This window comes from Collinsella tanakaei (assembly GCF_016900375.1).
GTDB lineage: Bacteria > Actinomycetota > Coriobacteriia > Coriobacteriales > Coriobacteriaceae > Collinsella.
Map to the genome: position 1 here is coordinate 1 of NZ_JACJKB010000009.1, position 57,671 is coordinate 57,671.

The following is a 57,671-nucleotide window of genomic DNA, read 5'->3' on the forward strand; positions in this document are numbered from 1 at the left end:
GTGCGGAGCGTGTGAACGGCGCAGCCGTTCGCCGCGGAGCACGCAAGGGCGGCACAGCCGCCCGCAGCGGGAGCGGATGCGCAGCATCCGCGGAATCCCTCATCGCCCACCATATGTATTTTGACGACTCCAGCGATGGAGTTGTTTTCTTTTGGGCCCCGTGCAGAGAGATTCGAACCCGAAGGGTGTGGAGCTGAGAAAATGCGTCGAGCATTTTCCAGCGAAGCGCGCAAGGAGGCCTGCAAGGCCTCCTCAGCGTGAGGCCGTCGCGGAGCGGCGGCCGACATCCCTCACCGCCCACCCCGGCAACGCTGCGATTCAATCTCCCGCTGCAAAAAGTCTGGACTTTGGACGGCAATTTTGCTCCGGGTCGAGACAAGCACCCCTCTGACCTCGACGTTTCCGCAGGTCCAAAGGTCGCTCATACGGACCCGAAGCGCAAAATCCGTCCAAAGTCCCCAGTTTTTGCAAAATCCGCCCCACTATCGCCCCGCACGCGCGGGCGCCTCGGCCCAGCTATCGCGCGAAACACCACGTTCGACCTCGACGGTCCGCCATGCCCGGCGTAGAATAGCGGCCGCAGCCTTAAACGGTTGCGCAGAATCGCCCTCGACCTGCGAAAGAAAGCGAACCGTGTCGACCGCCACCGTACATCCCAAACCCCGTATCGAGCTGTACGACAACATCAAGGGACTGCTCATCGTCCTCGTGGTCATCGGGCATTTCATGCATCCGGTCCACAACGACAACCATGCTATCAGCGCGGGCTTCGACATCATCTACCTGTTCCACATGCCGCTGTTCGTTTTCATGTCGGGCCTGTTCGCCAAGGGCGCCTACCGCGACGGGCGCCTGAACGTGAACCGCATAATCTCCTACCTCGTACTCGGCTTCGCCTATCAGGCGGCGATCATCCTCATCAACGGAAGCGCGCTGCTGCCCAAGCTGTTCCTGTTCACCTCGGCACCCTGGTACCTGATCGCCATGGCCTGGTGGTATCTGATGACACCCTTGCTCACGCGCGTCCGGCCCGCCGTCGGCATCGCCGCCAGCTGCGCCATCGCCCTTGCATGGGGTGCGGCCGATCTTTCGAACGGCCTGCTCGCCATCAGCCGCACGCTGACCTTTCTCCCCTGGTTTGCCTGCGGCTACTACCTGAAGCCGGAGCGCGTGGCCCATCTGCATAACAGCCGCTGGCTTTGGGCGGCCGTGCCCGCAGCCGCAGCAATCGCCCTCGCGCGCCTGCTTGATTCGACCGTCTACGATTGGTTCTTCCAGCGCGTCTACGGCGATACCCCGTATCTCGCCGGCATCGGCATCGGCCTCGTGGAGAAACTCGTGGCCACGGCGGTCGCCATCGTGTTCTCACTCGCCGTCATCAAGCTCATCCCCAACGAGACTCGGCCGCGCCTCGGCTTGCTCGGCAGGCGCTCGCTGCAGATCTACGTCATCCACCGACTCATCCGCGCGGCGCTCACGTTCCGCACGCCCTTCTATGACCTGCCGATTCTGCTCGACCCTCTCTGGGGTACGCTGATCGTCCTTGCCATCAGCGCCGCTGTCTGCGGCATCTGCGCGGCGCTGCCCGTCGAGCAGGCGTTCAACGGCTTCATGCGCCGCGCGTGGATCGCCCGTCCTGCGGAAGGCGGCCGCTAGCCAGCGCCGCTCCGGGGCCGCCCGGCCTCGCCGCTTTTACCTTGGTAATGGTTTTACCCGGTCGGCTGTGACAGAAATCGGCCTCGAAGTGTCACAACCGACCGGGTAAATCTTTTAGCATGCAAGATGGCACAAGCGGACAGACAGACGCTGCCCGCCGGTTCGGTCGGCTTTACGCCAGCACCTGCGCCAGCGCGGCCACCAACGCGTCCACGTCCTCGCGCTCGCAGATGAGCGGGGGCAGGAAGCGCAGCGTATGGGCACCGGTCGCGTTGATCACGAAGCCAGCGTCGAGCATGGCGGCCACCACGTCGTGGGCGTCGCCGGCGGATTCATCCAGATCGCAGCCGACCATAAGGCCGCTGCCGCGCACCTCGACAACATGGGGCACCGCTGCCAGCTTCTCGGCAAAGTATCCGCCCACCGAGGCGGCGTGCTCGTCGTATGCGCCGCGCACGAGCTCGCAGAGCACGGCCTTCGCCGCGGCGACCGCAAGGCAGCTGCCACCGAACGTCGAGCCGTGGTCGCCCGGATGGAAGACGTCGGCGATCTCCTTCTTGGCCATGCAAGCGCCCGCCGGAACGCCACCGGCGATGCCCTTGGCGAGGCTCATGATGTCGGGCTCGACGCCGAGCGTCTGGAACGCGAACGGCTTGCCGGAGCGGAAGATACCGGTCTGCACCTCGTCGGCGATCAGCAGGCCGCCCGCACCGTGGACCAGATCGGCCGCCTCCTGCAAAAACTCGCGCGTCAGCGGATGCACGCCGGACTCGCCCTGGATAGGCTCGACCATCACGGCGCAGACCTCGCTGCCCAGCTTGTCGAAAATCGAGCGCAGCTCATCGACGTCGTTCGGCGTGCAGGCCACGAAGCCACCGGGCAGCGGCTTGAAGCTGTCCTGCAGCCAGTCCTGCATGGTGGCGGCGATGGTCTCGAGCGTGCGGCCATGGAAGCCGCCGCGCAGGCACACGATGGTGTTGCCGCCGTTGCCCTGCCGGTGCGCATACAGGCGGGCGAGCTTCATCGAGCCCTCGTTGGCCTCGGCGCCGGAGTTGGCGAAGAATGTCTCCCAAACCTGCTCGCCCTCAGCGGGCTTCGCGGCGGCGAGCACCTCGTCGGCCTTGCCGGAAACGATGGCGTCGGCCAGAATGCGCGCGCCGTCGACGTCGTCGTTGGCGAGCTTGGAGAGCAGCGCCGCAACCTCGCCGCGATGCTCGATGTAGAAGTAGTTGGACACGTGGAGCAACTGCTCCGCCTGGTCGCGCACCGCCTCGACGAGCGCGGGATGGCCGTGGCCCAGGCAGCACACGCCGATGCCCGCGAGGAAGTCCGTGTACTCGCGGCCGGCATCGTCCACGAGCGCCATGCCGTGGCCGCCTACGAAATCGACCTGCGAGCGGCCGAACGTGTGCATCACGTACGACGACTCGAGGGCCTTCTGGTTATCAAGCGACATACATCGTCCTTTCACTAGATGTTCTCGGCCAGGCGCGCGGCGAACTGCGTCAGCGGATGCGGGTGCGTATCGTTCTCGTACGCCGCCTGCGTCGAGTGCATCACCGTGCCTACGCCGGTGTCGGTCAGAAGCTCGAGCAGCAGCGCGTGCGGCGTCGTACCGTTGATGATATGCGAGCGGTACACGCCGGCCTTGAGGGCATACACGCAGCTCTGCAGCTTGGGGATCATGCCGCTATCGACCTCGCCGGAAGTGAGCATGGCCTCGGTCTCCTCAAGCGTGAGGTTCGAGATGAGCGAATCCTTGTCGGAGAAGTCCTCGTACAAGCCGTCGACGTCGGTAAGGAAGATGACCTTGTGGGCGTGGACCGCGGCGGCGATGTGCCCGGCGGCGACATCGGCGTTGATGTTGAAGAAGCCGCCGTCCTCGCCCTGCGCCACGGTGGCGACGACCGGGATGTAGTCGTTGTCCATCAGGCTGTTCAGGTAGTCGGCGTTCACGCGGGTGATCTCACCCACGCGGCCGAGATCGGCGTCGAGCTGCTTGGCCACGATCGTGCCCGCATCGCAGCCCGATACGCCCACCGCGAGGTTGCCGTGAACGTTGACGGAGGCCACGAGCTCCTCGTTCACCTTGCCGACCAGCACCTGGCGCACGACATCCATCGTGGCCTCGGTCGTCACGCGCTGGCCGTCCTTGAACTCGACGGGGATGTCGTAGTGCTTGAGGGCGGCGTTGATGTCCTTGCCGCCGCCGTGGACGATCACGGGCTTCATACCGATGATCTTGAGCAGCACGATATCGCTCATGACGTCGGCGCGGAGCTTGGGGTCGACCATCGCGGCGCCGCCATATTTGATGACGACGGTCTTTCCGGTCAGGTTCTTGATCCAAGGCAGCGCCTCGAACAGCAGCTGTGCGGTTTCCTCGTTCGGGCGCGTGGAGCGGGAGTCGCGTGCGTACTTCATGGTTCCTTCTTAGGGTCTCGGGTCTTGGCGGATAGAAGAGAGCCGCCCGTCGGCAGACGGGCGGCGGCAAACCTTAGGTTCGGTAGTCGCCGTTGATGACGATGTACTCGTGGGTGAGGTCGCAGGTCCACACCGTCGCCTCGCCCTCGCCGGCACCCAGATCGGCCCAGATGGTGATCTCGGGCGCCTCGAAGCGGCGCAGCGCCTCGTCCTCGTCGAAAGGAACGGTCAGGCCGTCGCGGCACACCGGCATGCCCATGATGTCGATGGACACGTCCTGCTGATCGAAGACGACCCCGCACTTTCCGAGCGCCATGGCGATGCGCCCCCAGTTGCAGTCGTGCCCGGCAACAGCGGTCTTCACGAGCGGCGAGTTCGCCACCGCGCGAGCGGCGGTGTCCGCGTCCTCGTCGCTCGGCGCGCCGATCACGTTCACGGTGATGAGGCGCGACGCCCCTTCGCCGTCGGCGGCGATGGCGCGCGCCAGGCTCTCGCACACCACCTTCAAGGCATACGCGAGCTCCTCGTAGGCTTCGCTGCCCTCGCAGATGGGCTCGCAATCGGGGGCGGCAGCGCCCGAGGCGAGCAGGATGCACGTGTCGTTGGTGGAGGTGTCGGAATCGACCGTCACCTTGTTGAACGTCTCGTTCACGCAGGCGGCCAGCATGCGGTGGAGCGTCTCGGGCTCCACCGGCGCGTCGGTCGTGATGAGGGCGATCATGGTCGCCATGTTGGGCATGATCATGCCCGAGCCCTTGACGCATCCGCCGACGGTGAAGGTGCACCCCACGTACTCCAGCACGCCGCTCTCGTAGGTCACGGCGTACTCCTTGGGACGGGTATCGGTCGTCATGATGGCGCGCGCCACCGAGGCGCCGCCCTCACGCGAGCACTGCTCGAAGGCGGCGGGAATACCCGCCTCGAACGGCGCGATGTCCAGCTGCTGACCGATAACGCCCGTGGACGAGACGAGCACCTGGGTCGGCTCGCAGCCCACGACCTGCGAGACGATATCGCAGGTCTCGCGTGCCACGGCCAGGCCGGGCTCGCCCGTGGCGGCGTTGGCGTTGCCGGAGTTGACCGCCACGGCGCGCACCTTACCGAAGCCCTGCGATGCGCCGCCCAGATGCTCGCGGCTCACCGTGACGGGCGCCGCGCAGAAGCGGTTCGTGGTGAACACGCCCGCGGCGCTCACCGGCTCGTCGGCAACAAGCAGCGCGAAGTCCGCACGCGCCGGGTCGTGGCGAAAGCCGGCATGGATGCCCGCCGCCTTGAACCCGCGCGCGCTCGTAACGCCCCCTTCGGGAACGGCGCGCAGCTTGGAATCAAACGAATCGATATCCATGGGATGGTCCTCCTCGTAACGAATGGGTCGCGCCTACACCGGCATCGCAGTCAGCGGGAGGCCGCAGCGCTCGTCGAGCCCGAACACGATGTTCGCGCACTGGACCGCCTGGCCAGCGGCGCCCTTGCACAGGTTGTCGATGGCGGAGGTCACGACCAGCATACCCGCGCGCGCGTTCACGGCAACACCGATTTGGCAGGCGTTGGATCCCGCGACCGAACTCGTCTTGGGGCACTGGCCGGCATCGAGCACGCGCACGAAGGGGCGGCCGGCGTAGAAGGCGCGGTAGCGCTCCACCACGGCGGCATCGTCGAGCCGCGCGGCGACATCCTGTGCCAGAGGGATATTGACCGTGGACAGCAGGCCGCGGCGCAGCGGAGCCAGGTGCGGCGTGAACACCACGCGGTCGGGAAGGCCGAGGATCTGCTCGATCTCGGGCGTGTGGCGGTGCTTGCACACGCCGTAGGCCTCGACGTTCTCGTCGGCGGAGCAGTAATGGGTGCGGGCGTTGGCGCTCTTGCCGGCGCCGGTCACGCCCGAGATGGCATCGACGACCACGGCGGCCCCGGGGGCGGCCCAACCGGCGGCGATTGCCGGATACGCGCCGAGCGAGGTCGCGGTGGGATAGCAGCCGGCGCACGCGACGAGCACGGCCTCGCCGTTCGCGTGGCGCGACGCCGCCGCGGCCAAGTCGTCGGCAAACAGCTCCGGCAGACCGAAGGCGCGGCTGGCGAGCAGCTCCGGAGAGGTGTGCGGCGTGTTGTACCAGCGCTCGTAGACCTCGGGATCGGACAGGCGGTAGTCGGCGGACAGGTCGAACACCGTCACGCCCGCCGCAAGCAGGCCGGGCACCGCCGCGAGGGCCGCGGTGTGCGGCACGGCGAGGAACACCGCATCGCAGGTCGAAAGAATCGGGTCGTCGTGCGTGGTGAACGCAAGGTCGGTCGTGCCGGCGAACGCAGGGTAGGCGCTCGCAAGCGGCTGGCCGGCGTCGGCGTTGGACGTGATAGCCACGAGCTCGAACTCGGGGTGGCCCAGCAGCAATCGGACCGCCTCGATACCCGCATAGCCCGCAGCTCCAACGACTCCCACCTTGTAGGCCATAGGACCTCATCTCCCAAAATGTATGCTGATGGCACGAAAATGCATAATGTCGTATGCAGATGCCAATTGTATCGAACAGATTGAGAGAGTACCACTCGCAGCACGCATCGCGCCGACTTTTTTCGACCGTCATAGTCTTGCAACATGAGGGGACCATCGGAACCATGCGCACAAGGGCACGTGGGGCCGATGGCGCACTCCGATGGGTTCGTTTTTATCCCTTGTCGGGCCAGGTGGACAAAAGGGGTCGAATATGTATCTTTTCCCTGGCGGCTCGGGCTCTTCGCAGCGCTTGGCGCCCCGGGACAGGCCCCAGATGAAGACGATTTAGCCCTAATCGGCACCTCGAAGGCTGCTATTCACATAGAAACGGGCGGGGATTGCCGCCAAGCCGGCCCTCCCCGCCCGCGAAAAAGTACATATCTGGGCACTTTGTCCACAATCCGTCTCGGGGCACGCGCCCAGACGCCCTACAGCTCGACGATGCGCTCACTGCCGTCGATATCGCAGAAGCGCGCCCGCGCCGCGCGCACGCTGAAGAAGACGAGGCGGCCGTCGTTGGCCGATTCGTGCTCCTCGCCGATCCCCACCATGTGCGCAAAGCCCGCCTGGCGCACCGCCTCGCTCGCCGAGGCGTCGGCTTCGAGGTCGGCCTCACCGGTAAGCACGATCCAGAACGCACCGGGCTTCCAACCCGACAGCTCGAACTTGGGATGCTCGGTGAGCTCGCGCCACACGTCCTTGTCGCGCGAGGTGCAAAACCATAGGCGCCCCGCGTCCTCGCATACGAAGGAGAACGGCCTCACGCGCGGCTGGGTGGGGTCGCTCTCGTCGATCGTGGCCAGATACCACGCGGGAATCGAGGTCAGATACGCAACGATCTCGTCCATGTGCGATCTCCTTTCGATCGAGGCGGCAGCCGCCCCTACAGCCGCGCTACAGCGCGACCGGCTTCCATTCGTCGTGGTTGCAGATCCAGACCTGCGGGTCCTCGACGCTGAAGAACACGAGCGTCGGGTCGTTCGGACCATCGTAGTGCTCGCCCAGCCCCTCGAGGTGCCGCCACCCCGCCTCACGCAGCTCCGGCTCGGCGCGATCCTCGAGCCCGGCGCGTCCGCGCAGGATGAGCCAGCCGTGGCCGGGCCACCATGCCGTCGCCTCGAACAGCTGGTTAGCCACGAGCTCCTGCCACACGTCCTTCGTGGTGGCGGTGCAGAACCAAATCTTCCCATCCTGCTCGGCGGCAAACGAGAACGGCCGCACATGCGGCTGGTTGTCGACACTCGTGGCCAGATACCACGCGGGAATAGAGGTGAGGTATTCGAGCACCGTCGACATGCCGTCGGCAGCTGGGCTCATCTGGTCGGTTTCGGTCATATCGGCCTCCTTTGCGACCCGCAGCGCGGGATTGTCTACGTTTACGCGAGCACCCTGAGCAGCACGACCACCACGGCAAGCAGCACGAGCGCGACCGCCGCCACGATATCGCTCGAGGTGAAGCGCAGCGGATGCAGGCGCGTGCGCCCCTGCTCGCCGTGATAGCAGCGCGCATCCATGGCCGCCGACAGCGTCTCGGCGTGGCGGAAGATGCTCGCGAAGAGCGGAATCGACACACTCGAGAGCATACGGATGCTGCCGAGCGGGCCGCTGGCCGCATGCGCGCCGCGGCTCACCTGCGCGCGGTACGTCGTCTGCAGCTCGGTGGCGAACTGCGGCATGAAGCGCAGCGCGATACCGAGCATCATACCCAGCTCGTGGGTGGGAAGCCCCACGCGCGCGAGGGGTGACAGCAGGCGCTCCACCGCGTGCGTGAGGTCGAGCGTCATGGTGGTCATCGTCACGAGGCTCATGCCACACATCATGAACAGCATGCGCACCGCGGTGAACGCAGCCGTAGCGACACCGCCCTCGCTGACGCAGATGACCCCCAGCCGAAACAGCACGCGGCCTTCCTGCTGGGTGAAAAGCCTGAGGATCGCCACCACGGCGACGATACCCAGAAGCGGCGCCAGAGATCGCAGCGCCCTGCCTGCAGGTATGCGGGCGAGCGCATACAGCGCCACGATAAACGCACCGAGAGCGATAAGCCCCGCGACGTTGCCCGCCAGAAGCGACACGATCAGAAACGCGATGCCGCCCAAAAGCTTCGTGCGCGGATCGAGCCGGTGAAGCACGCTGTCGCCCGGATAGTAGCTGCCGAAGGAGAAGACCTCGTTCATCGGGAGCCTCCCTTCGCAAGCGACGCCACGGCATCCGCCAGGCTCTCGATCGAATAGAGGCGGCTATCCGCGAGTGGCGCGCCGGCTGCCCGCAGGCCATCGGCCATGCGCTGGGCGGCGGGCATGCCCAAGCCCACGCGACGCAGCCGCTCGCCCTGGCAGAACACCTCGCTCGGCGTGCCGGTGAGCATCGTGCGCCCCTCGTTGAGCACCACGACGCGGTCGCAGAGCGCCGCGAGGTCGTCCATGCTGTGGGACACCATGACAACGGTGAGGCCCTCGTCGTGCAGCTGCGCGATCAGGCTCAAAAACGAATCGCGCGCCGCGGGGTCGAGCCCAGCGGCCGGCTCATCGAGCACGAGCACGCGTGGGCGCATGGCGAGCACGCCGGCAAACGCACAGCGGCGCTGCTGGCCTCCCGAAAGCGAGAACGGGCTCCTGTCGGCCACCTTGTCGAACGGCAGGCCGACAAGCTCCAGCGCCTGCCGCACGCGCGCATCCACCTCCTCGGGCGCAAGCCCGAGGTTGCGCGGGCCGAACGCCACGTCCTCGTACACCGTAGGCGCAAAGAGCTGGTGCTCGGGATACTGGAACACCAGCCCGACAAGCCCTTTGGCCTCGGCCGCGGCGCGCTTGTCGGCAAGGTCGCGGCCGCAGACCGACACGCGTCCCATCGTGGGATGCACGATGCCGTTCATGTGCTGGATGAGCGTCGACTTGCCCGATCCCGTGTGCCCCGCAATGCCCAGGAACTCCCCCTCGTGCACCGTGAGGTCAACGTTGTGGAGTGCCCACACGGCTTCGGGGTCGTTGCCCCAGGCAGCAGCCCGCTTCGAACGCGCAGCGCGCCGGCGGCGCGAGCGCTCGCGCACCGACGACTCGTAGCTGTAGCTCACGTGCTCGAAGGAGATGAGCGGCTCCCGGGAAGGCTCCTCCCTGCCGCCATCCAACGAGGCGCCCGCCCTCGGCTCGCGCGCAAGGGTCGCGTGAACCGGAGCGATCACCGCCGCGACCTCGCGCACCATGGCGCTCTCGTCCACGCGCGGCACGACGTCCACGCCGCGCTCGCGAAGCGCCAGACCGAGGCGGCACGAAGGTGGAACCTCGAGGTTCAGCCGGGAGAGCTCGTCCACCCGTGTCAGCACGTCCGCCGGCGCCCCTTCGAGGGCGATCTTTCCCGCATCGAGCACCACGATGCGATCGGCCAGGGCAGCCTCTTCCATATAGTGTGTGATCATGATGATGGTCATGCCCTGGTCGTGCAGCTCGCGGCACACGCGCATGAGGCCTGCGCGACCGCGCGGGTCGAGCATGGCCGACGCCTCGTCGAGCACGAGCACGCGCGGGTGCATGGCGAGCACGCCCGCGATGGCCACGCGCTGCTTCTGCCCGCCCGAGAGCGCATACGTCTCGTGGCGCTCGAAGTCCATAAGACCGACTTCGCGCAGGGCGTCGCGCACCGCGCGCTCGATACGCTCGGGCTGCTCGCCCAGATTCTCCGGACCGAAGGCGACGTCATCTTCCACCAGCGTGGCGACCAGCTGATCATCGGGGTTCTGGAACACATAGCCCACGGTCGAGCGGATGTCGTACACGTATTCCGGGTCGGCGGTGTCGAGCCCATCGACCAGCACGCGCCCCCGATCGGGCACGAGCAGCGCGTTGATGTGCTTGGCGAGCGTCGACTTGCCCGAACCGTTGCCGCCCAGCAGGCAGACGAACTCGCCGTCGGCCACCGTCAGGCTCACATCATCGAGCGCACGCGTCGCCCCGTCGTAGGAATAGACCAGATGCTCGCACGAGATCATGCGCGTCCCCGGACCCTGTCCTTCTCGGGGGTGATGAGGTTCGAGATCGCCTTGTACACCGCGAGGGTGAGCACAGAGTTCAGAACCGTTTTGGCCAGGTTGAACGGGATGACCGCGGGGACCATCAGCGGCAGGATGGCATCGGCCGAGCCGTACCAGAACCACACGCCGATCGTAAGGTTAGATACCACCGAGGCCGCCGTGGCGCACACCACGCCCAGCGCCAGGCCGACCACAGCGCCCATGAAGGTGCGCTTGCTGCGGTAGACGAGCGCCGCGGGAAGGATGAAGCACACGCAGGCGACGATGTTCATGAGGGCACCGACCCAGTCGCCGGTCGTGAGCGCATGGATGACCACCGCGAGAACGCCCACGGCAACGCCCGATCCCGGTCCGTATGCGAAGCCCGAGACCATCGCCGGCACGAGCGATGGGTCGTAGGTGAGAAACGGCGCCGCGGGAATGAGCGGAATCTGCACGAACATGAACAGCGCGCTCACGGCGCACATCAGCGCCATGGTCACGAGCTGCTTGGTGCTCCACCGATTCGTATTCTCAAAATGGATATGACGAGACTGCTCAGCCACAAGAATCACCTGCCTCTTCCATCCGGCCTGTAACCGTTGGCCCCGGATTCTCACCGGATCGGCCCGCAGGCGAACCAACGCCTGCCGGGCTCGCGGGCTCATCGGTTCCGCGCGGGACCCCTTGCCCCGCGCCCGGACGACGTCCGGCCGATTCACCGCCAGTGGGGAATTCCACCCCGCCCTGAAACAGCAGACCCATCGTAGCACGCTACACCGCCAGGAACGGCGGCATCTGCCGAGTTTCTTGATGCGGCAATGGTGCGTGGGCTCAGAGTGCCGTAGGGGCCGATATCGTCCGTATATACGGAAGAAAAGGGGGTCTTTATTTCAATAATCGCTGTAGATGGGGGTCGGTTTATAGAAGTCAGTTCAGATATGCGTTACCTATATGCTATGTAGGATAATATTTGGTGATATACACACCCTCACATGGGTGCGATGTCCCCGCCGACGGCCCCAAATCGGGCGCTCAAACAGAGGAATTCGGACAATCCGGGCTCGGCTACTATCCTACTAATTCGCTAGCGTTACGCATATCTGAACTGACTTTTCGCTCAAGGCAAAAAAGGGGCAGCGCGCACGCGAACTGCCCCCGGCCCCTGCCTGCTACAGCTGCACGATCTTGGTGCCGTGAACCTCGTTGACGCCCAAGGCCTCAGCGACCTGCTCGGCGTTCTCGTGGGTGATGCCGCCGCCCGGCAGGATGGTGATACGGCCTGCCGCGTGATCGATCAGGCGCTTCAGGTGATCGACGTTGCCCATGATGGGCGTCCCGGCGGCACCGCCGTGAGTCAGGATGCGCTCGACACCGAGTTCCGCCAGATAATCGATGGCCTCGAGCTGGCGCGGCTCGGACAGCTCGTCGAACGCCATATGGAACGTGACCCACACGGGGGCGACGCCGTCGAGCTCGCCATGGGCGGCATCCACGAGCTTCTTGGTCATCGCCCGGTCGATCACCGGCTCGCCGGTCTCGGGGTCGGCAACCAGGCAGCCGAAGACCACACCCGTGATGCCCAGACGACGCGCGCAGACAACGTCGTCGAGCATCATCTGCTCCTCCTCGGGGGTGTACACGAAGTTGCCGCCGCGCGGGCGCGCCATGGCCATGACGGCGACGTCGTGCTTCGCGGCAAACGCCACGGCAGCGCGGATCACGCCATAGCTCGGGCTCGTACCGCCCACCGTCAGGTTGTCGCACAGCTCGATACGGCCCGCGCCGGCAGCGACGGCAGCGGGAACCCGCTCCATGTTCTCCGCGCAGAACTCCCTCAGCAACGCCATGGCTCCTCCTTCGCCGCCACGCGCACGTCGCGCGGCGCTCGCAAATCCCGTGTCGCGGCGCGCACCGAACACGATTCCAACAACATGATGGTATACCCGCGCCCGGGACGCCTACGCCCTGCGTATGTTCACCTCTGCTGCCGCCTGGAGCGGCACCGCACTCGATTGAGTCGGCCTGATGGCGCCATTAGCATATATAGAAAGACGAGGAGCGTGCGCGCGTCCGCAGCACCGTGCCATACGCGCGCGAAAGAGAAAGGCCGTGCCATGAAGCGTCTGCTCAACTGCGAAACCTCCGACTTGGCGACCATGAGCCGCCAAGAGCGTCTCGACGCCATCGAGGCGAGCGAAGGTCGCGTCATCGTCCAGGAGCTCTCGCTGTTCCGCAACGCCATGATGCTCGAGCCCATCTCCGATGCCGAGCTCGCCTGCGCGTTCGGCGCCGACCTCATCCTGCTCAACGCCTTCGACTGCGAGCATCCGCACGTGGCGGGTATCGACGCCGAGCCCGCGGAGACCGTCCGCACCCTCAAGCGCTACACCGGCCGCTTGATCGGCCTCAACCTCGAGCCCGTGGGCGACTCCGCCATGCTGGGCGAGCAGGAGTCCATGCCCTCCGGCCGCGCCGGCACCGTCGAGAACGCCCTGCGCGCCCGCGACCTCGGCTTCGACTTCATCCTGCTCACCGGCAACCCCGGCACGGGCGTCGACAACACCGCCATCCTCAAGGCCGTGCGCGACATGCGCGAAGCCCTGGGCGACGACATGATGATCTTCGCCGGCAAGATGCACGCCGCCGGTTCCAAGGATGAGGCGGGCGAGAACATCGTCAGCAAGGACATGATCCGCGCCTTCGCCGACGCGGGCGCCGACGTCATCCTGCTGCCCGCCCCCGGCACCGTTCCGGGCGTGACGTTCGAGTTCGTGCGCGAGATGGTCTCCTATATCCACAGCCTGAGCAAGCTCTCGCTCACGGCCATCGGCACCTCCCAGGAGGGCGCGAGCGCCCAGACCATCGAGCAGATCGCTCTCATGTGCAAAATGGCCGGCACCGACCTCCATCACGTGGGCGACGCCGGCGTGGGCGGCCTCAACCCCGAGAACCTCATGGCATACAGCATCGCCATCCGCGGCAAGCGCCACACCTATCTGCGCATGGCGCGCTCCATCAACCGCTAAACCCCCAATCGGGCCCCGAGAGGTACATGCGCCTCACGGGGCCCAACTTCCCCTCAGCAGCAAGCGGGGCATCCCCGTCATCACGTAGAAAGGACCGCACATGCATCGTCTGGGCATCTCGCTGTACCCCGAGCACTCGACCCCCGACAAGGACTACGCCTACATGGAGCTTGCGGCGATGAACGGCTTCAGCCGCATCTTCACCTGCCTGCTCTCCGTCGAGAAGAACGCCGAGGACACCATCGCCGAGTTCGGCGGCTTCATGGCCAAGGCGCATGAGCTCGGCTTTACCGTCGCCGTCGACACGAACGAGAAGGTCTTCGAGCGCCTGGGCGCCACGCCGAGCAACCTCAAGCCCTTCAAGGAGCTGGCCGTCGACATCATCCGCCTCGACGGCCATTTCGGCGACATGGGCGACATCATGCTCACCCGCAACCGCGAGGGCATCCAGATCGAGTTCAACGGCAGCGGCAACCTGCCCATCGACCTGCTCGCCGAGCGCGGTGCCGACAAGCGCAACATGGTGACCTGCGCGAATTTCTACCCCGAGCCCTTCACCGGCATGTCCGAGGAGCGCTTCTGGGAGCTCTCCCATAAGTACAAGAGCCACGGCTTCCAGACCGCCGCGTTCGTGTCGAGCCAGCAGGAGAACACCTTTGGCCCCTGGCCCGTGTTCGCCGGCCTGCCCACCTGCGAGGACGACCGCCATCGTCCCATCGACCTGCAGGTGCGCCATATGATCGCCACCGGCCTCATCGACGACATCATCATCGGCAATGCCTTCGCAAGCGCCGAGGAGCTCGCCGCCATGGCTGCCGTCGACATGACCCGCACCACCATGCGCCTCGCGCTCGACGAGGGCGCAACCGAAGAGGAGCTGCGCGTCGTGTATGGCTACGACCACACCGAGCGCCCCGATTCTTCCGCCTACATGCTGCGCTCCAGCTGGCCGCGCATGGACTTCCGCGAGACGAGCATCCCCGCGCGCACCGCGCCCGAGACCTTCCATCGCGGCGATGTCCTCGTGGTGAACGACAACCTGGCGCACTACCGCGGCGAGCTGCATGTTGCCCTGCGCGACATGCCCAACGACGGCACGCGCAACCTCGTGGGCCGCATCTCCGCCGAGGAGCTCTTCCTGCTCGACTACATCAAGTCCGAGAACCCCTTCGCGTTCATCAAGGAGTAACGCGCTCACACCACCTCCGGGCGTCGGCAGGCACAGGGCCTTCGCCTGCCACACGCTCTCCTTCCACCCCGAGCGCCGCCCCCGTCAGCGGGGCGGCGCTCATTTTTGTGCTGCCGACAAGTGCCCCGGGAGCCTTTTGTCAATGTCGATGTGGCCTTTCTGAATGTGTGTCCATTTTGTCTTGTATGTCGACTTTGTCCGCTATGCTATCGACCCCGAACCTACGGCCAGAATACGGACAGCGGGAGCGATTCCATGCACATCGGGCCACCGCCCACCCTGCCAAACATGCCGTTTGGCGTGGCGGCAGATTCTCTGACAAAGGGGGAAAACCGCCCCGAAACGGCGTTCGCGGCAGTTCACTGCACGAGAATGCAGTGCCGTTTTCACAGTTCAGAGCTGCAAAAAACACTTGGTGAACATCTCGTGCACATCCACTGCCGCGCAAACCGGCATAAAACGGTTTTGAGACCCCGCGCCTTTCCCTATAGATTGAATGTGAAGGGATGGTGAAGGCATGCAAGATACCCGTTTGGTGCGACATATCCTCAAGCACGAGGGAATCGCCCCAGCCGATCTGTCTGCCTATCTAGGCACCAAAGAGCGCGCGATGCGCGACCGCATCCGCCATGCGAACGACGCCATGAATGGCTCCGCCCTCATCGCGTACAGCCGCGCACAGGGCGGCTACGTGGTCAAGGTTTCCGACGAGGACGCGTTCAAGGCGTGGCTCGAGGGCACCGCCCCGCGCGACCCGTTCGACCGCCTCCCCTCCACGCCGGAGGAGCGCGCCGACTACCTGCTTCAGGACCTGCTGTCCCGCTCCGACTGGATCACCCTCGAGGACCTCGCGAGCCTGCTGTTCGTATCGCGCTCGACCATCTCGAGCGACCTGCGCACCATCGAGCAGGTTCTCGAGCGTTTTCACCTCACAATCGAGAAGCGCCCCCGCTACGGCATCCGCGTCGCGGGCGACGAGATGAACCGCCGCATCTGCCTGGCGAGCATCGCCGTCGACACGCGCCTTGCCGATGACGAGCTCTCCGGCGCCATCTCGCCCGATATGCTCGACGCGGTGGGCACCTGCGTGAGCGAGGCCCTCGACCGCGAGCGCTACAAGATCAACCCCGTGTCCCACCAGAACCTGGTGGTGCACATCGCCATCGCCATCGCGCGCATCCGCAAGGAGTGCTACGTGCCCATGGAGGCCGCGCACCTCGAGCATGTGCGCGGCACGCACGAGTACACGGTGGCCGGCAACGTCGCCCACGAGATCGAGCGCACCTTTGACATCGACCTCCCCGAGGAGGAGATCGCCTACATCGCGATCCACCTGGCGAGCAAGCACCTCGTCGAGGGCGGCAGCCCGTCGCATATGGAAAACGGCTCCGAGGCGAACCTCGAGATCTCCGACGAAGCCTGGAACCTCGCCGCCGAGATGATCGAGATCATCTGGCGCGCCTTCCGCTTCGACTTCCGCAACGACGCCGAGCTCCGCATGAATCTCGCGCGCCACACCATGCCGCTCATCGTGCGCCTGCGCTACGGCATGGCGCTCGAGAACCCCCTGCTGCCCGACATCAAGGCGCGCTATCCCCTGCCGTTCTCCATGGCCGCCGACGCCATGAGCCTGCTTTCCGACCGCTACGGCGCCACCGTCTCCGACGACGAGATCGGCTACGTGGCCCTGTTCTTCGCGCTCGCCCTTGAGCGCGAGAAGACCGCTCACGCCAAGAAGCGCGTGCTCGTGGTCTGCGCGTCGGGCGCGGGCAGCGCGCGCCTTCTGGCCTACCGCCTGCAGAACGACTTCAGCTCCGATTTCGAGCACGTCGAGACCTGCGATGCCTCTGAGTTTGAAGACCGCGACCTCGACGGCATCGACTACATCTTCACCACCGTGCCGCTTTCGCGCCGCGTGAGCATCCCGGTCGTCCATATCAGCCTGTTTTTGGACGACACGAGCCGCCGCGACGTCAAGCGCGCCCTCACCCAGGACAGCACCGCGAGCGTGAAGGCCTACTTCACCCCCGAGCTGTTCTTCCCCCACCTCAAGCTGCACACGCGCGAGGAGATCATCTCCTACCTGTGCGCCGCCTGCGCCGCGCACGACGAGCTTCCCGATAACTTCGAGCACCTCGTGTGGCAACGTGAGCGCGCGGCCGCGACCTCCTTTGGCAACATGGTCGCGCTTCCCCACCCCTACGAGGCCGTGAGCACGCGGACCTTCGTGGCGGTGGCACTCCTTGATGAGCCCGTCGACTGGAACGGCACGCCCGTCCAGGCGGTGTTCATGATATGCGTCGCCCGCGACGCAGGAGCCGACCTCGAGGCGTTCTACCGCGCCATCGGCGGTCTGCTCACCCAGCAGTCGGCAATTCAGAAGCTCACGAGCGATATGCGCTTCGATGTGCTCCTGAGCGAATTGGAAGGAGAATAAATGGACGAGCTGGTACGCACGAGCTTCCAGATCATCGCTGCAGTTGGCGGTGCCCGAAGCTGCTATGTCGAGGCCGTCGACGCCGCCAAGAAGGGCGACTTCGAGAAGGCTGAGGAGCTGATGAAGAAGGGCGACGAGAGCTTCCTGACCGGACACGACGCCCACACCGGCCTGATCCAGAAGGAGGCCGGTGGCGACCCGGTGCACATGACCCTCATGATCACCCACGCCGAAGACCAGCTCATGGCCGCCGAGACCTTCAAAATCGTGGCCACCGAGCTGATCGACGTCTACCGCCACATGGCCCAGTAGACCGCGATTCGTTTCGTTGCTCCCCGCATGCGACCAGAGGGAGGGTCGATGCGGTTTATGTCCGAGCGGCCGGAAGGCCGCGGATAGAAAGGAAAGGACTATGGCAGACAAGAAGAAGATCTACCTGTTCTGCAGCGCCGGCATGTCCACCAGCATGCTCGCCCAGAACATGCAGCAGGTGGGCGACTCCCACAACCTGCCCGTGGAGGTTCGTGCCTTCCCCATCGGCAAGGTCGACGAGATCGCCGGCTCCGAGCACCCCGCGTGCGTCCTGCTCGGCCCGCAGGTTCATCATCAGTACGAGGAGACCAAGAAGCGCATCGAGAGCACGTTCGACATCCCCGTCGGCATCCTCGATCAGCAGGCCTACGGCATGATGGATGGCGAGGCTTCCCTGAAGTACGCCGTCAAGCTCATCAAGACCTACAAGAAGTAAGACACCTGCGTTAGCCACGCGCATACAAGGAGGCACAATGTTCGAAAAGCTTGAGAAGGTACTCATGCCTCTTGCCGAGGCCATCGGCAACAACAAGTACCTCGTCTCTATCCGTGACGGTTTCCTGATCTCGACGCCGCTGCTGATCGCCGGCTCGATCTTCCTGGTTATCGCCAACCTGCCGTTCCCCGGCTTCTCCGACTGGATCGCGAGCATCCCCATCGCCGACGGCACGTTGGCCACCTACCTGTCCAAGCCCTCTGACGCGACCTTCTCGCTGATGGCCATCTTCGCGACGTTCGGCATCGCCTACAGCTATGCCCGCCAGATCAACAGCGACTCGCTGTTCTGCGCCGCCGCGGCCCTCATGGCTTGGTTCCTCATCATGCCCTACACCGTGACCGGTTCCGTCGAGGTCGGCGGCGAGGCTGTTGACGTCGCGCTCTCCGGTATTCCTCTGGGCTGGGTCGGCGCCAAGGGCATCTTCGTCGGCATCTTCAGCGCCTTCGGTGCCACCGCGATCTACACCTGGGTCAAGAACCGCGGCTGGGTCATCAAGATGCCCGCTGGCGTTCCGCCCACCGTCACCGAGTCCTTCTCGTCACTGATCCCCATCACCGTGACGATGACGATCTTCTTCCTCATCAACGTGGCTTTCGGTCTCGCTGGTACCAACGTGTTCGACATCGTCTTCACGTTCCTGCAGACTCCGCTGCTCGGCCTGGGCGACACGCTCGGCGCCATGATCGTGGCCTACCTGTTCCTGCACGCCTTCTGGTTCTTCGGCATCAACGGCGGCTCCGTCGTCGGCGCCGTGTTCAACCCGATCCTTCAGACGCTCGCTGCCGAGAACCTCGAGTTCTTCCGCACCGGTGTCGGTGAGGGCCACATCATCTGCCAGCAGTTCCAGGACCTGTTCGCCACCTTCGGCGGCTGCGGCTCCACCCTGTCGCTGCTGATCGCCATGATCCTGTTCTGCAAGTCCGCCCGTATCAAGCAGCTCTCCCGCCTCGCCTTCATCCCCGGCGTGTTCAACATCAACGAGCCGATCGTCTTCGGTCTGCCTATCGTTATGAACCCGGTCATCATCATCCCGTTCGTGCTGGTGCCGACCCTGAACATCATCATCTCCTACTTCGCCATGGACTGGGGCATCGTGCCCATCTGCTCCGGCGTCCAGATCCCCTGGACCATGCCGCTGGGCATCTCCGGCCTGCTGGCCACCAACTGGGTGGGTGGCGTCCTGCAGATCCTGCTGCTGATCATGGGCGTCTTCATCTACCTGCCGTTCATCAAGACCATCGACAACCAGTACCTGCATGACGAGCAGCTGGCTGCCGAGGCCGCCGCGAACGAGCCCGACGAGGACGACATCGACCTCGACGACCTGTCGTTCGACGACCTGTAAGATGCACTGATCGCCGGGGCCTCCCGGCTCCGGCGACCGCGAGCATCTGCATTTCGCAGCATTGCCGCCCGTGCTCACTTCGGCAATGCCGATACGAGCACGGGCGGTTTTTTGTAAGCGGCGAGGCGGCGCGCTGCGAGGGCACGCAACCGCATCGCTGTACACCCCAGCACACAAGGAGTAGCCATGTGGGGCATCATCGCAACATGGAGGATGGCGCGCGAGGGCGTTGAGAAAGCAAGCGAGGCGCTTGCCGGCGGCGCCAACGCAGGCGACGCCATCGAGATGGCGGTCCGCGAGGTCGAGGACTTCCCGTACTACAAGTCCGTGGGCTACGGCGGCCTGCCAAACGAGGATATGCAGGTCGAGCTCGACGCGTCGTTCATGAACGGCGACACGCTCGAGTTCGGCGCCGTGGGCGCTGCCAAGAACATCGCCAACCCCGTGAGCGTGGCCCGCGCGCTGGCTCACGGCGATGCCAACAACCTGCTCGTCGGCGCCGGCGCCGAGAAGTTCGCCGACGAGATGGGCTTCGAGCGCAAGAACATGCTCACCGACCGCGCCAAGATCCACTACGCCCGCCGCGTCGCCGAGGAGGGCGGCCGCCTTCCCAACGCCGCCCGCATGCTGGGCGAGCCGGAGGCCGAGCAGGAGACGGCGCGCGGCGCTATGCCCGAGAAGGACGCCCGCCCCGGCATCGACCAGGAAGGCACCTGCCCCGAGGGCCACGACACCGTGGGCATGGTCTGCCTGGACGCGTCCGGCACCATCACGGCGGCAACCTCGACGAGCGGCCTGTTCATGAAGCACGCCGGCCGCGTGGGTGACTCCTCCATCCCCGGCGCCGGCTTCTATGCCGACTCCGACGCGGGCGGCTCGGCCTCCACGGGTCTGGGCGAAGACGTCATGAAGGGCTGCGTGGGCTACGAGATCGTGCGCCTCATGGCGACCGGCATGCACCCGCAGCAGGCCTGCGAGCAGGCCATCGCTACCTTCACCGAGGTGCTCAACCGCAAGCGCGGCCATGCGGGCGACATCAGCTTCGTGGCCATGGACGCCCAGGGCCGCTGGGGCGCCGCCAGCAACATCGAGGGCTTCTCGTTCGTGGTCCAGACCGAGAACGAGCCCGCCTGCGTGTACCTGGCCCACCCGCAGCCCGACGGAACCTGCACGCACGAGGTCGCCAGCGACGAGTGGCAGGAAGAATACATGCGCTCCCGCATGGCTCCGTTGACCTAACCTAGCGGCTTTCCCAGGCGCCGCATCTCGGGGTTCAAGTTTCCGTTGTTGGGTTTCGTTGTTGTTGAGTTTCCGTTGTCGAGTGTCCTGTCCCCTTGGCCTCTTTGGGGACGTAGCCAGAAGAGGCCAAACTTGTCCACTTTCAGGACGGAGATGAAAGTGGACATTCTCCGCTTCCGACAGCGGGCCCTCAAGATGCCCCCTGCCGGCCACGCCCCAAAAGGGCCGCAGCCGGCAGAACATGTCCACTATCATCTCCGTCCTCAAAGTGGACATCCACCTGTTTCCATCCGTAAAGGAGTTGTCATGAGCAGTGCAGACTGCCTTGAGAACGAGGAACATATCGCTATCGAACCTGAGCTCGAAGAGCGCATCCTCGCTGAGGTCGACACCATCTCCGACGAGATGATCGAGGCCATCCGCACCATCGTGCGGCAAAAGAGCGTTCAGGGGGAACCCGCCCCCGGCGCCCCCTTCGGCACCGACGTGCGCGCCGCGCTCGACCAGACGCTCGAGCTCTGCCGCACGCTGGGCTTCGAGACCACCGATGTCGACGGCTACATGGGCTACGCCACCTGGAAGGGCGAGGCCGGCGCCGACGGCGAGCCGGTGCTTCCCGGCTACGTGTGCGCCCTCGGCCATCTGGATGTCGTGCCCGAGGGCACGACGGGCTGGAAGGTGCCACCCTATAGCGCGCACCTGGAAGACGGCCGCATCACGAGCCGCGGCGTCCTCGACAACAAGGGCCCCATCTACTCGTGCCTGTACGCCCTCTGGGCGCTCAAGCGCCTGGGCCTCACGCCGCGCCGCGATGTACGCATCATCTTCGGCTGCAACGAGGAGTGCGGCTTCGGCGACCTGCGCTACTACCTGGAGCACGAGCCCGCGCCCGTGATGGGCTTCACGCCCGACTGCAAGTACCCCGTGGTGTACGCCGAGCGCGGCCGCATGGCCGTCCGCCTCACCGCGAAACCCGAGGACGGCGAGGACGCGAGCGCGCGCCTGGAGCGCTTCTTCGGTTTCGTGAACGAGTACGTCCTGAACGCCAAGCCGAACGGCGAGCGCTTCGGCATCGACTGCACCGATCCCGAATTCGGTATCACCGAGGTCCGTAACTACAAGCTCGTCCTCGAGGGCGACGAGCCCGCCGTGGAGTTCGCCATCAGCTATCCCGCCGGCATCGCCGCCGACGAGCTGCAAGAGCGCCTGGACAAGGTCGCCGACGAGCAGGGCCTCACCTTCGAGGTCACGGGCAACTTCAACCCGGTGCGCTTCGAGAAGGACTGCCGCCTCGTTCGCACGCTCGTGTACACCTACGAGCACGCCACCGGCTCCGATGGCACCCCGGTCACGACGACGGGCGGCACCTATGCCAAGCTCATGCCCAATATCGTGCCGTTCGGCCCGTCGTTCCCCGGCCAGAAGGGCATCGGCCACCAGCCCAACGAGTGGATGGATGTGGCCGACATCATCACCAACGCCAAGATCTACGCCCTGAGCCTCTACCTGCTCTCGCGCTAGACCGTCCCGGGGCGCAACCCCGCGCTGCGCCCCGCCTATGCTATCTTGCCCCGAGCAAGAGCAACACGATCCGAGGAGGAGCATGAGTTCCAAGAAGCACAAAAAGAAGCGCACGCACACCGAGCCCGCCGCGCAGGCGGCGCAACCGCAGCAGCAGGCGTCCGAATCGAAGGCCACCAAGACGGTCACCCAGTTCACGGACCGCGCTGGCGCGCCCGCCCCGGTCACCCGCCGCTTCTTCGCGTACCTCATCGACTGGTATGTCGGAGCCCTGTGCACCGCCATCCCCATCTCGTTTGCTGCCTACCAGACGAGTGGAGACATCACCAACCAGTACCTCACCGACCTCCCCGCTCCCATCGGCATCATCACCGGCGCTTGCGCGCTGCTGTTCGCCTTCGCGTACTACATCCTGGTCCCGCTGTTCGTCTGGCGCGGCCAGACGCCCGGCAAGCGCCTGTGCGGCGTCATGATCGTGCAGGCCGACGGCAGCCCCGTCACGCTGCCGTGCCTCGCGCTGCGCCAGATCGTCGGCGTCACCATCATCGAGGGCGTCATCGCCAACGCGAGCGGCATCTGGCACCAGATGCTCTCGATCGCGACCGGCATCAACTTCGTCCACCCCCTGATGTACGTAGGCTTCGCGTTCACGCTCGTGAGCTGCATCATGATCCTCGTTCGCAAGGATCACCGCTGCATCCACGACTTCATCGCCGGCACCAAGGTGGCGCTCGTCGAGAAGTCGTAGACCGCGGCAGGGCACCCGGATATGGAGGGAACCCCATGTCATACGCCATCGCCCACCCTGAGGTTCTGCAAGACATCGCATCGAAGCGAAAGGAAACCACTATGAAGATCGTCATGATTTACGACCAGATCCAGTCCGGCCTCGGCGCCAAGGACGACCGTAACCTGCCGCTCGGCATCCTGAAGGAGCCCGTCGGCCCGGCCATCATGATGGAGAACCTGCTCAAGCAGGTCGGCGGCAAGGTCGTCGCCACCCTGTACTGCGGCTGGGGCACCTACGCCGACAACCCCGATGAGGTCGCCCGCAAGCTCGAGGCCATGTGCGTCAAGATCAACCCCGACGTCGTCATGTGCGGCCCCACCTTCAACTACGCCGAGTACGCCGAGATGGCCTGCCGCATCGCTTCCGACCTCGAGGCCGGCGGCAAGGTGCACGCGCTCGCCGCGGTGAGCCAGGAGAACACCGAGGCCATCGAGCGCTACCGCGACAAGGTCCTCATCGTCAAGACCCCCAAGAAGGGCGGCACCGGCCTGAACGAGGCCCTGAAGAACATGTGCCTCGTTGCCAAGGCCCTGACCGACGGCACCGACACCACCGAGCTCAAGCAGAAGGCATGCTTCTAAGATGACTGATTCCCAGACCTCTTCTTCCAAGGATCGGCGCCGCCGCGCCCACGAGGTCTCCGCTGAGCGGCGGCGTGCCCAGCGCAGCCGTGCCGTCGAGCACCTGCACGAGGAGCGCGCCGCCAAGCAGGCGGCCGTCATGGAGCAGCTCGAGGAGATTCCCGAGGAGCCCCTGTTCACCTTCCCCGAGGTCAAGGTCGACCTCAAGGCGGAGATGGAGCGCCTGAAGAACCTCCGCCGCTTCGTGTTCATCCGTCGGTGCATGACGCTCGCCTCGGTGGTGCTCTCGGCCCTTATCCAGGCCTACACCATCCAGGCGTTCGTGAACCCCGCGAATCTGCTTTCCAGCGGATTCACCGGCGTGGCCATCCTCATCGACCGCATCACCTCGCTGTTCGGCTTCTCCTTCCCCACCTTCGTGGGCATGGTGGCGCTGAACATCCCCGTGGCGCTCATCTGCTGGAGGTCCATCAGCCGGCGCTTCGTGGTCTTCTCGATGATCCAGGTGTTTTTGGCCTCGTTCTTCCTGCGCGTGTTCACCTTCGAGCCAATCATCGACAACCTGATGCTCCAGGTCATCTTCGGCGGCTTCCTGTACGGCTTCGCCATCGCCGTCGCCCTGCGCGGCGGCGCCTCGACCGCGGGCACGGACTTCATCTCGCTGATGGTGTCCAACAAGACCGGCCAATCCATCTGGGGCCTCATCTTTGCGGGCAACTGCGTGGTGCTCCTCATCTTCGGCGCCCTGTTCGGCTGGGAGGCGGCGGCCTACTCAATCATCTTCCAGTTCATCTCCACCAAGGCGATCGAGATGTTCTACACCCGCTACGACCGCGTCACGCTGCAGATCACCACGACGCGCCCCGAGCAGATCCTCGAGGACTACAACGAGATCCACAAGCATGGCTCGTCGGTCGTGGAGATCATGGGCGGACGCAGCCGCAAGCGCTACTGGATGATCACCACCGTCGTGTCGTCCTACGAGGTCGACGACATCATGCACCTCATCCGTGTGCACGACGGCGGCGCTGTGGTGAACGTCTTCCGCACGGAGAACTTCTTCGGCAACTTCTACCGCGCCCCCATCGATTGATGACAGTTAGGACGGGGTCCACTGTCATGCTTTTGCGGCCTTCTGCCCCTGCGGGCGGAAGGCCGTTTTATTTGAGCGACAAGATGGTGCCAGGTACAAACTTGTCGACGGCCCGCGGTTTTCATGACACTGGGCCCCGTCCTAACTGTCATGAAAAGCCTCCGCCGGGGCGAGGGTTCTTTGCTGGCTTGGTTTTGCCGCGTGACTTAGAAGTCGACGTCCTGATCGTTGTAGACGCACTCGAGGAGCTTCTCCATCTCCCCCTGGGTCGGCTGGCGGTGCTTGATACCCTTCTCGTAGTCGGTGATGACGGAGAACTGGTGACCTCGGTCGCGGTGCCGGAGGTGGAGATAATGTCAGGTAGGCGCGTCTCCATGTGGGAAGACCCACCTTCGACACCTCCACATAAACGCAACTCAAACGGAGCAGAAGGTTCTTGAAGTCGAAAAAGCCGAGCGGCGCCCCTCCTCCCCTGCTCGAAAGGGCACCGCTCGGTATGGGAAGACGCACTTGGCAGAAGCGGCCTATCGCGCGTCGGATCCCCACACTCGATTGGACGAAACTGCCTTACTTTTCCTCGGGCTTGTATGTGACGAATTCGACGACGAAGGCCAGCACGGCCGCCACGAGCGAGGCGATGATCGCACAGAGCATCATCGAGATGCCGTATCCACCGGGCGTCTCGTCGATGAAGTTCAACCAGTTGAAGACGCCCAGACCGCCCGAGATGAACATGAGCGCGCCGGTAGCGCCCACGATGGCACCGCCTACCGCTGAGCTCAGGCATGCCACCACGAGCGCCCGCTTGTTGGGCAGCGCCACACCGTAGATCGCCGGCTCCGTCACGCCAAAGAAGAAGGCCGACACCATGGCGGGCAGGGCAATGCCGCGGAACTTCTCATCCCTATTCTTGAGATACATCGCAAAAACCACTGCACCAAGAGCAAAACCATGAGCGATGGTGGCCGCCAGCACGTAGTCGTGCCCGATGGTGTTGAGGTTCATGATGGAGATCGGGATGAGACTCCAGTGGAAACCGAAGATGACAAGGCACATCCACAGGCCGCCCACCAGCGCGCTACCGAACACGGAGCCGACAATCGGCAACTCGAAGATAAAGGAGAACGCTGCGCTCAGCAGATTGGTGATAAGCGTTGCCACAGGACCGATGACGAGATAACCGAGCACGATTGCCAGCGTCATGGTGCAAAGCGGCACGAGGAACATCTTGATTGCTGCGGGCATCCAGCTCTTGAGCCAACGCTCGACCAGAGAACCGAACCACACCATGAGCAGCACCGGGATGACCGAACTCGCATAGCCCGAGGCCGGCATGATGATGGGGATGCCGAGCGCCGTGGCATACCACGAAAACGTGCCGGCGACGCCCAGATCGATGCTTCCGAGGACCTCGCCCGAGGTCAGCGCCACCATGGTGGGGTACAGCAACGCCACGCCGATGGCGACGCCGGTGAACTCATTCATGCGGAACTTGCGCGCCGCGCTGTAGGCGAGTGCCACGGGCAGGAAGTAGAAAAAGCCGTCCGCCACCGTGTACAGAAGGGTGTAGAGGCCGTCGTTTGCAAACTCGGGGATGAAGAAGGTGATAAGCGCGAGCAGGCCCTTCATGATGCCCGCAGCTGCAAGCGGCCCCAAGATCGGCTGGAAGATGCCGGAGATGAGGTCGATGATCACCGATGCCGCCGTCTTCTTCTCGCCCGGCTGACCCTCGTCGGTCTCGACGGCACCGCCGTCGGCAAGACCGCTCACCTCGAGCACCGCGGCGTGGACGTCCTCCACGATGTTGCCCACGACCACCTGGTACTGACCGTTTGCCTGAATCACCTGGATGACACTCGGGAGCGCCTCGATGGCATCCTTGTTGGCCTTACTCTCGTCTTTCAGCTTGAAGCGCACGCGCGTGATGCAGTGCGCCACGCTCGTGATGTTGTCGCGACCGCCGACGTTGTCGACTATGGCGCGCGCCAGATCGTCGTACTTACCTGCCATGGTTCCTCCTCAAGGAATCGATGTTGCGGGCCGCAGGATGCCTGCGACCCGTATGAGCCCCTAGCCCAGATCCTCGCCGTTTGTTGCGATGACCTGCTTGTACCAGCTAAAACTCTTCTTCTTGCTGCGCGCGAGGGTGCCGCTGCCCTGGTTGTCGCGGTCGACGTAGATAAATCCGTAGCGCTTCTCCATCTCGCCCGAGCCCGCGCTCACCAGATCGATCGGGCCCCATGTGGTGTAGCCGAGCATCTCGACGCCGTCCTTCTCGATGGCGTCGCGCATAGCCTCGATGTGCTCGCGCAGGTACTCGATGCGATAGTCGTCGTCGATGGAGCCGTCCGGCTTCACCTCGTCGTAGGCGCCCAGGCCGTTTTCCACCACGAACAGCGGCTTTTGGTAGCGGTCCCACAAATCGTTGATGGTGATGCGGAAGCCCAGGGGGTCGATGATCCAGCCCCAGTCGCTCGTGCGGACGAACGGGTTCTCCACGCCCGCAAAGGCATTGCCCTCCGCCACGCCGCCGGCGATAGAGGGGTCGCCCGCGATGCAGCGCGACGAGTAATAGGAAAACGAGATGAAGTCGACGGTGTTTTCCGCCAGGATCTTCTCGTCCTCGTCCGTCATTCCGACGTCGATGCCCTCGTGCTCGAGGAACTTGGCCGCGTAGCCCGGGTAGTACCCGCGGCTCTGAACATCGACAAAGAAATAGTTCTCTTGATTTTTGAGCTGGGCGGCACGCACGTCCTCAGGCCTGCAGGAGTACGGATAGTAGCTACCCGCGGCGAGCATGCAGCCCACCTTGTTTTCCGGGTCGATCTCGTGCGCGATCTTCACCGCCCACGCACTTGCCACAAGCTCGTTGTGCGCAGCGCGATACTCCGCCGCAAGCGGATTCTCGCCCGGCTCGAGCACGATACCCGCACCCATAAACGGACGATGCAAGATCATGTTCATCTCGTTGAACGTGATCCACCAACGCACCAAGCCCTTGTAGCGGGTGAAGAGCACGCGCACGAGCTTCTTGTAGAAGTCGATCAGCTTGCGGTTGCGCCAAGCGCCGTACTCCTTCACGAGATGGATGGGACAATCGAAATGCGTGATGGTAACGAGCGGCTCGATCCCGTGTGCGCGGCAACAGCGAAACACATCCTCATAGAAAGCGAGACCCTCCTCATTGGGCGTCTCCTCATCGCCGTGCGGGAAGATGCGGGTCCACGCGATCGAGAGGCGGAAGACCTTGAAGCCCATCTCGGCGAACAGCTCGATATCCTCGCGATAATGATGGTAGAAATCGATGCCCGTCTGAGCCGGATAGTAGTACCCGGGCTCAAAATCGAGCATGCGGCGCAAACCGCGACTCACATCGTTTCGCTCTGAACCGTGAGGGATGACGTCGACGTTGGCAAGCCCGCGCCCGCCTTCGTCATACGCCCCCTCGCACTGGTTCGCAGCAGTGGCGCCTCCCCACAGGAAGCCTTCGGGAAACGGCATGGTTCCTCCTATCTATCGGTCGCACGCCCTCGTTGCGGGCGCACGCTGCCTTCATACGTAAACGAAGCAATCTCGAAGGCGCCCGCACAACAGCACACTTGGGCCGCCTCTCGCCTATCTGACCGAATATGCGATGTCCGCTACTGTTCGACCGCGACCATACGGCCCTGGAGCAAGCCGGGCACCTGCGCCAGGCACACGCCGAACAGGATGACCGCCACGCCCAGCCACTCGATGACGCCCAAGGGCTCGCCGAGCACGATCATGGCGATCAGAAGGCCCGCCGGAAGCTCGGCGGCCGCCATGACGGTGGAGAGGCCCGCGGGCAGATAAGGCGTCCCCAGGCCGAAGAGCAACACCGGGCAGAGCAGGCCGAAAAAGCCCGCAATCACCGCAAAGGGCAGGATGCCTTGGGCGAGCACGCCGGAGATGATGTAGTCGGGGCAAACGGTAAGCGACATCGCGATCGAGCCGGCACAGACGATCATGCCGCGCTGTTCGTTGGAGCACTCGACCTTCACGCGGCCGGACAGCGTGACGAACAGCGAGCAGCTCACCGCGGCGCCGAGCGCACAGAGCAGCGCGATCGGGTCATAGCCCGCAAGGCCGGTCTTGTAGACGCCGCTCGCGAACACCGTCCCGCACAAGATGACCAGAGCGGAAACAACTTCTAGGGCTTTGGGCGCACGGCGCGTCATGATGGTCTGCCAGATGAGGCCCATCCAGGTGAACTGGAACAGCAAGGTAAGGGCAACTGGCGCGGGCAGCACACTCATGGCGTAGCAGTACAAAATGGAGGTAAGACAGGTAAGCGCGCCGAGTCCCATCAGCTTCAGCCCCCGCTTGATGCCGATGCGCTCCCACTGGCCACCGCGTGCGCAATGGATTCCAAACGCGAGGGCAAAAAAGAGGCAGCCGAACCACGCCTGGCTTGCGACGACCTGGCTCGAGGTGAATCCGGACGCATAGGCGAGCTTGTAGGTGGTGGCCATTGCTCCGTAGCACGCGCCACCGGCAAACACCTGTAGCGCCGCTACAAGCTGCCGATGGCTCCCCTTCGCCTGCACGCCCTGTTTGCACGCTATCTGTTCCATAACGCTCCCCTTTCTGCCCATCATCCGATGGGGCCGATCCCCGCTGACATCCAAGAGATCGGTCGGAAGCGCATGCCGGCGTGTTGCCACGACATGAAAAAGCCACGCAACCGATTCCCTCGGTTGCGTGGCAAAAAGGTGACAAGTTCGCCCAGAAAAGTCCACGCGATTTTAGACTAGTGAAGTTTAGCAGGCAGCCCGGCGATGTGTCAATAACAATTGTTCGGCTTTCTCCGCAGTTGGTCTGATGCCCTACCCATGATGAGCGGAAAACTCAGAAGTGGCATCTCATACCGACAGCGTTCAAAGCAAATCAACGAAAATCAAAAAAGTCAACAGAAATCAAAGAGATTAACGACTCTGGGTATACTGACACATAAGAGAGGAGTGGTTATGACATTCGAAGAGACCGTGCGTGCCAATCCGTTCACCCCGGTATTCGGGAAAGTGCCTCCCTTTATGGCGGGGCGCGAACAAGTCATACACGACATTGCCGCTGCGCTTGTCTCGAACGGCAACAGTCCTGATATCTGTTCTCTTTTCGTGGGCGCACGCGGAACGGGAAAAACCTCACTGCTCACCTATCTCGCGAATGAGGCTGAACAACAAGGCTGGATATCCGCACGAGTCACCGCAGCACCAGGCATGCTCGAAGATATCGTGCAACGGCTGCATGAGTCGGCAGCCCATCTTTTGGATAGCCAGGCAGCGCGGCATCTCAGCGGCATCGAGATTGCTCCGCTTGGCGGCGTGTACTGGGAAACTGCACGGGAAGCGCCCGCAAACTGGAGAACGCGCATGAACGAGTTGTTCTCCACCCTAGAAAACACTGAAACGGGCATCATCATCTGTGTGGACGAAGTCGACCCAGAGTTTGAAGAGATGGTGCAGCTCATCACCACATACCAGCATTTTGTCGAAGAGGGCAAGCGCACGATGCTGCTCATGGCGGGACTGCCGCATCGCGTGTCCCGGCTGCTTTCCGGTCGCGCAACATCGTTTCTGCGCCGAGCCGCACGCCATAATCTTGGCCCGATTCCCCGTTATGAAGTAGAAGAGACATTTCGGCTCACCGTTGAGTCGGGCGGCAAGCATATCGATGATGGGGCGCTGCAAGAAGCGGTCAATGCCATCGATGGCTTCCCGTTCATGCTGCAACTTGTGGGATACCGCGCATGGAACGCAACGGGGACAGACGATGTTATCGGCATTGAATCGATGCGTCGTGGTATTCGCTTAGCTCAGGAGGAGCTTGAGCACCGCGTGTTCGACGCCACGATAGCAGAACTCTCAAAGGGCGACATCGCGTTTCTTCAAGCAATGGCAGCAGATGAGGTAATCACGGATAGATCCGTGCTTGCCGAGCGGCTTGGACGCAGCTCAAGCTATATATCTACCTACAAGAAGCGCCTGCTCGAAGCTGGCGTGATCGAGGAGACCCGTCCCGGCATATTCGCGTTTGCCCTTCCCGGGTTTAGGGATTATCTCCAAAACCGTCTGTGATGGGATGTCACAGACAGGCGCTATGTGCCAGACAAACACAAAAACAAGAAGGCCCTCGAGGACATCCCCGAGGGCCTTCCGGTAGAAGCACGTGCCCAGCCAAGCAGATTAGAAGTCGACGTCCTGATCGTTGTAGACGCACTCGAGGAGCTTCTCCATCTCCTCCTGGGTCGGCTGACGCGGGTTGGAGCCGGTGCAGGCGTCGAGGATGGCGTTGGCAGCCACATCGGACTTCTTGGCCTCGAACTCGGCGTAGTCGATGATGGACTCCTCGGCCTTCACGCCGCCCTTGCCGTAGTTCTTGATGCCCTGCGGGATGTCCAGCTTGTCGTTGAGGTCGCGGATGCACTGGACGAGAGCGGCCACGAGCTCGTCCTCGGTCTCACCCTCGAGGTGCAGGATGTCCTTGGCGATGAAGGCGTAGCGGCTCTTGGCGCGGGCGTCCTTGGCGTTGAACTGGATGACCTTGCCGAGGTACATGGCGTTGGCGCAACCGTGGATGATGTGGTCGCCGGTGAAGGCGGCACCGGTCTTGTGGGCCATGGAGTGCACGATGCCCAGCAGGCCCGAGGAGAAGGCGATGCCGGCGATGCACTGAGCGTCGTGCATGTGCTGGCGGGCCTCATGGTCGCCCTGATAGGACTTGGGCAGCCACTCGACGATCTCGCGGATGGCGTGCAGGGCGTTGCCGTCGGTGTACATGGAGCCGGCGGTGGAGACGTAGGCCTCGATGGCGTGGGTCAGAGCGTCCATGCCGGTGTGGGCGCAGAGCTTCTGCGGCATGGTGTAGGTGAGCTCGGGGTCGACGATGGCGACGTCAGGGGTGATGTTGAAGTCGGCCAGCGGGTACTTGATGCCCTTCTCGTAGTCGGTGATGACGGAGAACGCGGTGACCTCGGTCGCGGTGCCGGAGGTGGAGGCAATGGCGCAGAAGTGGGCCTTGGTGCGCAGCTCGGGGAAGCTGAACGGGACGATGGCCTGCTCGAAGGTCTCCTCCGGATACTCGTAGAACAGCCACATGGCCTTAGCGGCGTCGATAGGCGAACCGCCGCCGATGCCAATGATCCAGTCGGGCTGGAACTTGAGCATGGCGTCGGCACCGCGCTTCACGGTCTCGACGGAGGGATCGGACTCGACGCCCTCGAAGATCTCGACCTCGAAGCCGGCCTCCTTGAGGTCAGCCTCAACGTCCTGCAGGAAGCCGCCGCGACGCATGGAGCCGCCGCCGGTGACGATCATGGCGCGGGAGCCCTTGAGGTTCTTCACCTCATGGCGAGCGCCCTCACCGAAATACAGGTCGCGAGGATTGGTAAAACGTCCCATGTTTTTGCCTCCAAAAAGTCGTGCACCGGCACGGTGCAGCTGCTGCGAGGCCCTGCGGCCTCGCAAAGGACCTATATCTGCCGCCAAAACGCCTCTGGCGGCGGGCTGCCGGATGGACCCGCAGCCGCCCTTATTTTACCGTGTTCGTAACAAAGTATTCACAGATATGGGTAAGCGGTCTGCCGGATTGTCCGCTTTTTCTGCCTTCGAGGAGGGCACCGCAAGGCAGGAAACATACCGCCGGCGCGCATCTCTATAATTATGTCGTCCCGGGGCGCCCATCCGTCCCGCATACACCTGCAAGCCCATCGCCGGCAGCGAGGCCCCGGCTGGAAAGGCATGTCCATGAAACGCGCCATCCGCGCAGATATCATCGTCATCGTCGTGCTGCTCGCGGCGTTCGGCATCTGGTTTTGCCTCTCGGCGCTCCCGGTTTCGACCACATCCGAAGGCGAGGCGGGGCCTGTCGTCGTCTGCCAATCGAGCAACGGCTTCTACCGATGCGACCCGCTCGACTCGGATGTCGCGTACACCGTTACGGTCTCCGGAACCGCCGCGGGAACCTTCGCCGGCGAGAACAACGTCGTCATCGAAAACGGCACCGTCGACGTGACGTCCGCCGACTGCTCCAACCAGGTCTGCGTCGAGCACGCGCCCATCTCGTCGGTCGGCGAGCAGATCGTGTGCCTGCCCCATGGCGTCGTCATCGAGGTCCTCGCGCACGAAGAGGACGCCACCGTCCTTTCGTAAGGTAGCGGCCGCAGCACGACCCGCTTTTCGCCACACCCGCCACATAGACGCGGCGGCATGCGGCGCGTTACACTGAACGGATACCTTGTACCGAACCGCAACGAGAGGAGGCGCCATGGCCTTCGACCCCATTCAGGAGGACTGCCTGCGCCTCATCCTGGAATCCATGCGCCGCGATCGCATCTACCCGCTCGACGACGCGATGTACATCGAGCGCGCCATGGAGCGCTTCCGCGAGGACCCCGCGCAGCTCATCACCTGCGACCGCGACCGCTCGTTCCATCTGATGGCGAAGGCGACCGAGATCCTCGACTACCGGACCCCCTTCCTGACCGACGAGGCGGAAATCGATCGTCAAGAATCCCTCGCCCAGAACCACCTCAAGGAGGCGATCGAGCTCGACGCGTCGAATTGGGATGCACGCCGCATGCTCGCCGCACTCGATGCCCCGAGCAACGATGCCTACGTGAGCTACCTGCTCGACAACCGCGCCGCGGTCGAACGCGACCTCGCAGCGACCATCGAGTCCGCCGACGACGCCTACAGCCGCGAGTTCGCGGACGACCTGGCGCGCCGCCCCCTGCTGCGCTGGCTCGCCGCCACGGCGTCGAGGGCCGTCATCGCCGGACAATATCGCCTGGCGCTCAGCGTCGTCGAGGAAAGCCTCGGCTACGCCCCCGCCGACCCGGGCGGCATCCGCCATACCGGCATGCTCGCCTTGGCCAAGCTCGAGGCGCCCCTGCAGGATCTCAAGCAGTACCGCCGTCGCCACGCGGTGTCCTACCAGATCGCCGGCCCGCTTCGCCGGCGCCACCACATGACCGAGAAGGCCCTCGACGCCTGGACGTTGCTCGCCGAGATGAGCGCCTCATACCGGTCGTTTGACTACGCGGGGGCCGACCGCGCCCTCCATCAGCTCATGCGCGCCTACCCCGACGCTGCCGAGCCGCTCTACTTCCAGGCGGAGTTTCCCGACGGGCTGTTCGCGCGCGTCAACATCGTTCCCGGCAGCCAAGACGAGCTGATCCTCGCGCTCAGCGAGGCGACGCCGCTGCTCCAGGAGGGCATCGGCGCGCCCGACAACGCATCGTTTGCCAGCTGGATCGCCAACCACGAGCTCATCCGCCGCGCGATGCAGGGACGGACGCAGCGAACGCCGGGGCATGTGGGCCGCACGGGAACGGGAGGCGATAACTGATGGACCCGCGTGAGTACATCCCCGCCTACCTCGAGCAGGCATATCTCGCCTCGCATACGGACCTGACCCCGGCCGCCCGGCAGCTCGTGCACGACCAGATCATGCGCAATCCCGCTCAGTACGCCGCGGACGACCACGCGCGCGCCCTGATCTCGTACGGCCAGGTGCACGAGGGCATGATGCGCGCGCTCGATCGTATGGACGACCTTCCCGACGAGGAGTTCGACCGCCAGCGCGAGCAGCTGTTCGGGCAGACGCGCCTCGCCCTGCACGAGATCGTCCGCGACGACAAGCTGTGCATCGACGCGCAGCTGCTCGACATCCTGCTGGCCGACGTGCCGATCGACTCCTGCCTGAACGACCTGCTCAAACTCGAGGACACCGTCCATGAGCACCTGCGCGCCCTGCCTGAGTTCGACGACGATGCCCCCGCCTTCTGGCGCGCCGAGAAGCTTATCGACATGGACGAGGCCCTGCGCACCCGCAGCGATCCCACGATGATCGGATGGCTGCACACGCTCGAGGCCATCGCCCAGCTCTCGCTCGCGAGCTCGCGCTATCGCGCCGCGATCCGCTACGCTCGCTGCGCCATGCGCGCCCGCGGATATACGAACTACGCGGTGGGAACGGTCCTGCTGGCGCTCGCGCGCCTCGAGGACGAGGACGGTTTCTTCGCGTGCGCCCGCGAGGCCGATGCCTCGCTTGCCGTCGAGGACTCGCCGTGGTTCCTGCTGGGCCGCACGCTTTTGCTCTACAAGCTCGGGCGCCGCAAGAACGCCCGGCGCGCGCTGCGCGACTTCTCATCACGCTGCGAGGGTGGCGCGTTCTTCCTGCTCAACCCGACCTACCTCACCCCCTATCTGCCGGTCCGCCCCGTCGTGCGCGAAGCCTGGGAGCTCACGCATCAGGCGGTGTGGGAGGCCGACGGCATCATCGTCGATACTCCGGATTTCGTGGGATGGGCCGCATCGGTCGAGGGCATCGAGGACGCATCCGAGCGCTTCGCCCAGCGCTACGGCTTCTAGGAGCGGGCCGGGGCGCACATCGACACGGCAGGCGTTCTTTCCGCGCCGCCCGACCCGGGCGCAAGAGCTGTCGATTCCATAGCGTTCCGGTTATCTTTTGCGCGTCATGCTAGAGTTACCTGTGTTTTCCTGCACATCGACTTCGTTTTGGCGCCCATGCGCCAGACACCCATCAAAGGCGGTTTTTGTGTCTGATTTCTCCCTCAAGCACGTCGTGACCGTGCACTATACCGGAAGCTTTGACGACGGCGAGGTGTTCGACACCACGCGCGGCCGCACGCCGCTCACCTTTGTCGAGGGCAACCACGAGGTCGTCCCCGGCTTCGAGGCGGCGGTGCTCTCCATGGAGCCCGGTGAGACCAAGAAGGTGCACCTCGAGCCCAAGGACGCTTACGGCGAGCGCACCGCGGCACTCGTGTACTCCATGCCGACCATCCAGATCCCCAACTACGACGATCTGGTCGTCGGCGAGATGATCTACCTCATGAACTCCGACGGCTACCAGCAGCTTGCCCGTGTGGCCAAGGTCGAGGACGATGGCGACACGATCTTTGACTTCAACCACCCCATGGCGGGCTGCGCGCTCAACTTCGAGATCGAACTGCTGAGCCGCGAGCCCTACAACCCTTCCGCCGAGTCGGAGGAAGGCGAAGCCCATGCGTAACCCCCAACGCGGCATCCTGTGCGCTGGCTGCCCCCATCGCGCGGCATACCTCGCGCTGAAGGAGGCGACGCGCCGCAAGCGCGGCCGCGTGATCTGCGGAAACGCCGGCTGCACCGCTGTCGGCGAGGTTCATCCCGCCGCGGCGACCTGCCCGGGCGGCATGGACGCCCTGCTGCCGCGCTACAACCAGGCTGTTCCCACAGGCGGCACCGTCGACGAGCCGGCAGCCCCCGTCTGCGTGCACGTGGCTGCCGACCTTGAGGTCGCTGCCGACGATGCCGCCGAGCGCTTCGCGGGCCTTGCTGCGGAGGGCGAGATCACCCTCTTCGCCGTCATGGCGTCGAGCAGGCGGTTCCTGGCACGCGATGCCGTTGAGGAGCTCGGCCAGCGCGTTCTTGGATTGGGCGCCGACACCGTCGTGGTGCTCGACCCCTTCGACGCGATCCGCTGCGCCGAGGTCCTCGGCAGCCTTCTGGAGACCCCCGGTGTTCACGGCGTGATCTTCGCCTCCCCCTGCGCCCAGCTCCAGCGCGGCGAAGGCGCGAACGAGCCCGTTGAGATTGACCGCTACACCTGCGTTGCCTGCCACCGGTGCTTCCAGATCACCGCCTGCCCCGCGCTGTCGTTCGCCCCGCCGGTCTACCAGGTGGACCCGGACGCCTGCGCCGGCTGCGACCTGTGCTGCAACTACTGCCGCACGCAGGTCATCTACAGCCCCCGCTCGCGCATGGGCGTCGAGGAGAAGTCCCGCGCCCGCTACGCTGCAGCCCAGCGTTAGGCGCGCGTTGGCCGTTCGGTACCGGATGGACAGGATGGGTACCGTCCAAACCGCATCCACCGGCAAGCGACAGCCCGCCCCTCCGCTTTGCGGAAGGGCGGGCTGTCTGGCAATGGCGAAAAGGCTTTAGGCGTGCTGCATCGTGTGCCCCATGGCGCGGGCGACCGTGCAGCCGATGCTCGTGCCCATGAAGAGCTTCACCGCGTCGGGAATCACGAAGGGGATGACCGCGATCGCGAGCGCGGCGAGAACGTCCATGGAGCCGATGATCATGAGCTGCACCGTGCCGCAGGTATAGGAGACGAGCAGCAGCACGATACTCGCCGCGAGCGAGCGAGCGAACAGCGGGACGCGCTTGGGCAGCAGCGACTCGACGGTGGTGCCGGCGAGCATGCCGAGGATGAAGCCCCACAGAAAGCCACCGGTCGGACCGGCGATCGAGCCGATGCCGCCACCGAAGCCGGAGAACACCGGCAGACCGATGGCTCCGAGCAACAGGTACACGGCAACCGCCGTGCATGCGGTCTTGCGGTCGAGCGCGGCGGGCAGGATGGCCAGCGCAAGCGTCTGCAGCGTGAAGGGGACCGGTCCGATGGGGATGGTCACCCACGCCGACACCGCCAGCAGGGCAACCGAAACGCCCGCACGGGCGATCTGCCGAGTATCCATAGCGCATCTCCTTCTTGTTGAAGTCATCACTGCCGTCGAGTATAGCGAGCGCCGGCACTCGCCAGCCCCGCAGCTGTGTACTCGCAATGTACTAACCTTTGCCGCACGTGCCGCTGCTCCATCTGGTATACTTTGCTGTTGCTGTCCCCATCGTCTAGTGGTCAGGACATCGCCCTTTCAAGGCGGCGACACGGGTTCGAGTCCCGTTGGGGGCACCATTTGAGTGCCAAGCCCGGTTACCCTCGCGGTAGCCGGGCTTTTTGCATGACACTGGACCCCGTCCTAACTGTCAGGTTTCTAGTTGGATGAGGTCGGCAGGTAGGGATGCATCGCTTGGGCGAGATTCGCCAGGTTGCGCGTCTGGATATACACGCGGCCGCTGCCGGTGAAGGTGTTGACCAGGCCCTCGCCGGTCGTGAAGCCGAGCATGCCGCTCGCGACCTCGATGTGGTAGTCGAGCGTGGCGTCCCAGGCGACCACGTGCTCGTTGTCGACCCTAAGCGGATCGCCCGGGTTCACGTCGAGCGCGAGGATGTCGCCGAACGCCGAGACGAGCAGCGAACCCTCACCCGACGTCTCCATCACAAACAGACCGCCGGTGTTGCCGAACAGCGCCTTCGAGATGCCCTGACTGACCATCGTGTACTCGACCGTCTCGTCGCAGGCAAGAAACGCACCGGTGTTCAGGCGGTACTGATGGACAGCATCGACCTTGAGCTCCACGATCTTGCCGGGAATCGCGGGCGCGACGGCGATCTCGCCGTCATCGGCGGTTCCCGTCGCCGTGGTGATGAACATCGACTCGCCGCTCGTGATGCTGCGGCCGATGGCGCTGAACACGCCGCCGAGGCCTTTCTTCTTCGTATTGAGCCCGCCGGAGATGTCGACCCCGCGCGAGTAGACCATGCTTCCCGACTCGGTCCTCACCGACTCGCCATAGCCAAGCGCGATGCGCACGATCGGGCAATCGGAGTCGCCGGTCAAAACGAACTTCATGGGATACCTCCTTATCGTAGGGGCACGCCGCACAGAGGTCGGCGAGCTGCCCTCAGTGTACCCACCTCGCGGCAAAAAGCCCGGCTGCCGCTCGGGCAACCGGGCTTTCGATGCAAACGAATCGCTGAACCGTCGCTCTACACGTAGAACAGGATGTCGTCGTAGGTGGGAACCGGCCAGTAATCGGCGGCGACGATCTCCTCCATGGCGTCGACGGCCTCGCGCAGGCGACCCATGACGGGCGCGACCTCGTGCGCATAGCAGTTGGCCTGCTCCTGCGCGTCGATAAGGGTCTCGGCCTTCTTGTGGACCGCATCGAGCTGCTTGATGGCGTCATTGATCTCGGTGATGCCGTAGCACAGCTTGTTGAGCGTGTTCTGCTCGCATTCCATGGCGGCCTCGGCGCCGGCCGTGCGGATGGCGGCCAGGCCCTTGGCGACCTTCGTGGCGTAGGCGGTGATGACCGGGCGGTACGTGCGGCGCGCCTCGCGGATCATCGTCGTGGCCTCGATGTTCATGAGCTTGTTGTACTTCTCGAGCTTCACCTCGTAGCGGCTGAAGGCCTCGGTCTCGGACAGCACGCCCATGCTGGTCCAGAGCCTCATGCTGTTCTCGTTGACCATCGCGGGCAGGGCGTCGGCCGTGGTGCGCAGGTTGGCAAGGCCACGGCGCTCGGCCTCCTTCTGCCACTCGTCGGAGTAGCCATCGCCGGAGAACAGGATGCGGCGGTGGTCGTTCAGCACCTTCTTGCAGTAGTCGAGCGCGGCGGCGGCGAAGTCATCGGCAGGCGTGCCCTCGAGCGCGTCGGCAAACTCCTTCAGCGACTCGGCGACCGCCGTGTCGAGCACCAGGTTGCAGTCGGAGGCGTTGGCCTCGGAACCCACGGCGCGGAACTCGAACTTGTTGCCCGTGAAGGCGAACGGCGAGGTGCGGTTGCGGTCGGTGTTGTCCTGCTCGAGGTTGGGCAGCACGTCGGCACCCAGGTCGAGCACGCCATGCGTGGCGTGGACGGACGCCTCGCCGTCCATGATCTTCTGCACGACCTCGGTGAGCTGGTCGCCCAGGAAGATGGAGACGATCGCCGGAGGCGCCTCGTTGGCGCCCAGACGATGGTCGTTGCCGCAGCTCGCCACAGACATGCGCAGCAGGTCCTGGTACTTGTCGACCGCCTCGATCACCGCGGTGAGGAAAACCACGAACTGCAGGTTCTCCAGCGGCGTGTCGCCGGGATCCATGAGGTTCTCGTCCTCGGTGGAAATCGACCAGTTGTTGTGCTTGCCCGAACCGTTGATGCCCTCGAACGGCTTCTCATGCAGCAGGCAGGTGAGGTCGAAGCGCGAGGCCACGAGCTTCATCTTCTCCATGACAAGCATGTTGTTGTCGATGCCCTCGTTGAGCTCGGAGTACACGGGCGCGAGCTCGTGCTGGCAGGGGGCAACCTCGTTGTGCTTGGTCTTGGCGGGAATGCCGAGCGCCCACAGCTCGTCGTCGAGCTCCTTCATGTACTTGGACACGGAGGGGCGGATGGCGCCGAAGTAGTGCTCCTCGAGCTCCTGGCCCTTGCAGGGCGGCGCGCCGAAGAGGGTGCGGCCGGTGATGACCAGGTCGCGGCGCTTGCGGTAGGCGTCCTTCTTGATGAGGAAGTACTCCTGCTCGAGGCCGATGCTGGGCGTGACGCGCTTGGGGTGCTTGCCGAAGAGCGCCAGCACGCGCTTAGCCTGGGTGTCGAGCACCTTCATGGAGCGCAGCAGCGGGGTCTTCTTGTCGAGGGCCTCGCCGTTGTAGCCGCAGAACGCCGTGGGGATGCACAGCACGTCGTCCTTGATGAACGCGGGGCTCGTGGGATCCCAGGCGGTGTAGCCGCGCGCCTCGAAGGTGGCGCGCAGACCGCCGTTGGGGAAGCTCGAGGCGTCAGGCTCGCCCTGGATGAGGTTCTTGCCGGTAAACTTGGTGATGGCCGTGCCATCGTGGTTGGGCTCGAGGAAGCTGTCGTGCTTCTCGGAGGTGATGCCCGACAGGGGCTGGAACCAATGCGCATAGTGGGTGGCGCCGTTCTCGATCGCCCACTCCTTCATGGCGTGCGCGACGGCATTCGCCACGTCCAGGTCGAGCGGCGCTCCCTGGTCCATCGTGGCGGCGAGACGTTTGTAGATGTCCTTCGGCAGACGCTTGCGCATCACGTCCTCCGAAAAGACCATGGTACCGAATCGACTGGTAAGCTCGGTATCGGCCATAGGGGCTCCCTTCGTAACACGCCGGCCTCGTGCTGCCGACGTTTTGTCCCAACGAACGAATTGTAGATTACAAGCCGCTGGTTTCGGTCTAATTTCATACGGGTTGCCGCATTGCAACGGTCCCGTGACCGTCTGAAGACGGGCGGGGCGGGGCGCCGAGCACGCCCGCGTAAGCCCGAAACATTTCTCGATAGCACCGTTTCCGCAGCTTATCGCTATCGTCTGCACCGCACGGCAGGCACCTCGGCGGCGCCATGAATCCAAGTTGCCCCCGAATTGAAACCGCGCCGAAACGTACGGGAAAACCCGTCGCAACCACAGCTGCGTAGCATGGATCGCCGCGCCACGCGCCGCTCGCGCGCGGGCGCACGTTCCTTCCGACCAGATTCTCCGGGGAGGCCCCATGAGACACCAAACCCTGTATCGCCCCGAATTCGAGCACGACGCCTGCGGCATCGGTGCGCTCGCGGCGATCGACGGCACGCGAAGCCACCAGATCCTCGACGACGCGCTCTCACTGCTCGTGAACCTCGAGCACCGCGGCGGCACGGGCCTCGAGCGCAACACGGGCGACGGCGCGGGCATCCTCTTCCAGATTCCCCACCGGTTCTTCCGCAAGGAGGCCCAGCGCTGCGGTCAGCTGCTGCCAGCCGAGGGCGACTACGGCGTGGCGATGCTCTTCCTTCCGCAGGACGAGCGGGGCGTGCAGGCGGCCGTGCGCCTGTTTGAGGAAGGCTGCGCACAGGAGGGCATCCCCGTGCTCTTCTGGCGCGACGTGCCGGTCGACGCCCACGACCTGGGCGAGACCGCACGAGCCTGCATGCCCACCATCAGGCAGGTCTTCCTGGGCCGCCCTGACGACGTCGACCCGGGCGACGCCTTCGAGCGCCGCCTGTACCTGTGCCGCCGCGCCATCGAGAAGCGCGGGGATGCCGAACATGCGCTTGCGGGCAAGATCTTCTATATATGCTCCATGAGCTCGCGCACCATCGTGTACAAGGGCATGCTCGTGGCCACGCAGATGAGGCGCTTCTTCACCGACCTGAACGATGCGGCCGTCAAGACCGCGGTGGCGCTCGTCCACTCGCGCTACTCCACCAACACCACGCCCAGCTGGGAGCGCGCCCACCCCAACCGCTTCATCATCCACAACGGCGAGATCAACACGCTGAAGGGCAACGTAAACTGGATCCGCGCCCGCGAGCCCAACCTGTACTCCCCCATCTTCCAGGGCGATCTCGAGCGTGCGCTGCCCATCATCAACCGCGAGGGCTCCGACTCCGCCATCCTGGACAACGTGCTGGAGTTCCTGGTGATGAACGGACGGCCCCTCACGCGCGCGGTGTCGCTGCTCATGCCCGAACCCTGGGACCACAACAGCGAGCTCTCCCCCGCGCGCCGCGCCTACGACGCCTACCAGTCGATGCTCATGGAGCCGTGGGACGGTCCGGCGGCCATCGCCTTCACCGACGGGCGCACCCTCGGCGCCGCGCTCGACCGCAACGGCCTGCGTCCCGCCCGCTACGTGGTGACGCGCGACGACCGCTTCCTGCTCTGCTCCGAGGTGGGCGCCCTCGAGATCGACCCCGCCAACGTGCTCACGAGCGGCTGCCTGGGCCCTGGCGAGATGCTCGAGGTCGACATGGCGAGCGCGCGCGTGCGCTACAACGACGAGATCCGCAACGGCTTCGCCAAGCTCAAGCCCTTTGCCGACTGGATCGCGGACGAGACCCTCTCGCTCGCCGATCTGGACGATGCCGCGCAGGACGAGGCGGACGAGATGCCGACCCACCCCGCGGACGACCTGAAATACGGCTACCACTGGGATGACATCCAGGAGGTGCTCCGCCCCATGGCGGCTACGGGCGCAACACCGCTCGCATCGATGGGCATCGACGCGCCGCTCGCCTGCCTCTCACGCAAGGCGCGCTCGTTCTACGACTACTTCTACCAGCTGTTCGCCCAGGTGACGAACCCGCCCATCGACGCCCTGCGCGAGCACATGGTGACCTCGACCGTGCTGTACCTGGGCAACCACGGCAACCTGCTGGAGGACTGCCGCGCCACCTGCCGTCTCATCAAGCTCGATACACCCCTGCTCACGCGCGATGAGTTCAACCGCATCTGCGCCGTCGACCGCGCGGGCTTCGAGGCGCGCCGCTTCCGCGCCGCCTACCGCCGCGACGACGCCGCAGGCGCGCTCGAGCGGGCACTGGAGGACCTGAGCGCGCAGGTCATCGAGGCCGTGCGCTCGGGCGTGAACATCGTCGTGCTGTCCGATCGCACGGGCGACGACGAGGTGCCGGTCCCCGCGCTGCTCGCCGTGGGCGCCGTGCACAACGCCCTCATGCGCGCCGGCCTGCGCACCTTCGCCGACCTGGTGGTCGAGTGCGGCGACGCGATCTCGGCCCACGACTTCTCCGCGCTTGTCGCCTACTCGGCAAGCGGCATCTACCCGTACCGCGCCCATGCGCTCGTGGCGCGCATGGCCGAAGAGGGCGACCTCACGGCGAAGGACGGCCGCGCAATCGGCGCCGAGGAGGCCATCGCCAACTACAACCGCGCAGCCGTGGCGGGCATCGTGTCGATCATGTCCAAGATGGGCATCTCGACCGTCCAGAGCTACCACTCCGCCCAGATCTTCGAGGCGGTCGGCCTGGCCTCGAAGCTGGTGGACCGCTATTTTACCGGCACCGTCTCGCGCGTGGAGGGCCTGGACGTCGACGGCGTGGAGCGCGAGCTGAACGAGCGCTTCGACGCCGCGTGCGCCATGGGCGTCTCGCCCGCGCCCAATGCGCTGCCGAGTCTCGGCCTCACGAAGTGGCGTCCGCAGGGCGGCGAGGACCATCTGATCGACCCCGATACCGTCTACCTGCTGCAGCAGGCCGTGCGCACCGATTCCTACGACACCTTCTTGGCCTACAGCGAGCACCTGCACCGTCCCGGTCGCGCCGTCCGCCTGCGCGACCTTCTGGATTTCGATGACCGCGGACGCACGCCCGTACCGCTCGACGAGGTGGAGGACGCGCACAGCATCGTCAGGCGCTTCAACACCGGCGCCATGAGCTACGGCTCCATCAGCCAGGAGGCGCACGAGTGCATGGCCATCGCCATGAACCGCCTGCACGGCCGCTCCAACTCCGGCGAGGGAGGCGAGGACCCGCGGCGCGAGACCCCGCTCGAGAACGGTGACTCCGCCAACTCCGCCATCAAGCAGGTGGCCAGCGGCCGCTTCGGCGTGACGAGCCGCTACCTGTCCTCCGCCATCGAGCTGCAGATCAAGATGGCCCAGGGCGCCAAGCCCGGCGAGGGCGGGCACCTGCCCGGCAAGAAGGTCTACCCGTGGATCGCGCGGGTGCGCCAGTCGACGCCGGGCATCGGGCTCATCTCTCCCCCGCCGCACCACGACATCTACTCCATCGAGGACCTGGCCGAGCTCATCTTCGACCTCAAGTGCGCCAACCCCGACGCCCGCGTGAGCGTGAAGCTCGTATCCGAGGCGGGCGTGGGCACCATCGCCACCGGCGTGGCGAAGGGCGCCGCCGACAAGATCTTGATTTCCGGCCACAACGGCGGATCGGGCGCCGCGCCGCGCGACTCCATCTGGCATGCGGGCCTGCCGCTCGAGCTCGGACTCGCCGAGGCGCAGCAGACGCTCGTGCGAAACGGCCTGCGCTCACGCGTGGTGCTCGAGGCTGACGGCAAGCTCATGGACGGCACCGACGTCGCCGTGGCGTGCTTGCTGGGCGCCGAGGAGTTCGGCTTCGCAACCATGCCGCTCATCGCCATGGGCTGCCTCATGCAGCGCGACTGCCAGCAGGATACCTGCCCGGCGGGCATCGCCACCCAGAACTGCCGCCTGCGCCGCCGCTTTGCCGGCAAGCCCGAGCACGTGGAGCATTTCATGCTGTTCGTCGCCGAGCAGCTGCGCGGCGTCATGGCGCGCCTGGGCTTCCGCACCATCGACGAGATGGTGGGGCACCCCGAGTGCCTGCGCCAGGTCGGGGTCGCCGACAACTGGAAGACCGATTGCATCGACCTGTCCTGCGTGCTCGCGCCCGCCGTATGCGAGTTCGGCGCGAAGGTGCCGGGCGCCGACTGCCCGCACTTCCTGCCCTCGATGGCCGCCGACGTGCTGCTCGACCGCACGCTCGACGCCACCCTGTTCATCCCCTATACCGCAAGCGCCCGGCGGCATCTCGTGCCCGTGCGCTTCCACGCGGATATCGCCAACGTCAACCGCTGCGTGGGCACCATGCTCGGCCACGCCGTCACCGCGGCGCATCCCGACGGCCTGCCCGAGGGGCTCATCACCATCGACTGCACGGGATCTGCCGGCCAGAGCTTCGCGGCGTTTCTGCCCCGCGGCGTGGAGCTCAACGTCGAGGGCGACGCGAACGACTACTTCGGCAAGGGCCTTTCGGGCGGCACCGTGTCGGTCCGCCCGTCCGAGGCGGCGAGCTATAAGTTCGACGAGAACATCATCGTGGGCAACGTTGCCTTCATGGGCGCCACCGGCGGTCGCGGCTTTGTGAACGGGCGGGCGGGCCAGCGCTTCTGCGTGCGCAACTCCGGCGCCACCGTGGTCGTCGAGGGTGTCGGCGCGCACGGCTGCGAGTACATGACAGGCGGCTGTGCGCTCATCCTGGGCGAGGTGGGACCGAACTTCGCCGCCGGCATGACGGGCGGCGTGGCCTTTGTGTACGACGAGTACCGCACACTCGCCGGACGCTGCAATCTGGACACCGTGGCGCTGCGGGAGCCGAGCCCCGCGGAGCTCGCGCAGATCCGCGAGCTCATCGTCGCCCATGTGCGCGCCACGCAAAGCCCGCTCGGCATCAAGATGCTCTACCGCTTCGACGCCATCGCCGCGCACTTCGTGAAGGTCGTGCCGGTGGAGTACGAGCGCGTGATGGCCATCGTGGAGGACGCGGAGCGCGAGGGCGCGACGCGCGAGGAGGCGCTCGAGACGGCCTTCGAGGTCGTGACGGGCGCAAAGGAGGTGAAGCGCCATGGGTAAGCCGGGCGCCTTTCTCACACACGACCGCAAGGTGCACGAGCTGCGCCCCGTTGATGAGCGCGTGCGCGACTACGACGAGCTCTACCGCGAGCTCGACGAGGGCGAGCGCCGTGTGCAGGCGAGCCGCTGCATGATGTGCGGCGTCGCCTTCTGCCAGACCGGCCATCCTTTCGGCCGCGCCCGCTCGAGCGGCTGCCCGCTGCACAACCTCATCCCCGAATGGAACGACCTGGTGTGGCGCGGGCGCTGGCGCGAAGCGGCCGACCGCCTGGCGCTCACGAGCCCGCTGCCCGAGTTCACGAGCCGCGTGTGCCCCGCGCCCTGCGAGGCGGCCTGCAACCTGGGATCCTTCGAGGGCGCACCCGTGGCGATCCACGATACGGAGCGCGCCATCTCCGATTGGGAGTGGGAGCACGGAGGGCCGGCTGCGTTCGCAGAGCCGGCAGCCGACGCGCCGCGCGTCGCCGTGATCGGATCGGGTCCCGCGGGCCTCGCCTGCGCCTGGGAGCTCGCGCGGCGCGGAGCGCGCGTGACGGTCGTCGAGCGCGCCGACCGGCCGGGCGGCCTGCTCCTGTACGGCATCCCCAACATGAAGCTGCCGAAGGATGTCGTGGAGAGGCGCTGCGCCCTCATGGAGGAGCGCGGCATCGCGTTCATGCTGGATACCGACGCCGCCGATCCCGCTGTGGCATCGACGCTGGCAGGCACCTTCGACGCCGTCGTGACGGCAGTCGGCGCGGGCGCCGCGCGCACGCTTTCCGTTCCCGGGGTCGAGAGCGCCGGCGTAGTCATGGCCGTCGACTACCTTTCCGCCTCCACCCGCGCCGTGCTCGACGGGGGCGTGCCCGCCATAGAGGCGCAGGGACTCGATGTCGTGGTCATCGGCGGCGGCGACACGGGCAACGACTGCGTCGGCACCGCCGTGCGCCAGGGGGCGCGCAGCGTGCGGCAGCTCGAGGTCATGCCCGAGCCCGCAGAGGAGCGCCTGCCCGGAAACCCCTGGCCCCAGTGGCCCAACGTCAAGAAGACCGACTACGGGCAGCAGGAGGCCATCGCCCTTATGGAGGGAGAGATGCGCACCTGGTCGGTCGACACGCGCGAGGTGCTGGCGGACGCCGATGGACGCGTGCGCGCCCTGCGCATCGTCGATGTCGACTGGTCCGGCGGCGCGCCTGAGGCCGTTCCCGGAACCGAGCGCGAGCTTTCCGCCCAGCTCGTGCTTATCGCCTGCGGCTTCACCGGACCCCAGCGCGGGGTGCTCGAAGCACTGGGCGCGACCCTGCCCGAACCGGGCACCGGCAGGCCCCTGCCGATCATGACGGAGCCCGGCGGGCACCGTTGCGCGCTCGCCGAAACGGCGCCTGAGCCCACACATGGCGTCTGGGCCTGCGGCGATGCCCGCAACGGCGCCTCGCTCGTCGTGAACGCCATCGCCGACGGCGTCGCCTGCGCCCGCGAACTCGCAGCAGCCTGCGGGCTGTGAACGGTTGAGGGGATGGGGCTTCCGCCCCATCCCCTCTCAGCAGCCCACGGCTGCCTGGTAAACCCCTTACCCAGTCGGTTGTGACGCTTTTCGGGCAAATCTGTCACAAACGACCGGGTAAGCTGTTTTACCAAGCCAGTGCGACGCGCCCAGGACCTCGGCCAAGCATTCCCGCCGCTTGGCCGCCCTGCACGATGCCCAATCCCCGACCAGGTTCACGCCTGCCTCGGTCTCACGCACCAGCCCCGAGGGCTCGGGTGGACAAATTGCCCAGATATGTACTTATTCGCAAGGTCCCGGCGCCATTCTGGGCATCGCCTTGATAGAACAGCCCTTTGAGCAGGCACCGGATAACATAATATGTATTGCATAAGCGCTCCAGAGTAGCACGCTTCGCGGAAATCGCTCGTGGGTGCCACCCGTTTAATACATATCTGGGGGATTTGTCCACGTAGCCGAGCCAGACACCATCTATTGACCCACTTGCCGCAGCATCCTGCCCGCTCATCCCGTGAACAACGCGTTACGGCATGGGCGGCGCGCCGCCCCCTGCTGCGCGCGGTGTATGATTCCCCCACAGCACATCATGCGATACGAGGGGAAACGCCATGAGAGTCGACCAAATCTTCGCCGATGCGAAAGCCGCCGGAACCCAGCCCGTCTCGTTCGAGATGTTCCCTCCCAAAGGCGAGCTCACGCTCGAGCGCGCCCGCGAGGTCGCGGGGGGCTTCGCGCCGCTTTCCCCCGATTTCATCAGCGTCACGTACTCCGCGGGCGGATCGGGCAACTCCGGCGCCACGGCAAAGATCGCCCAGATGATCTCGACCGAGCTCGGCATCTCCTCCGTGGCGCACCTCACCTGCATCTCGCTCACGCGCGAGACGCTCGCTGAGAAGATCCTCGAGTTCATGGATGCCGGCATCGAGAACGTGCTGGCGCTTCGCGGCGACCTGCCCGCCGGCATGAGCGAGGCCGAGGCGGAAGACATCGCCTTCCCTTACGCCAAGGACCTCGTGCCCGCGCTCATCGACGCCGGCTTCTGCGTGGGCGGCGCCGCCTACCCCGAGGGGCATCTCACCTGCGACGATCTGCCGACCTCCGTCAAGCACCTGCGCCAGAAGCAGGATGCGGGCGCGAGCTTCCTCGTGACGCAGCTCTTCTTTGACAACGAGTACTTCTACCGCTTCCGCGAGCTTGCCGACGCGGCGGGCATCACCATCCCCATCACGGCGGGCATCATGCCCTTCACGAGCAAGCAGCAAATCACGCGCATGGTGTTCACCTGCGCCGCGTCGCTGCCCGCCCCGGTCATCAAGATCCTCGCCCGCTACGAGGACGACCCCGAGAGCCTGCGTGCCGCGGGCATCGAGTATGCCTGCCGCCAGCTGGAAGACCTGCAGAGCCACGGCGTCGACGGCCTGCACGTGTACACGATGAACCGCGCCGATGTGGCCGAGGCCGCCATGAGCGCGCTGCGCGCCTAACGGCGGAGAGCTCCGATTCCATGGCAGAAGCCGTTCCCGCCGCACCTGAGCACCTTGCATCGCCGACCCTCTACCGGCCGGACGCGTCCGCCTGCCCGCACATCGACCGCGGGGAGGTCCTGCGCTACCTCGGCTATACGGGGCAGGATATCGATGGGGAGCTGGCGGCTCGCATCGAGCTCATCGAATGCAACCTCGAGCACGACATAGCCCCGCGCGGCATCTGGCGAGCGTTTCCCGTGGACGCACGCGGGATCGACGCGTCGGGCAATCCGTGCATCCGCCTTGTAGGCACGACGGTCGAGCTGCAGGGCCGCGACATCTTCCGGCATCTGAAAGATTCGACATCCTGCGTGCTTCTGGCCTGCACGCTTGGCATGGAAAGCGAGCGACGCCTGCACGCCCTGGGCGGCCAGAGCCCGCTTGAAGCCACGGTGCTCGACGCCGCGGCCTCTGCCTATGTCGAAGCCGCCGTCGACCAGATGGATGCCGCCATCGGGCGGGCAGCGCGAGAATCCGGCCTTTCGCGCAACAGGCGCTTCTCCTGCGGGTACGGCGACTGTCCCATCGAGGCGCAGGACGCCATCGTGGCCGCTCTCGACGCGACTCGCCGCATCGGCCTCACCGTCACGCCGACGCACCTGCTGCTCCCCTCCAAGAGCGTCACCGCGATGATTGGGCTGTTCGAGGGCATGGAGCCCGCAGCCGATGCGCGCCCCAGCTGCGCTAACTGCCGTGTAGCCGGTGCCTGTGCCTTCCGTGAGCGCGGTACCACCTGCTACTGATGCGGACAGGTGCGCTCCCCCGTTATGTCATACTGGCACCAAGCTGCCGACAAGCAATCGTAAGGACCCCCAATGACCGCATGCACGCCCCGCACGCTCGACACCCTGCGCATCGCCGACGACGACCTGCGCGCCGTCCTTGAAGGACGGCGCCACCTGCTGTTCGACGGCGGCATGGGCACCATGCTGCAGGCGGCGGGCCTTGTCGCCGGCGAGCTGCCGGAACTGCTGAACCTCACGAACCCCGACGAGATCACCGCCGTTCACGCCGCCTACGTCGAAGCGGGCTCCGAGGTCGTGACCACCAACACCTTCGGCGCCAATGCGCGCAAGCTGGGCGACGCCGCCACCGTAGAGGAGATCTTCGACGCCGCCGCGCGCTGCGCCCGCGCCTCGGGGGCCCGCTATGTCGCCGGCGATATCGGCCCGCTCGGGGCCCTCTTGCGCCCCATGGGCACGCTCACCTTCGACGAGGCCTACGAGCTGTTCGCCCAGGAGGTGCGCGCCGCGGCCAGCGCGGGCGTGGACCTCCTGGTCATCGAGACGATGACCGACCTCGCCGAGATCAAGGCGGCGGTGCTCGCCGCCAAGGAGAATTCCGACCTGCCGATCTTCGCCACCATGACCTTCGAGGAGGACGGCCGCACGTTCTTGGGCACCTCGCCCGAGGTCGCCGCCGTCACGCTCGACGCACTGGGCGCCGATGTCGTGGGCATCAACTGCTCCTTGGGCCCCGCCGAGCTCCGCCCGTTCGCGGCGCGCATGGTCGCGCAGACCGCCAAGCCCGTTATGGTGCAGGCAAACGCCGGTCTGCCGCATGTGGAGGACGGCCGCACGGTCTACGACATCGACCCGGCATCGTACGCCGAGGCTGTGGCCGGGATGGTCGCCGACGGCGTCGGCGTCATCGGCGGCTGCTGCGGCACGAACCCCGACTACATCCGCCTGCTCGCGGACATCGTGGCGGATCGCACGCCCCACCCGCACCTGCCCACCCCCGCGCTCACCGTCACGAGCGCCCAGCGCCTGGTGAGCCTGCCCGCGCAGGGCCACGCCATCGCCGTGGTCGGCGAGCGCATCAACCCCACGGGCAAGAAGCGGCTGCAGGCGGCGCTGCGCGACGGTGACATCGACTACGTGGTCGGCCAGGGTATCAGCCAACAGGAGCAGGGCGCCGACATCCTCGACGTCAACGTCGGCCTGCCCGGCATCGACGAGGCCGACATGCTCTGCCGCGTGTGCGAGCAGCTGCAGGCGAGCACGCTTTTGCCGCTGCAGATCGACTCGACAGACCCCGTGGCCATCGAGGCCGCCGTGCGCCGCTACGCCGGTAAGCCCATCATCAACTCCGTAAACGGCAAGCAGGAGAGCCTGGACGCCATCCTGCCCATCGCCGCGCGCTACGGCGCGAACGTCATCGGCCTCACGCTCGACGAGCGCGGCATTCCCGCCACGGCGGACGAGCGCTTCGCCATCGCCGAGCGCATCGTGGGCGAGGCCGCGCGCTACGGCATCGGACCCGAGCGCATCCTGATCGACTGCCTCGTCATGACCGCCTCGACCAACCAGGATCAGGCGCTCGAGATCCTGCGCGCCGTGACGATGTGCCGCGAGCGCCTGGGCGTGAAATGCGCGCTCGGCGTCTCGAACATCAGCTTCGGCCTGCCCGCGCGCGAGGTGCTGAACGCGGCGTTTCTGGCGGCCGCCTTCGGCGCCGGCCTGGACGCGCCCATCATGAACCCGGGATCCGCGCGCTATATGGATGTGGTGCGCAGCTTCCGCGTGCTCAACGGAGAGGACGCCGGTTCCGCCGCCTATATCGAGCACTTTGCCGGATGGACCGACCCCTACAAGGGCGGAGCGGCGCCGGCAGCCGGAGCGTCGGCTGCCCCCGTGCTCGACGACGTCACCGACCCCATCCGCAGGCTGATCCTTTCGGGCCGCAAGGGCGAGATGGCCGCCGTCACCGAACAGCTGCTCGCCACCTGCGATGCGATGGAGCTCATCAACGGACACTTCATCCCCGCGCTCGACGAGGTGGGCGAGCTGTTCGACCGCGGCACGTACTTCCTGCCGCAGCTCATGGCATCCGCCGAGGCGGCCCGCGTGGGCTTCGACACCATCCGGCGCCTCATGCCCGCAAGCGATATCGCCTCCAAGGGGAGCATCTGCCTGGCCACCGTGAAGGGCGACATCCACGACATCGGCAAGAACATCGTGAAGATGCTGCTCGACAACTATGGCTACACCGTGTTCGACCTCGGACGCGATGTGGACCCGCAGGTCATCCTCGACGAGGTCCTTGCCCGTGATGTGCGCCTGGTGGGACTCTCGGCACTCATGACCACGACGGTGCCGGCCATGGAGGCGACCATCGAGCTTCTGCACGCGCAGGCGCCGAACGTGAAAGTCATCGTGGGCGGAGCCGTGCTCACCCCCGAATACGCCGAGCAGATCGGAGCGGATTTCTACGCCAAGGACGCCGCCGAGGCGGCCCGCATCGCCGAGGAGGTCTTCGGGTAGGCCAGAGCGCAGCGAACGCTACCGGATGCGCCTCAGAACCCCAAGGCCAATCTTCCGCCAACCGATTGTGCCCGCGACCACGAACCAGGGCCCGAAGAGGAACAGGTAGCGCGCGCGGCACTCGAAGATGAGGAGGAAGGCGCTCATCATCAGAAGGGCGAGGCAGATCGCCGTCAGCCGCCGGTCGGCACGCCGCGCGATGCTTGCGGGCACGATGCCCACGAGCACCATGAACCAGATTACCTGGGCCGGCCATGCCCAGGGAACGACATCGTCCGGCGCCAGCTTGGCGGGCGTCACTTCCTCGTCGGGAATCCCGTACACCCAGCGGACGATCTCATTCTCGCCGAAAACGTCCTCGAAATACCAATCGCGCCAGGTGAAGGCGCCCTCGCCATAGGCCAGCATGGCCTTCTTCGCGAACAGTTCCCCGATACCGACAGGGCCGAGCTGCTCCACGCGCTCCCACCAAGCCGACAGGTTTGCCGCGGCGCGCTCTTCGACGGTCGCGAAGCTCGAGGTGAACGCGAAGTCCTCGGGCGAATAGACCCCGTTGTATTCCTCGTTGAAACCCATCATCAGATAGTGCGGGATGCCGACCGCCTTGCTCTCGTCCACCGTAAAGCGCGTCTGCCGCTCGACGAGACCGGCAGCACCCAAGGCGAGCGCCAGGGAGAGCACGGCACAGCCCACGAGGGGCAGTGTGCGCGACGCGAAACCACCCCGCCAGGCATCGGGCCGAACGGCTGCGGCATGGCGCCCCTTGAGGGGAGCATCCTCATCGCGGGGCACCAGGCGCGCAAGGGCGAGCAGGCCCTCGACGGCCACCGGAGCCGCGAGCGCGAACACCGCGGTCGGTTTGATGCAATAGCCGATGTACATGAAAAACGGCATGAGCAGCCACTGCGCCGCCCTGTTGTGCACAACGACGTACAGGAAGAGGACGAGCGTAGGGCACAGCATGCCGTAGGCATCCGAATACGGCACCAGGATGTTGGGGTTCAGACCCAGCAGGACCCACGCCACCGTGAAGGCGCACATACCTGCCACGGGGCCTGCGAGCGCGCGTCCGATATAGGCGGACAGGCCGACGCTCGCCGCCACGCCGAGCGCTCCGATCACCGTGAACACCAGGTAGGAATCGACGCCCGCCTGCGAACATAGACCGCCCACGAGCGAGAAGAAGCCCGCTAGAAACCATTGGTTGGGGTAGGTCGAGAAATAGGTCGACTGATCGGCATGATGCTCGAAATCGGTCAGCACGCCCACGTCCCAGCCGGTCTCGAACCGCGCGCCGAAGATGACGACCAGCTGGACAGCGACCAGAAGGGCGGTGCCGATCAGGGTCATCAGCAGAAAGGCCCTCGGCGAGGAGAGCAGGCGCGACAGGCGCTTCCGCGCGCCCAGCATGATGGCGAGCGCGATGACGCCGAGCACAACGGCCGCAGCCAAAAGCGCGAGGTCATAGGGTGCAAGCCCGTACTGCTGGTAATACGCCACCTGTCCGTTCACGAAAGCGAGCAGAACGATCACGATGGCGATGTAGGCGCCGAAGCCCACCCGTCCGATTTCGGGAAGCGCCCGGAGGATGCGCGCGGCAAGCGGCCCCTCGCGCCGCTCGGGCCCGCATTGACCCTGCGCCATATGCTTGAATCCCATAGTCGCCATCCCCGATTGCCCGCTATCGCACACGTCATTGTAACGAACCGTCTGCGCACGTGAAAGTTCGGGGACAGGTCCGAAACTTTCATGCCGCCGGAAGACGATTCGACACGTTGGGTTTCGCTTTGGCGTGAAAGTTTCGGACCTGTCCCCGAACTTTCACGTGCCCAGGTGGTTCGCTAGAATGGGTGCAGCAATAAGCATCCGCACGAACGAAGGAGCGCTCATGGCGATTACGCCTGCTGAAATTGCTGAGACTCGGGACATGGTTTCCGAGCAGCACCTGGACATCCGTACCATCACCATGGGCATCTCGCTCATGGGATGCGCCGACGAGAACCTCGACCGCATGTGCACCAAGGTCTACGACCGCATCACGAAGACGGCCGAGCAGCTGGTGCCCACCGCCACGGCGCTCGAGCGCGAGTACGGCATCCCCATCGTCAACAAGCGCGTGTCGGTCACGCCGGTGGCGCAGATCGCCGCCGCCTGCCCCGATGAGGATCTCACCCCGCTCGCGCACGCGCTCGACCGCGCTGCCGAGACTCTGGGCATCGACTACCTGGGCGGCTTCTCGGCGCTCGTGCACAAGGGCATCGGCAACGGCGACCGCCGCCTCATCCAGAGCATCCCCGAGGCGCTCGCGCAGACGAGCCGCGTGTGCTCGAGCGTGAACGTGGCCAGCCTGCGCGCCGGCATCAACATGGACGCCGTTCTCATGGTCGCCCAGACCGTGCTCGACTCCGCTCGCCTCACGGCCGACCGCGACTCCGTGGGCGCCTCGAAGTTCGTCGTCTTCGCCAACATGGTCGAGGACTCCCCCTTCATGGCCGGCGCCACCCATGGCTCCGGCGAGGCCGACGCCGTCATCAACGTCGGCGTTTCCGGCCCCGGCGTCATGGCCGCCGCCCTCGAGCAGCTGCCCGAGTCCGCGAGCATGATGGATGTCGCCGAAAAGATCAAGCAGACCGCCTTCAAGATCACGCGCGCCGGTGAGCTCATGAGCCGCGAGGCCGCGCGCCGTCTTGGCGTGGAGAAGGGCATCGTCGACCTCTCGCTCGCCCCGACGCCCGCCATCGGCGACTCGGTGGCCCGCATTCTCGAGATCATCGGCGTGGGCACCTGCGGCGGCCCCGGCACAACAGCCGCGCTCGCCCTGCTCAACGACTGCGTCAAGAAGGGCGGCGTCATGGCGAGCTCCAGCGTGGGCGGCCTGTCCGGCGCGTTCATCCCCGTGTCCGAGGACGCCGGCATGATCGATGCCGTCGAGGCCGGTGCGCTCACCCTCGAGAAGCTCGAGGCCATGACCTGCGTGTGCTCCGTGGGCCTGGACATGATCGCCATCCCCGGCGATACGAGCGTCGAGGCCATCGCCGGCATCATCGCCGACGAGATGGCCATCGGTGTCATCAACAACAAGACCACGGCGGTCCGCGTCATCCCGGCCATCGGCAAGGGTCTCGGCGAGTCCGTCGACTACGGCGGCCTGTTCGGGCGCGCGCCCATCATGCCGGTGAACCCCCATGCCGGCACCGTGTTCGCCCATCGCGGCGGACGCTTCCCGGCGCCGCTTAACTCGCTGAAGAACTAGCGCTCGGGCCGACCGCGGGAGGGAGGCGCAAGGTCCGGCGCTCGGGCAGTCCTGCTCGCTCGAAGGCGCCACTGGCGCCTTCGGCTCGTGCGGAACTCGCGGCGGACCTTGCGCCTCCCTCCCGCTACGGCGACGGCGTTGTTGCGGGGGCGCGGCGGCGGGATGCGTCCGCCGCGATGGGACGGCGGGGCCGGTATGGGTACGGTTCTTGCTTGGTTTTAAATTGGTGCGCGGCGCTGGAGCGCCGCGCGTTTTTTATAGGGGTGGGTGGGATGCGCTCTTCGCTGTTGGAGACGGATTGGAATGAGGAGTGGATGGCGCTGCAGGCTGAGCGGCGCGATCCGGACGATCCGGCGTTTTGGGATGCCCGGGCCCGGCATTTCAGGCCGCGGGAGACGCATCCGTATGCGCAGGCGTTTTTGGAGCTGGCGGGTATCGAGGCGCACGAGTCGGTGCTCGACATGGGATGCGGGGCCGGCTCGCTTGCCATTCCGCTGGGGCAGGCAGGGCATCGTGTGGTAGCTGCCGACTTTTCGGACCGCATGCTTGAGGTGCTCGCTGAGAGCGCCGCCACGTATGGGGTCTCGGATCGTATCGAGGCCGTTCGGGTTGCCTGGGATGAAGACTGGGAACAGGCGGGTATCGGTGCGAAATCGGTCGACGTCGCGCTTGCGAGCCGGTCCATCGCCACCTCAAACCTCAAGGCTGCGCTCGCCAAGCTTACCGACGCGGCGCGTCGGCGCTGCTGCATCACGTTGATCGCCGGGGCAAGCCCGCGCTATGACGAGCACATCATGAATGCCATCGGAGCATCGATCACGCACAGCCGCGATTACGTATACGCCTTCAATATCCTCATAGGCATGGGGCTGCGGCCCGAGGTCCGCTACATCGACTCGCCGCGTCGCGACACCTTCGATTCGCTCGAAGACGGCGTCGCCGACTTCTCCCGCATGCTCGAGGACGGCAACGAGAACAAGATCGACGAGCTCCGCTCCTATCTTGCCCGTCACATGGTCCCGAACCCCCATGCCGGAGAGCCGGGTTCGAAAGGACGTCCCCAGGGGCGCTATAGGCTCGACCACACCCGTCTGGTGCGCTGGGCGTTCATCTCGTGGGAGGCATGCTGACGCCTCCTCCGCCTGCCGGCGGGAACCCGCCGTTCATCCCCCCATCGGGCACCCAACCGCGAATTCCGCGTGAAAACCGAGGTGATTGACGGATAGGGTGGAATTGTTCGACCTGGTGCACTATCGTGTATCAGCTAGACCACAACGAAGAAAAGGATTTCCTCTCATGGCACTTACCGGCAAACAGGTTCGTCAGCTCCGCGCTCTCGCCCACCATCTGAACCCGATCATCCATATCGGCCGCAGCGGCGTCAGCGACGGCGTCGTCGAGCAGACCGAGGAGTGCCTCGAGGCGCACGAGCTCGTTAAGTGCGCCGTCCAGGATGGCTGCGGCCTCGAGGCCCGCGACGCCGCGAACGCCCTCGCCGAGATGACGGAGTCCGAGGTCGTTCAGGTCATCGGCCACCGCTTCACGCTCTACCGCGAGAGCTCGCGCACCGATATCGAGAAGATCAAGCTTTCCTAACCCGCCGATTCGCCCCGCAATCCCCTCCCTCCGAAGCCGGAAGGAGGGGATTTTTCGTATCGGGGTCCTGCCCGCCGTACCCCGTCTACAGCATCACCGCTCGTTTCGCACGGTTGATGATGCGGTCGTAGGCCTCGCGTGTCTCCTCCTCGGGCAGGGTGTTGAGCTCGCGTTCGAGATAGTGCAGATGGCTGTTGTACAGCTCGACCACCTCGCGGCGGCGTCCGTTCAGGTCGAACACCGTCATGGCACGTCTGATCACATCCTCGCGCGTCGGAGCCTGACGCAGGGCCGCCTCGACCAGCCAGGCCGCTGACGACAGGTTCTCCAGCTCGATGGCGGCGTCGATGCCGCGCACCATGCAATCGATGAAGCGCGTTTGATAGGCACGGCGCGCGTTCGTGAAGAACGCCGGGCTCCCGCTGTCGGGGATGTAGAGCGGTCCGCGGTAGAGCTGCTCGATCTTAAGGCAGGTCTCGACCACCTGCTGGGTCGGCATGGCATCGCTTCCCAGCAGGACCTCGCGCGCCAGGCCATCGAAGCGCTTGGTATCCGAATACACGTACTCGCCGTTGAGCGCGAGGCCCTCGCCCTGCGTCAGGATGTACTGCGGGCCTCCGTTGCGCTGGCCCAGAGCCGACCTGAGCGCCGAGAGGGTCACGTACAGGCTCTCCCTCCCCCGGTGGTATTCTGCCTCGGGCCAGAGCTCATCGATGATCGTGCGACGGCTCACGAACGTGCCGAGCGTCAGCACGAGGCGCGCCGCAAGCACGCTCGCCTTCTTCCGGCGCCAGATGCCCTCCGTGAGCGCATGGCCGTTGCGCTCGATGTGAAAGCCCCCGAACAGGTTGATGAGGACCTGCCCCGTCTCCGGCAGCATGCCGCCTGGTATCACCTCGAAGAGCGTCTCGGATACCGGCGCGCACTCGACGCCCTGGATGTTCCGCACCGCGGCGCGGCGCGGCAGCAGGCGGCGCATCGAGTCGGCCCGGTTGCCGAGCATGGTCATGGCAAGCCGTGCCGCCGGCAAGAACCGCTTCTCGAGCATCGTTCCCTTATGGAGCGAATACCATGCGGAGAGCTCGGAGTCGAAGCGCGCGGCGGAAAGATGCAGCGCGACGCTCCACGCCCGCGCGACGTCGCAGCCCTCCTCTGACAGGTCGAGGCTCTCGGCCTCCTC

45 protein-coding genes, 1 tRNA gene and 1 riboswitch (1 of these 47 running past the window's edge) are annotated in these 57,671 nt (G+C 65.4%); of the genes, 27 read left to right on the plus strand and 19 right to left on the minus strand.

Annotated features, from left to right (window positions below; translation table 11 throughout):
• Window positions 1–633 precede the first annotated feature (633 nt).
• Window positions 634–1,656, plus strand: a complete 1,023-nt coding sequence (locus H6A16_RS06575) for an acyltransferase family protein (RefSeq protein ID WP_204617361.1) — start codon at window positions 634–636, stop codon at window positions 1,654–1,656.
• 172 nt (window positions 1,657–1,828) lie between these two features.
• Here H6A16_RS06575 and H6A16_RS06580 read toward each other — a convergent pair whose 3' ends face one another.
• The 10 genes from H6A16_RS06580 to H6A16_RS06625 all read right to left on the minus strand — a co-directional run bounded on the left by H6A16_RS06580 (window position 1,829) and on the right by H6A16_RS06625 (window position 12,427).
• A complete protein-coding gene (locus tag H6A16_RS06580) occupies window positions 1,829–3,112 on the minus strand; it encodes an aminotransferase class III-fold pyridoxal phosphate-dependent enzyme (RefSeq protein WP_204617363.1) in 1,284 nt (427 codons plus the stop codon).
• A 14-nt stretch (window positions 3,113–3,126) separates the two neighbouring features.
• On the minus strand, window positions 3,127–4,080 hold the full coding sequence (gene argB, locus H6A16_RS06585; RefSeq protein WP_204617365.1) for an acetylglutamate kinase: 954 nt from the start codon (window positions 4,078–4,080) through the stop codon (window positions 3,127–3,129).
• A gap of 73 nt (window positions 4,081–4,153) precedes the next feature.
• Entirely contained in the window at window positions 4,154–5,425 is a 1,272-nt protein-coding gene (argJ, locus tag H6A16_RS06590; RefSeq protein ID WP_204617367.1) for a bifunctional glutamate N-acetyltransferase/amino-acid acetyltransferase ArgJ, read from the minus strand.
• A gap of 33 nt (window positions 5,426–5,458) precedes the next feature.
• Window positions 5,459–6,529, minus strand: a complete 1,071-nt coding sequence (gene argC, locus H6A16_RS06595; protein ID WP_204617370.1) for an N-acetyl-gamma-glutamyl-phosphate reductase — start codon at window positions 6,527–6,529, stop codon at window positions 5,459–5,461.
• A gap of 470 nt (window positions 6,530–6,999) precedes the next feature.
• Window positions 7,000–7,419 carry a pyridoxamine 5'-phosphate oxidase family protein gene (locus tag H6A16_RS06600; protein ID WP_204617372.1) on the minus strand — a complete coding sequence of 140 codons (420 nt, stop codon included), beginning with the start codon at window positions 7,417–7,419 and terminating at the stop codon, window positions 7,000–7,002.
• Window positions 7,420–7,465: 46 nt separating this feature from the next.
• Entirely contained in the window at window positions 7,466–7,906 is a 441-nt protein-coding gene (locus H6A16_RS06605) for a pyridoxamine 5'-phosphate oxidase family protein (RefSeq protein ID WP_239458251.1), read from the minus strand.
• Window positions 7,907–7,947: 41 nt separating this feature from the next.
• Window positions 7,948–8,748, minus strand: coding sequence for an energy-coupling factor transporter transmembrane component T family protein (locus H6A16_RS06610; protein ID WP_204617374.1), 801 nt, complete (start codon window positions 8,746–8,748; stop codon window positions 7,948–7,950).
• Entirely contained in the window at window positions 8,745–10,556 is a 1,812-nt protein-coding gene (locus H6A16_RS06615; RefSeq protein ID WP_204617376.1) for an energy-coupling factor transporter ATPase, read from the minus strand. Before H6A16_RS06615 ends, H6A16_RS06610 begins: the two co-directional genes overlap by 4 nt.
• The gene (locus tag H6A16_RS06620) at window positions 10,553–11,143 is read right to left on the minus strand and encodes an ECF transporter S component (RefSeq protein ID WP_342589725.1); all 591 of its coding nucleotides are present in this window, start codon (window positions 11,141–11,143) and stop codon (window positions 10,553–10,555) included. Before H6A16_RS06620 ends, H6A16_RS06615 begins: the two co-directional genes overlap by 4 nt.
• Window positions 11,144–11,149: 6 nt before the next feature.
• Window positions 11,150–11,336: riboswitch (FMN riboswitch) on the minus strand.
• Window positions 11,337–11,749: 413 nt separating this feature from the next.
• Window positions 11,750–12,427 (minus strand): copper homeostasis protein CutC, encoded by a 678-nt coding sequence (locus H6A16_RS06625; RefSeq protein ID WP_342589726.1) that lies wholly within the window; start codon window positions 12,425–12,427, stop codon window positions 11,750–11,752.
• 267 nt (window positions 12,428–12,694) lie between these two features.
• On the opposite strand from H6A16_RS06625, the gene H6A16_RS06630 reads away from it, so the two are divergent.
• The 11 genes from H6A16_RS06630 to H6A16_RS06680 all read left to right on the plus strand — a co-directional run bounded on the left by H6A16_RS06630 (window position 12,695) and on the right by H6A16_RS06680 (window position 24,612).
• Window positions 12,695–13,606 carry a haloacid dehalogenase-like hydrolase gene (locus H6A16_RS06630; RefSeq protein ID WP_204617380.1) on the plus strand — a complete coding sequence of 304 codons (912 nt, stop codon included), beginning with the start codon at window positions 12,695–12,697 and terminating at the stop codon, window positions 13,604–13,606.
• Between the two features lie 100 nt (window positions 13,607–13,706).
• Window positions 13,707–14,795, plus strand: coding sequence for a DUF871 domain-containing protein (locus H6A16_RS06635; protein ID WP_204617382.1), 1,089 nt, complete (start codon window positions 13,707–13,709; stop codon window positions 14,793–14,795).
• 535 nt (window positions 14,796–15,330) lie between these two features.
• Window positions 15,331–17,232, plus strand: coding sequence for a BglG family transcription antiterminator (locus H6A16_RS06640; protein WP_342589728.1), 1,902 nt, complete (start codon window positions 15,331–15,333; stop codon window positions 17,230–17,232).
• Window positions 17,233–17,544 carry a PTS lactose/cellobiose transporter subunit IIA gene (locus H6A16_RS06645; protein ID WP_204617387.1) on the plus strand — a complete coding sequence of 104 codons (312 nt, stop codon included), beginning with the start codon at window positions 17,233–17,235 and terminating at the stop codon, window positions 17,542–17,544.
• A 100-nt stretch (window positions 17,545–17,644) separates the two neighbouring features.
• Entirely contained in the window at window positions 17,645–17,980 is a 336-nt protein-coding gene (locus H6A16_RS06650) for a PTS sugar transporter subunit IIB (protein ID WP_204617389.1), read from the plus strand.
• Between the two features lie 37 nt (window positions 17,981–18,017).
• Window positions 18,018–19,388, plus strand: coding sequence for a PTS sugar transporter subunit IIC (locus H6A16_RS06655; protein ID WP_204617391.1), 1,371 nt, complete (start codon window positions 18,018–18,020; stop codon window positions 19,386–19,388).
• Between the two features lie 186 nt (window positions 19,389–19,574).
• On the plus strand, window positions 19,575–20,627 hold the full coding sequence (locus tag H6A16_RS06660) for a N(4)-(beta-N-acetylglucosaminyl)-L-asparaginase (protein WP_204617393.1): 1,053 nt from the start codon (window positions 19,575–19,577) through the stop codon (window positions 20,625–20,627).
• Between the two features lie 306 nt (window positions 20,628–20,933).
• On the plus strand, window positions 20,934–22,148 hold the full coding sequence (locus tag H6A16_RS06665) for a Sapep family Mn(2+)-dependent dipeptidase (RefSeq protein ID WP_204617395.1): 1,215 nt from the start codon (window positions 20,934–20,936) through the stop codon (window positions 22,146–22,148).
• 82 nt (window positions 22,149–22,230) lie between these two features.
• Window positions 22,231–22,896: an RDD family protein gene (locus tag H6A16_RS06670; protein ID WP_204617397.1), complete on the plus strand. Its 666-nt coding sequence runs from the start codon at window positions 22,231–22,233 to the stop codon at window positions 22,894–22,896.
• Window positions 22,897–22,997: 101 nt separating this feature from the next.
• A complete protein-coding gene (locus tag H6A16_RS06675; RefSeq protein ID WP_204617399.1) occupies window positions 22,998–23,519 on the plus strand; it encodes a GrdB-related putative oxidoreductase in 522 nt (173 codons plus the stop codon).
• Window position 23,520: 1 nt separating this feature from the next.
• Complete coding sequence (locus H6A16_RS06680; protein ID WP_204617402.1) at window positions 23,521–24,612, plus strand: YitT family protein; 1,092 nt, start codon at window positions 23,521–23,523, stop codon at window positions 24,610–24,612.
• A 567-nt stretch (window positions 24,613–25,179) separates the two neighbouring features.
• Here H6A16_RS06680 and H6A16_RS06685 read toward each other — a convergent pair.
• The 3 genes from H6A16_RS06685 to H6A16_RS06695 form a co-directional block, all read right to left on the minus strand.
• Complete coding sequence (locus H6A16_RS06685) at window positions 25,180–26,622, minus strand: PTS transporter subunit EIIC (RefSeq protein ID WP_204542059.1); 1,443 nt, start codon at window positions 26,620–26,622, stop codon at window positions 25,180–25,182.
• 60 nt (window positions 26,623–26,682) lie between these two features.
• Window positions 26,683–28,113: a 6-phospho-beta-glucosidase gene (locus tag H6A16_RS06690; protein WP_204617404.1), complete on the minus strand. Its 1,431-nt coding sequence runs from the start codon at window positions 28,111–28,113 to the stop codon at window positions 26,683–26,685.
• A 140-nt stretch (window positions 28,114–28,253) separates the two neighbouring features.
• Window positions 28,254–29,207, minus strand: a complete 954-nt coding sequence (locus H6A16_RS06695; protein ID WP_204559997.1) for a DMT family transporter — start codon at window positions 29,205–29,207, stop codon at window positions 28,254–28,256.
• A gap of 393 nt (window positions 29,208–29,600) precedes the next feature.
• Between H6A16_RS06695 and H6A16_RS06700 the strand changes: the two genes are divergently transcribed.
• On the plus strand, window positions 29,601–30,710 hold the full coding sequence (locus H6A16_RS06700; protein WP_204559996.1) for an AAA family ATPase: 1,110 nt from the start codon (window positions 29,601–29,603) through the stop codon (window positions 30,708–30,710).
• A gap of 108 nt (window positions 30,711–30,818) precedes the next feature.
• Here H6A16_RS06700 and H6A16_RS06705 read toward each other — a convergent pair whose 3' ends face one another.
• A complete protein-coding gene (locus H6A16_RS06705) occupies window positions 30,819–32,033 on the minus strand; it encodes an iron-containing alcohol dehydrogenase (protein ID WP_204617406.1) in 1,215 nt (404 codons plus the stop codon).
• Between the two features lie 345 nt (window positions 32,034–32,378).
• Here H6A16_RS06705 and H6A16_RS06710 point away from each other — a divergent pair, with 345 nt between their 5' ends.
• From H6A16_RS06710 to H6A16_RS06730, 5 genes are all read left to right on the plus strand, one after another.
• A complete protein-coding gene (locus H6A16_RS06710; RefSeq protein WP_204617408.1) occupies window positions 32,379–32,783 on the plus strand; it encodes a NusG domain II-containing protein in 405 nt (134 codons plus the stop codon).
• 115 nt (window positions 32,784–32,898) lie between these two features.
• Window positions 32,899–33,981, plus strand: a complete 1,083-nt coding sequence (locus tag H6A16_RS06715; protein WP_204617422.1) for a hypothetical protein — start codon at window positions 32,899–32,901, stop codon at window positions 33,979–33,981.
• A complete protein-coding gene (locus H6A16_RS06720) occupies window positions 33,981–35,006 on the plus strand; it encodes a hypothetical protein (RefSeq protein WP_204617424.1) in 1,026 nt (341 codons plus the stop codon). The genes H6A16_RS06715 and H6A16_RS06720 overlap by 1 nt, the downstream gene beginning before the upstream one ends.
• A gap of 187 nt (window positions 35,007–35,193) precedes the next feature.
• Window positions 35,194–35,670 carry an FKBP-type peptidyl-prolyl cis-trans isomerase gene (locus H6A16_RS06725; RefSeq protein ID WP_342589727.1) on the plus strand — a complete coding sequence of 159 codons (477 nt, stop codon included), beginning with the start codon at window positions 35,194–35,196 and terminating at the stop codon, window positions 35,668–35,670.
• A complete protein-coding gene (locus tag H6A16_RS06730; protein ID WP_204617428.1) occupies window positions 35,663–36,448 on the plus strand; it encodes a hypothetical protein in 786 nt (261 codons plus the stop codon). Before H6A16_RS06725 ends, H6A16_RS06730 begins: the two co-directional genes overlap by 8 nt.
• A 126-nt stretch (window positions 36,449–36,574) precedes the next feature.
• On the opposite strand, the gene H6A16_RS06735 is transcribed toward H6A16_RS06730, so the two are convergent.
• The gene (locus H6A16_RS06735) at window positions 36,575–37,117 is read right to left on the minus strand and encodes a biotin transporter BioY (RefSeq protein ID WP_204617430.1); all 543 of its coding nucleotides are present in this window, start codon (window positions 37,115–37,117) and stop codon (window positions 36,575–36,577) included.
• Window positions 37,118–37,260: 143 nt separating this feature from the next.
• Between H6A16_RS06735 and H6A16_RS06740 the strand changes: the two genes are divergently transcribed.
• Window positions 37,261–37,335 (plus strand) — tRNA-Glu (locus tag H6A16_RS06740).
• Between the two features lie 79 nt (window positions 37,336–37,414).
• Here H6A16_RS06740 and H6A16_RS06745 read toward each other — a convergent pair.
• A complete protein-coding gene (locus H6A16_RS06745; protein WP_204617433.1) occupies window positions 37,415–38,113 on the minus strand; it encodes a TIGR00266 family protein in 699 nt (232 codons plus the stop codon).
• 137 nt (window positions 38,114–38,250) lie between these two features.
• Window positions 38,251–40,347, minus strand: coding sequence for a glutamine synthetase III (locus H6A16_RS06750; RefSeq protein ID WP_204617435.1), 2,097 nt, complete (start codon window positions 40,345–40,347; stop codon window positions 38,251–38,253).
• Between the two features lie 403 nt (window positions 40,348–40,750).
• Between H6A16_RS06750 and gltB the strand changes: the two genes are divergently transcribed.
• The 5 genes from gltB to H6A16_RS06775 all read left to right on the plus strand — a co-directional run bounded on the left by gltB (window position 40,751) and on the right by H6A16_RS06775 (window position 51,642).
• Window positions 40,751–45,367: a glutamate synthase large subunit gene (gltB, locus tag H6A16_RS06755; protein ID WP_204617437.1), complete on the plus strand. Its 4,617-nt coding sequence runs from the start codon at window positions 40,751–40,753 to the stop codon at window positions 45,365–45,367.
• Window positions 45,360–46,850: a glutamate synthase subunit beta gene (locus H6A16_RS06760; RefSeq protein ID WP_204617439.1), complete on the plus strand. Its 1,491-nt coding sequence runs from the start codon at window positions 45,360–45,362 to the stop codon at window positions 46,848–46,850. The genes gltB and H6A16_RS06760 overlap by 8 nt, the downstream gene beginning before the upstream one ends.
• 608 nt (window positions 46,851–47,458) lie before the next feature.
• Entirely contained in the window at window positions 47,459–48,334 is an 876-nt protein-coding gene (locus tag H6A16_RS06765) for a methylenetetrahydrofolate reductase (protein WP_204617441.1), read from the plus strand.
• A gap of 20 nt (window positions 48,335–48,354) precedes the next feature.
• On the plus strand, window positions 48,355–49,119 hold the full coding sequence (locus tag H6A16_RS06770) for a hypothetical protein (RefSeq protein WP_204617443.1): 765 nt from the start codon (window positions 48,355–48,357) through the stop codon (window positions 49,117–49,119).
• A gap of 72 nt (window positions 49,120–49,191) precedes the next feature.
• On the plus strand, window positions 49,192–51,642 hold the full coding sequence (locus tag H6A16_RS06775; protein ID WP_204617445.1) for a homocysteine S-methyltransferase family protein: 2,451 nt from the start codon (window positions 49,192–49,194) through the stop codon (window positions 51,640–51,642).
• An 18-nt stretch (window positions 51,643–51,660) separates the two neighbouring features.
• On the opposite strand, the gene H6A16_RS06780 is transcribed toward H6A16_RS06775, so the two are convergent.
• Window positions 51,661–53,301, minus strand: coding sequence for a hypothetical protein (locus H6A16_RS06780; RefSeq protein ID WP_204617447.1), 1,641 nt, complete (start codon window positions 53,299–53,301; stop codon window positions 51,661–51,663).
• Between the two features lie 229 nt (window positions 53,302–53,530).
• Between H6A16_RS06780 and H6A16_RS06785 the strand changes: the two genes are divergently transcribed.
• From H6A16_RS06785 to yhbY, 3 genes are all read left to right on the plus strand, one after another.
• Entirely contained in the window at window positions 53,531–54,895 is a 1,365-nt protein-coding gene (locus H6A16_RS06785; RefSeq protein ID WP_204617449.1) for a PFL family protein, read from the plus strand.
• A 272-nt stretch (window positions 54,896–55,167) separates the two neighbouring features.
• On the plus strand, window positions 55,168–56,025 hold the full coding sequence (locus H6A16_RS06790; RefSeq protein WP_239458252.1) for a class I SAM-dependent methyltransferase: 858 nt from the start codon (window positions 55,168–55,170) through the stop codon (window positions 56,023–56,025).
• A gap of 166 nt (window positions 56,026–56,191) precedes the next feature.
• A complete protein-coding gene (yhbY, locus tag H6A16_RS06795) occupies window positions 56,192–56,491 on the plus strand; it encodes a ribosome assembly RNA-binding protein YhbY (protein ID WP_204617454.1) in 300 nt (99 codons plus the stop codon).
• A gap of 85 nt (window positions 56,492–56,576) precedes the next feature.
• Here yhbY and H6A16_RS06800 read toward each other — a convergent pair whose 3' ends face one another.
• Window positions 56,577–57,671, minus strand: the 3' end of a protein-coding gene (locus tag H6A16_RS06800) for an AfsR/SARP family transcriptional regulator (protein ID WP_204617456.1). 1,929 nt of this gene lie beyond the right edge of the window; 1,095 of the gene's 3,024 nt are visible here — the last part of the coding sequence; its start codon lies beyond the right edge, outside the window; its stop codon occupies window positions 56,577–56,579.

Coding starts and splice junctions, on each gene's coding strand:
- H6A16_RS06625 (WP_342589726.1), bottom strand. CDS start 12,427: ATGGCGTTGCTGAGGGAGTTCTGCGCGGAGAACATGGAGCGGGTTCCC.
- H6A16_RS06690 (WP_204617404.1), bottom strand. CDS start 28,113: ATGCCGTTTCCCGAAGGCTTCCTGTGGGGAGGCGCCACTGCTGCGAAC.
- H6A16_RS06660 (WP_204617393.1), top strand. CDS start 19,575: ATGTGGGGCATCATCGCAACATGGAGGATGGCGCGCGAGGGCGTTGAG.
- argJ (WP_204617367.1), bottom strand. CDS start 5,425: ATGGATATCGATTCGTTTGATTCCAAGCTGCGCGCCGTTCCCGAAGGG.
- H6A16_RS06600 (WP_204617372.1), bottom strand. CDS start 7,419: ATGGACGAGATCGTTGCGTATCTGACCTCGATTCCCGCGTGGTATCTG.
- H6A16_RS06710 (WP_204617408.1), top strand. CDS start 32,379: ATGAAACGCGCCATCCGCGCAGATATCATCGTCATCGTCGTGCTGCTC.
- H6A16_RS06750 (WP_204617435.1), bottom strand. CDS start 40,347: ATGGCCGATACCGAGCTTACCAGTCGATTCGGTACCATGGTCTTTTCG.
- H6A16_RS06760 (WP_204617439.1), top strand. CDS start 45,360: ATGGGTAAGCCGGGCGCCTTTCTCACACACGACCGCAAGGTGCACGAG.
- H6A16_RS06610 (WP_204617374.1), bottom strand. CDS start 8,748: ATGAACGAGGTCTTCTCCTTCGGCAGCTACTATCCGGGCGACAGCGTG.
- H6A16_RS06630 (WP_204617380.1), top strand. CDS start 12,695: ATGAAGCGTCTGCTCAACTGCGAAACCTCCGACTTGGCGACCATGAGC.
- H6A16_RS06685 (WP_204542059.1), bottom strand. CDS start 26,622: ATGGCAGGTAAGTACGACGATCTGGCGCGCGCCATAGTCGACAACGTC.
- H6A16_RS06790 (WP_239458252.1), top strand. CDS start 55,168: ATGCGCTCTTCGCTGTTGGAGACGGATTGGAATGAGGAGTGGATGGCG.
- H6A16_RS06670 (WP_204617397.1), top strand. CDS start 22,231: ATGAGTTCCAAGAAGCACAAAAAGAAGCGCACGCACACCGAGCCCGCC.
- H6A16_RS06680 (WP_204617402.1), top strand. CDS start 23,521: ATGACTGATTCCCAGACCTCTTCTTCCAAGGATCGGCGCCGCCGCGCC.
- argB (WP_204617365.1), bottom strand. CDS start 4,080: ATGAAGTACGCACGCGACTCCCGCTCCACGCGCCCGAACGAGGAAACC.
- H6A16_RS06605 (WP_239458251.1), bottom strand. CDS start 7,906: ATGACCGAAACCGACCAGATGAGCCCAGCTGCCGACGGCATGTCGACG.
- H6A16_RS06655 (WP_204617391.1), top strand. CDS start 18,018: ATGTTCGAAAAGCTTGAGAAGGTACTCATGCCTCTTGCCGAGGCCATC.
- H6A16_RS06675 (WP_204617399.1), top strand. CDS start 22,998: ATGAAGATCGTCATGATTTACGACCAGATCCAGTCCGGCCTCGGCGCC.
- H6A16_RS06700 (WP_204559996.1), top strand. CDS start 29,601: ATGACATTCGAAGAGACCGTGCGTGCCAATCCGTTCACCCCGGTATTC.
- H6A16_RS06650 (WP_204617389.1), top strand. CDS start 17,645: ATGGCAGACAAGAAGAAGATCTACCTGTTCTGCAGCGCCGGCATGTCC.
- H6A16_RS06745 (WP_204617433.1), bottom strand. CDS start 38,113: ATGAAGTTCGTTTTGACCGGCGACTCCGATTGCCCGATCGTGCGCATC.
- gltB (WP_204617437.1), top strand. CDS start 40,751: ATGAGACACCAAACCCTGTATCGCCCCGAATTCGAGCACGACGCCTGC.
- H6A16_RS06775 (WP_204617445.1), top strand. CDS start 49,192: ATGACCGCATGCACGCCCCGCACGCTCGACACCCTGCGCATCGCCGAC.
- H6A16_RS06580 (WP_204617363.1), bottom strand. CDS start 3,112: ATGTCGCTTGATAACCAGAAGGCCCTCGAGTCGTCGTACGTGATGCAC.
- H6A16_RS06665 (WP_204617395.1), top strand. CDS start 20,934: ATGAGCAGTGCAGACTGCCTTGAGAACGAGGAACATATCGCTATCGAA.
- H6A16_RS06780 (WP_204617447.1), bottom strand. CDS start 53,301: ATGGGATTCAAGCATATGGCGCAGGGTCAATGCGGGCCCGAGCGGCGC.
- H6A16_RS06770 (WP_204617443.1), top strand. CDS start 48,355: ATGGCAGAAGCCGTTCCCGCCGCACCTGAGCACCTTGCATCGCCGACC.
- H6A16_RS06705 (WP_204617406.1), bottom strand. CDS start 32,033: ATGGGACGTTTTACCAATCCTCGCGACCTGTATTTCGGTGAGGGCGCT.
- H6A16_RS06720 (WP_204617424.1), top strand. CDS start 33,981: ATGGACCCGCGTGAGTACATCCCCGCCTACCTCGAGCAGGCATATCTC.
- H6A16_RS06730 (WP_204617428.1), top strand. CDS start 35,663: ATGCGTAACCCCCAACGCGGCATCCTGTGCGCTGGCTGCCCCCATCGC.
- H6A16_RS06765 (WP_204617441.1), top strand. CDS start 47,459: ATGAGAGTCGACCAAATCTTCGCCGATGCGAAAGCCGCCGGAACCCAG.
- H6A16_RS06695 (WP_204559997.1), bottom strand. CDS start 29,207: ATGGAACAGATAGCGTGCAAACAGGGCGTGCAGGCGAAGGGGAGCCAT.
- H6A16_RS06645 (WP_204617387.1), top strand. CDS start 17,233: ATGGACGAGCTGGTACGCACGAGCTTCCAGATCATCGCTGCAGTTGGC.
- H6A16_RS06735 (WP_204617430.1), bottom strand. CDS start 37,117: ATGGATACTCGGCAGATCGCCCGTGCGGGCGTTTCGGTTGCCCTGCTG.
- H6A16_RS06615 (WP_204617376.1), bottom strand. CDS start 10,556: ATGATCTCGTGCGAGCATCTGGTCTATTCCTACGACGGGGCGACGCGT.
- argC (WP_204617370.1), bottom strand. CDS start 6,529: ATGGCCTACAAGGTGGGAGTCGTTGGAGCTGCGGGCTATGCGGGTATC.
- H6A16_RS06785 (WP_204617449.1), top strand. CDS start 53,531: ATGGCGATTACGCCTGCTGAAATTGCTGAGACTCGGGACATGGTTTCC.
- yhbY (WP_204617454.1), top strand. CDS start 56,192: ATGGCACTTACCGGCAAACAGGTTCGTCAGCTCCGCGCTCTCGCCCAC.
- H6A16_RS06635 (WP_204617382.1), top strand. CDS start 13,707: ATGCATCGTCTGGGCATCTCGCTGTACCCCGAGCACTCGACCCCCGAC.
- H6A16_RS06715 (WP_204617422.1), top strand. CDS start 32,899: ATGGCCTTCGACCCCATTCAGGAGGACTGCCTGCGCCTCATCCTGGAA.